Annotated in this window: 56 protein-coding genes and 5 pseudogenes (1 of these 61 running past the window's edge); 35 read left to right on the top strand and 26 right to left on the bottom strand. The window is 71.4% G+C overall.

Annotation, left to right across the window (positions count from 1 at the left end):
* From V6U82_RS03015 to V6U82_RS02975, 9 genes and pseudogenes are all read left to right on the top strand, one after another.
* Positions 1 to 262: pseudogene (locus tag V6U82_RS03015) on the top strand (hypothetical protein); the annotation flags it as partial.
* 31 nt (positions 263 to 293) lie between these two features.
* Positions 294 to 689, top strand: coding sequence for a hypothetical protein (locus tag V6U82_RS03010; protein ID WP_334459023.1), 396 nt, complete (start codon positions 294 to 296; stop codon positions 687 to 689).
* A gap of 226 nt (positions 690 to 915) precedes the next feature.
* Complete coding sequence (locus tag V6U82_RS03005; protein ID WP_128136275.1) at positions 916 to 1,131, top strand: hypothetical protein; 216 nt, start codon at positions 916 to 918, stop codon at positions 1,129 to 1,131.
* Between the two features lie 91 nt (positions 1,132 to 1,222).
* Positions 1,223 to 1,525, top strand: coding sequence for an urease subunit gamma (locus tag V6U82_RS03000; protein WP_128136276.1), 303 nt, complete (start codon positions 1,223 to 1,225; stop codon positions 1,523 to 1,525).
* Complete coding sequence (locus V6U82_RS02995) at positions 1,522 to 1,902, top strand: urease subunit beta (protein WP_128136277.1); 381 nt, start codon at positions 1,522 to 1,524, stop codon at positions 1,900 to 1,902. The genes V6U82_RS03000 and V6U82_RS02995 overlap by 4 nt, the downstream gene beginning before the upstream one ends.
* Positions 1,899 to 3,602 (top strand): urease subunit alpha, encoded by a 1,704-nt coding sequence (locus V6U82_RS02990; protein ID WP_334459021.1) that lies wholly within the window; start codon positions 1,899 to 1,901, stop codon positions 3,600 to 3,602. Before V6U82_RS02995 ends, V6U82_RS02990 begins: the two co-directional genes overlap by 4 nt.
* Positions 3,602 to 4,294: an urease accessory protein UreF gene (locus V6U82_RS02985; protein ID WP_334459020.1), complete on the top strand. Its 693-nt coding sequence runs from the start codon at positions 3,602 to 3,604 to the stop codon at positions 4,292 to 4,294. Before V6U82_RS02990 ends, V6U82_RS02985 begins: the two co-directional genes overlap by 1 nt.
* The gene (gene ureG, locus V6U82_RS02980) at positions 4,284 to 5,042 is read left to right on the top strand and encodes an urease accessory protein UreG (protein WP_334459018.1); all 759 of its coding nucleotides are present in this window, start codon (positions 4,284 to 4,286) and stop codon (positions 5,040 to 5,042) included. The genes V6U82_RS02985 and ureG overlap by 11 nt, the downstream gene beginning before the upstream one ends.
* Entirely contained in the window at positions 5,042 to 5,776 is a 735-nt protein-coding gene (locus V6U82_RS02975) for an urease accessory protein UreD (protein ID WP_334459017.1), read from the top strand. The genes ureG and V6U82_RS02975 overlap by 1 nt, the downstream gene beginning before the upstream one ends.
* A gap of 13 nt (positions 5,777 to 5,789) precedes the next feature.
* Here V6U82_RS02975 and V6U82_RS02970 read toward each other — a convergent pair whose 3' ends face one another.
* Positions 5,790 to 6,077, bottom strand: coding sequence for a hypothetical protein (locus tag V6U82_RS02970; RefSeq protein WP_334459016.1), 288 nt, complete (start codon positions 6,075 to 6,077; stop codon positions 5,790 to 5,792).
* Between V6U82_RS02970 and V6U82_RS02965 the strand changes: the two genes are divergently transcribed.
* Positions 6,071 to 6,367 (top strand): ABC transporter substrate-binding protein, encoded by a 297-nt coding sequence (locus V6U82_RS02965; protein ID WP_334459014.1) that lies wholly within the window; start codon positions 6,071 to 6,073, stop codon positions 6,365 to 6,367. The genes V6U82_RS02970 and V6U82_RS02965 overlap by 7 nt on opposite strands.
* Positions 6,364 to 6,615, top strand: coding sequence for a hypothetical protein (locus V6U82_RS02960; protein ID WP_334459012.1), 252 nt, complete (start codon positions 6,364 to 6,366; stop codon positions 6,613 to 6,615). Before V6U82_RS02965 ends, V6U82_RS02960 begins: the two co-directional genes overlap by 4 nt.
* A gap of 39 nt (positions 6,616 to 6,654) precedes the next feature.
* Here the strand turns inward: V6U82_RS02960 and tnpA are convergent.
* A pseudogene (gene tnpA / locus V6U82_RS02955) lies at positions 6,655 to 7,072 on the bottom strand (IS200/IS605 family transposase).
* Positions 7,073 to 7,080: 8 nt separating this feature from the next.
* On the opposite strand from tnpA, the gene V6U82_RS02950 reads away from it, so the two are divergent.
* The 6 genes from V6U82_RS02950 to urtE all read left to right on the top strand — a co-directional run bounded on the left by V6U82_RS02950 (position 7,081) and on the right by urtE (position 14,097).
* On the top strand, positions 7,081 to 8,358 hold the full coding sequence (locus tag V6U82_RS02950) for an RNA-guided endonuclease InsQ/TnpB family protein (protein WP_334459010.1): 1,278 nt from the start codon (positions 7,081 to 7,083) through the stop codon (positions 8,356 to 8,358).
* Between the two features lie 540 nt (positions 8,359 to 8,898).
* Positions 8,899 to 10,143 carry an urea ABC transporter substrate-binding protein gene (gene urtA / locus V6U82_RS02945; RefSeq protein ID WP_181726713.1) on the top strand — a complete coding sequence of 415 codons (1,245 nt, stop codon included), beginning with the start codon at positions 8,899 to 8,901 and terminating at the stop codon, positions 10,141 to 10,143.
* A gap of 75 nt (positions 10,144 to 10,218) precedes the next feature.
* Positions 10,219 to 11,106 (top strand): urea ABC transporter permease subunit UrtB, encoded by an 888-nt coding sequence (gene urtB, locus V6U82_RS02940; protein ID WP_334459007.1) that lies wholly within the window; start codon positions 10,219 to 10,221, stop codon positions 11,104 to 11,106.
* Positions 11,103 to 12,290: an urea ABC transporter permease subunit UrtC gene (gene urtC / locus V6U82_RS02935; RefSeq protein ID WP_334459006.1), complete on the top strand. Its 1,188-nt coding sequence runs from the start codon at positions 11,103 to 11,105 to the stop codon at positions 12,288 to 12,290. Before urtB ends, urtC begins: the two co-directional genes overlap by 4 nt.
* Positions 12,287 to 13,405 carry an urea ABC transporter ATP-binding protein UrtD gene (gene urtD / locus V6U82_RS02930; protein WP_334459004.1) on the top strand — a complete coding sequence of 373 codons (1,119 nt, stop codon included), beginning with the start codon at positions 12,287 to 12,289 and terminating at the stop codon, positions 13,403 to 13,405. Before urtC ends, urtD begins: the two co-directional genes overlap by 4 nt.
* Positions 13,405 to 14,097 (top strand): urea ABC transporter ATP-binding subunit UrtE, encoded by a 693-nt coding sequence (urtE, locus tag V6U82_RS02925; protein WP_128138692.1) that lies wholly within the window; start codon positions 13,405 to 13,407, stop codon positions 14,095 to 14,097. Before urtD ends, urtE begins: the two co-directional genes overlap by 1 nt.
* 71 nt (positions 14,098 to 14,168) lie before the next feature.
* On the opposite strand, the gene V6U82_RS02920 is transcribed toward urtE, so the two are convergent.
* From V6U82_RS02920 to V6U82_RS02910, 3 genes are all read right to left on the bottom strand, one after another.
* Positions 14,169 to 14,558 carry an ArsR/SmtB family transcription factor gene (locus V6U82_RS02920; protein WP_128138693.1) on the bottom strand — a complete coding sequence of 130 codons (390 nt, stop codon included), beginning with the start codon at positions 14,556 to 14,558 and terminating at the stop codon, positions 14,169 to 14,171.
* On the bottom strand, positions 14,555 to 14,827 hold the full coding sequence (locus V6U82_RS02915; RefSeq protein WP_436836974.1) for a metal ABC transporter permease: 273 nt from the start codon (positions 14,825 to 14,827) through the stop codon (positions 14,555 to 14,557). Before V6U82_RS02915 ends, V6U82_RS02920 begins: the two co-directional genes overlap by 4 nt.
* A gap of 217 nt (positions 14,828 to 15,044) precedes the next feature.
* Entirely contained in the window at positions 15,045 to 16,019 is a 975-nt protein-coding gene (locus V6U82_RS02910; RefSeq protein WP_334459002.1) for an ATP-binding protein, read from the bottom strand.
* 307 nt (positions 16,020 to 16,326) lie between these two features.
* Here V6U82_RS02910 and V6U82_RS02905 point away from each other — a divergent pair, with 307 nt between their 5' ends.
* Positions 16,327 to 17,886 carry a S8 family peptidase gene (locus V6U82_RS02905; protein ID WP_334459001.1) on the top strand — a complete coding sequence of 520 codons (1,560 nt, stop codon included), beginning with the start codon at positions 16,327 to 16,329 and terminating at the stop codon, positions 17,884 to 17,886.
* Positions 17,887 to 18,181: 295 nt separating this feature from the next.
* On the opposite strand, the gene aztD is transcribed toward V6U82_RS02905, so the two are convergent.
* The 4 genes from aztD to aztB form a co-directional block, all read right to left on the bottom strand.
* On the bottom strand, positions 18,182 to 19,363 hold the full coding sequence (gene aztD / locus V6U82_RS02900) for a zinc metallochaperone AztD (RefSeq protein ID WP_334459000.1): 1,182 nt from the start codon (positions 19,361 to 19,363) through the stop codon (positions 18,182 to 18,184).
* Positions 19,364 to 19,443: 80 nt separating this feature from the next.
* Positions 19,444 to 20,355, bottom strand: a complete 912-nt coding sequence (gene aztC / locus V6U82_RS02895) for a zinc ABC transporter substrate-binding protein AztC (protein WP_334458999.1) — start codon at positions 20,353 to 20,355, stop codon at positions 19,444 to 19,446.
* The gene (locus V6U82_RS02890; RefSeq protein ID WP_334458998.1) at positions 20,352 to 21,545 is read right to left on the bottom strand and encodes a hypothetical protein; all 1,194 of its coding nucleotides are present in this window, start codon (positions 21,543 to 21,545) and stop codon (positions 20,352 to 20,354) included. Before V6U82_RS02890 ends, aztC begins: the two co-directional genes overlap by 4 nt.
* Positions 21,542 to 22,420, bottom strand: a complete 879-nt coding sequence (gene aztB, locus V6U82_RS02885; protein WP_128136481.1) for a zinc ABC transporter permease AztB — start codon at positions 22,418 to 22,420, stop codon at positions 21,542 to 21,544. The genes V6U82_RS02890 and aztB overlap by 4 nt, the downstream gene beginning before the upstream one ends.
* Before the next feature lie 51 nt (positions 22,421 to 22,471).
* Here aztB and aztA point away from each other — a divergent pair, with 51 nt between their 5' ends.
* The 4 genes from aztA (at position 22,472) to V6U82_RS02865 (ending at position 24,989) form a co-directional block, all read left to right on the top strand.
* Positions 22,472 to 23,122 (top strand): zinc ABC transporter ATP-binding protein AztA, encoded by a 651-nt coding sequence (aztA, locus tag V6U82_RS02880; RefSeq protein WP_258544655.1) that lies wholly within the window; start codon positions 22,472 to 22,474, stop codon positions 23,120 to 23,122.
* Positions 23,123 to 23,356: 234 nt separating this feature from the next.
* Positions 23,357 to 23,536 (top strand): 50S ribosomal protein L32, encoded by a 180-nt coding sequence (gene rpmF, locus V6U82_RS02875; protein ID WP_128136480.1) that lies wholly within the window; start codon positions 23,357 to 23,359, stop codon positions 23,534 to 23,536.
* Positions 23,533 to 24,765, top strand: coding sequence for a GTP-binding protein (locus tag V6U82_RS02870; RefSeq protein WP_334458997.1), 1,233 nt, complete (start codon positions 23,533 to 23,535; stop codon positions 24,763 to 24,765). The genes rpmF and V6U82_RS02870 overlap by 4 nt, the downstream gene beginning before the upstream one ends.
* A gap of 11 nt (positions 24,766 to 24,776) precedes the next feature.
* A complete protein-coding gene (locus V6U82_RS02865; protein WP_334458996.1) occupies positions 24,777 to 24,989 on the top strand; it encodes a hypothetical protein in 213 nt (70 codons plus the stop codon).
* Positions 24,990 to 25,494: 505 nt separating this feature from the next.
* Here the strand turns inward: V6U82_RS02865 and V6U82_RS02860 are convergent.
* Genes V6U82_RS02860 through V6U82_RS02850 form a run of 3 tightly spaced genes read right to left on the bottom strand, consistent with a single transcriptional unit; the run spans position 25,495 to position 27,286 of the window.
* On the bottom strand, positions 25,495 to 25,713 hold the full coding sequence (locus V6U82_RS02860) for a hypothetical protein (protein ID WP_128136478.1): 219 nt from the start codon (positions 25,711 to 25,713) through the stop codon (positions 25,495 to 25,497).
* On the bottom strand, positions 25,710 to 25,973 hold the full coding sequence (locus V6U82_RS02855; RefSeq protein WP_334458995.1) for a type B 50S ribosomal protein L31: 264 nt from the start codon (positions 25,971 to 25,973) through the stop codon (positions 25,710 to 25,712). The genes V6U82_RS02860 and V6U82_RS02855 overlap by 4 nt, the downstream gene beginning before the upstream one ends.
* Positions 25,970 to 27,286, bottom strand: coding sequence for a CobW family GTP-binding protein (locus tag V6U82_RS02850; protein WP_334458994.1), 1,317 nt, complete (start codon positions 27,284 to 27,286; stop codon positions 25,970 to 25,972). Before V6U82_RS02850 ends, V6U82_RS02855 begins: the two co-directional genes overlap by 4 nt.
* Before the next feature lie 180 nt (positions 27,287 to 27,466).
* On the opposite strand from V6U82_RS02850, the gene rpmB reads away from it, so the two are divergent.
* The 4 genes from rpmB to V6U82_RS02830 all read left to right on the top strand — a co-directional run bounded on the left by rpmB (position 27,467) and on the right by V6U82_RS02830 (position 28,482).
* Positions 27,467 to 27,703, top strand: coding sequence for a 50S ribosomal protein L28 (gene rpmB, locus V6U82_RS02845; protein ID WP_128136475.1), 237 nt, complete (start codon positions 27,467 to 27,469; stop codon positions 27,701 to 27,703).
* Positions 27,703 to 27,870, top strand: coding sequence for a 50S ribosomal protein L33 (rpmG, locus tag V6U82_RS02840; RefSeq protein ID WP_128136474.1), 168 nt, complete (start codon positions 27,703 to 27,705; stop codon positions 27,868 to 27,870). Before rpmB ends, rpmG begins: the two co-directional genes overlap by 1 nt.
* A complete protein-coding gene (gene rpsN / locus V6U82_RS02835; protein ID WP_334458993.1) occupies positions 27,870 to 28,175 on the top strand; it encodes a 30S ribosomal protein S14 in 306 nt (101 codons plus the stop codon). The genes rpmG and rpsN overlap by 1 nt, the downstream gene beginning before the upstream one ends.
* Positions 28,176 to 28,356: 181 nt before the next feature.
* A complete protein-coding gene (locus V6U82_RS02830; RefSeq protein WP_334459036.1) occupies positions 28,357 to 28,482 on the top strand; it encodes a hypothetical protein in 126 nt (41 codons plus the stop codon).
* A gap of 223 nt (positions 28,483 to 28,705) precedes the next feature.
* Here V6U82_RS02830 and V6U82_RS02825 read toward each other — a convergent pair whose 3' ends face one another.
* From V6U82_RS02825 to V6U82_RS02815, 3 genes are all read right to left on the bottom strand, one after another.
* On the bottom strand, positions 28,706 to 29,428 hold the full coding sequence (locus V6U82_RS02825; protein WP_334458992.1) for a TIGR03943 family putative permease subunit: 723 nt from the start codon (positions 29,426 to 29,428) through the stop codon (positions 28,706 to 28,708).
* Positions 29,425 to 30,507 carry a permease gene (locus tag V6U82_RS02820; protein WP_334458990.1) on the bottom strand — a complete coding sequence of 361 codons (1,083 nt, stop codon included), beginning with the start codon at positions 30,505 to 30,507 and terminating at the stop codon, positions 29,425 to 29,427. The genes V6U82_RS02825 and V6U82_RS02820 overlap by 4 nt, the downstream gene beginning before the upstream one ends.
* A gap of 70 nt (positions 30,508 to 30,577) precedes the next feature.
* Complete coding sequence (locus tag V6U82_RS02815; protein WP_334458987.1) at positions 30,578 to 30,835, bottom strand: hypothetical protein; 258 nt, start codon at positions 30,833 to 30,835, stop codon at positions 30,578 to 30,580.
* Positions 30,836 to 31,132: 297 nt separating this feature from the next.
* On the opposite strand from V6U82_RS02815, the gene V6U82_RS02810 reads away from it, so the two are divergent.
* Positions 31,133 to 31,516 (top strand): Fur family transcriptional regulator, encoded by a 384-nt coding sequence (locus V6U82_RS02810; RefSeq protein WP_181726507.1) that lies wholly within the window; start codon positions 31,133 to 31,135, stop codon positions 31,514 to 31,516.
* A gap of 15 nt (positions 31,517 to 31,531) precedes the next feature.
* Here V6U82_RS02810 and V6U82_RS02805 read toward each other — a convergent pair whose 3' ends face one another.
* The 3 genes from V6U82_RS02805 to V6U82_RS02795 all read right to left on the bottom strand — a co-directional run bounded on the left by V6U82_RS02805 (position 31,532) and on the right by V6U82_RS02795 (position 33,794).
* Positions 31,532 to 32,566 carry an LLM class flavin-dependent oxidoreductase gene (locus tag V6U82_RS02805; RefSeq protein ID WP_128136469.1) on the bottom strand — a complete coding sequence of 345 codons (1,035 nt, stop codon included), beginning with the start codon at positions 32,564 to 32,566 and terminating at the stop codon, positions 31,532 to 31,534.
* Positions 32,556 to 32,948 carry an SCO5389 family protein gene (locus V6U82_RS02800; protein ID WP_128136468.1) on the bottom strand — a complete coding sequence of 131 codons (393 nt, stop codon included), beginning with the start codon at positions 32,946 to 32,948 and terminating at the stop codon, positions 32,556 to 32,558. Before V6U82_RS02800 ends, V6U82_RS02805 begins: the two co-directional genes overlap by 11 nt.
* A 414-nt stretch (positions 32,949 to 33,362) precedes the next feature.
* Positions 33,363 to 33,794, bottom strand: a complete 432-nt coding sequence (locus V6U82_RS02795) for an OsmC family protein (RefSeq protein ID WP_128136467.1) — start codon at positions 33,792 to 33,794, stop codon at positions 33,363 to 33,365.
* Between the two features lie 282 nt (positions 33,795 to 34,076).
* Between V6U82_RS02795 and V6U82_RS02790 the strand changes: the two are divergent.
* The 3 pseudogenes from V6U82_RS02790 to V6U82_RS02780 all read left to right on the top strand — a co-directional run.
* Positions 34,077 to 35,088, top strand: a pseudogene (locus tag V6U82_RS02790) (sigma-70 family RNA polymerase sigma factor).
* Between the two features lie 38 nt (positions 35,089 to 35,126).
* A pseudogene (locus V6U82_RS02785) lies at positions 35,127 to 35,971 on the top strand (SgcJ/EcaC family oxidoreductase).
* Positions 35,972 to 36,079: 108 nt separating this feature from the next.
* Positions 36,080 to 36,781 (top strand): annotated as a pseudogene (locus tag V6U82_RS02780) (alkaline phosphatase PhoX); the annotation flags it as partial.
* On the opposite strand, the gene V6U82_RS02775 reads toward V6U82_RS02780, so the two are convergent.
* The 5 genes from V6U82_RS02775 to V6U82_RS02755 form a co-directional block, all read right to left on the bottom strand.
* Entirely contained in the window at positions 36,756 to 37,064 is a 309-nt protein-coding gene (locus V6U82_RS02775; protein ID WP_334458986.1) for a hypothetical protein, read from the bottom strand. The pseudogene V6U82_RS02780 and the gene V6U82_RS02775 sit on opposite strands and share 26 nt — an antisense overlap.
* A gap of 56 nt (positions 37,065 to 37,120) precedes the next feature.
* Positions 37,121 to 37,318 carry a hypothetical protein gene (locus tag V6U82_RS02770; protein ID WP_128136408.1) on the bottom strand — a complete coding sequence of 66 codons (198 nt, stop codon included), beginning with the start codon at positions 37,316 to 37,318 and terminating at the stop codon, positions 37,121 to 37,123.
* A gap of 47 nt (positions 37,319 to 37,365) precedes the next feature.
* The gene (locus V6U82_RS02765; RefSeq protein WP_334458984.1) at positions 37,366 to 38,313 is read right to left on the bottom strand and encodes a hypothetical protein; all 948 of its coding nucleotides are present in this window, start codon (positions 38,311 to 38,313) and stop codon (positions 37,366 to 37,368) included.
* A gap of 129 nt (positions 38,314 to 38,442) precedes the next feature.
* On the bottom strand, positions 38,443 to 39,579 hold the full coding sequence (locus V6U82_RS02760) for a hypothetical protein (RefSeq protein ID WP_334458983.1): 1,137 nt from the start codon (positions 39,577 to 39,579) through the stop codon (positions 38,443 to 38,445).
* A gap of 147 nt (positions 39,580 to 39,726) precedes the next feature.
* A complete protein-coding gene (locus V6U82_RS02755; protein WP_128136411.1) occupies positions 39,727 to 40,767 on the bottom strand; it encodes a DUF4034 domain-containing protein in 1,041 nt (346 codons plus the stop codon).
* A gap of 108 nt (positions 40,768 to 40,875) precedes the next feature.
* On the opposite strand from V6U82_RS02755, the gene V6U82_RS02750 reads away from it, so the two are divergent.
* Positions 40,876 to 41,232: a nuclear transport factor 2 family protein gene (locus V6U82_RS02750; protein WP_128136412.1), complete on the top strand. Its 357-nt coding sequence runs from the start codon at positions 40,876 to 40,878 to the stop codon at positions 41,230 to 41,232.
* Positions 41,233 to 41,295: 63 nt separating this feature from the next.
* On the opposite strand, the gene V6U82_RS02745 is transcribed toward V6U82_RS02750, so the two are convergent.
* A complete protein-coding gene (locus V6U82_RS02745) occupies positions 41,296 to 42,888 on the bottom strand; it encodes a beta-1,3-glucanase family protein (protein ID WP_334458982.1) in 1,593 nt (530 codons plus the stop codon).
* A 168-nt stretch (positions 42,889 to 43,056) separates the two neighbouring features.
* Between V6U82_RS02745 and V6U82_RS02740 the strand changes: the two genes are divergently transcribed.
* Complete coding sequence (locus tag V6U82_RS02740; protein ID WP_334458981.1) at positions 43,057 to 43,497, top strand: hypothetical protein; 441 nt, start codon at positions 43,057 to 43,059, stop codon at positions 43,495 to 43,497.
* A 29-nt stretch (positions 43,498 to 43,526) separates the two neighbouring features.
* Here V6U82_RS02740 and V6U82_RS02735 read toward each other — a convergent pair whose 3' ends face one another.
* A complete protein-coding gene (locus tag V6U82_RS02735) occupies positions 43,527 to 44,057 on the bottom strand; it encodes a hypothetical protein (RefSeq protein ID WP_334458980.1) in 531 nt (176 codons plus the stop codon).
* Positions 44,058 to 44,177: 120 nt separating this feature from the next.
* Complete coding sequence (locus V6U82_RS02730; RefSeq protein WP_334458979.1) at positions 44,178 to 45,176, bottom strand: acetylxylan esterase; 999 nt, start codon at positions 45,174 to 45,176, stop codon at positions 44,178 to 44,180.
* Between the two features lie 87 nt (positions 45,177 to 45,263).
* Here V6U82_RS02730 and V6U82_RS02725 point away from each other — a divergent pair, with 87 nt between their 5' ends.
* The 3 genes in view from V6U82_RS02725 to V6U82_RS02715 are tightly spaced (at most 36 nt apart) and all read left to right on the top strand, a layout consistent with a single transcriptional unit that may run on beyond the window.
* Positions 45,264 to 46,199, top strand: a complete 936-nt coding sequence (locus V6U82_RS02725; RefSeq protein ID WP_334458977.1) for an ABC transporter permease — start codon at positions 45,264 to 45,266, stop codon at positions 46,197 to 46,199.
* Complete coding sequence (locus V6U82_RS02720) at positions 46,196 to 47,134, top strand: carbohydrate ABC transporter permease (protein ID WP_258544637.1); 939 nt, start codon at positions 46,196 to 46,198, stop codon at positions 47,132 to 47,134. The genes V6U82_RS02725 and V6U82_RS02720 overlap by 4 nt, the downstream gene beginning before the upstream one ends.
* Before the next feature lie 36 nt (positions 47,135 to 47,170).
* A protein-coding gene (locus V6U82_RS02715) for an ABC transporter substrate-binding protein (RefSeq protein WP_334458976.1) crosses the window boundary here: on the top strand, positions 47,171 to 48,036 show its 5' portion. 778 nt of this gene lie beyond the right edge of the window; 866 of the gene's 1,644 nt are visible here — the first part of the coding sequence; it begins with the start codon at positions 47,171 to 47,173; its stop codon lies beyond the right edge, outside the window.

Genomic DNA, 48,036 nt, shown 5'->3' with positions numbered 1-48,036 from the left:
CGAGGTCGGCAACCGGCACTACTTCTTCATCCTGAAGGGGTGCGTGAACGACCAGCCGGCGCGCGGGATCTACAACGAGTTCCTCCGTGCCGACCTGCAACCGCACCGCAAGGTGTTCGAGGTTCTCGGCGACCGCACCAAGTGCGAGCCGTCTCCGGATCAGCTGTCCGGCCTCGGCTTCAGCTCCACGGTCCGCAGCTCTGTGGTCGCCAAGGTGACCATGACCAGCGGTCGGCGCCGCCTCATCAGCATCCAGTTCTGATTCCCTACCCACAGATCGGAGAGAGTCCGTCGTGACCATTTTCGAGAAGGCCACGCGCGAGAAGTTCCGCTATCCGTCGGCCAAGGGACTGCTGACCACGGAACAGTTGTGGGAGCTTCCGCTGACCGCCAAGTCCGGCTTCAGCCTCGATGATGTGGCCAAGGCGGTCAACGCCGAGCTCAAGGCCGTCGACACCGAGTCGTTCGTGGCCACCGAGGCCAATCCGGCCAAGGCGATCTTGGAGGCCAAGTTGGAGGTCGTCAAGCACGTCATCGCCGTCCGCCTCTCGGAGGAGCAGGCGGCGAAGGCGGCGGCGGCGAAGAAGCTGGAGAAGGAGAAGTTGCTGGCGGTCCTGGGCCGCAAGCAGGACGCGGTCCTGGAAGAGCTGACCGAGGCAGAGCTGCTGGCCCGGATCAACAACCTGTAGGCCGCCGACAACCGGCATCTGCCGGCAGGTCCGCACATCGCCGGGAAGTACGGTCGCCATGCTGGGCATCGGATCGTGCCGATTATGATCTCTGCCCGGGTCCGCCGGTGTGGTGCGGCGACGTTCTCGTCCGGTGGTCACCGCAGGCTGAGATCGCCCCGGTCGAGCCTCGGCCGGCCCGCCGGCCGAGGGCCTGGAAGCGCGCGCCCGCGAACCGTGGGACGGCATGGCGTCGAGTCGGCTGTCCGCTCCCGACGCCGGCACCGCTCGATCCCTCGTCCCGAGCACACTGTTGCCCGCGCCGGTGGCGATCCTCTACGGTCTGCTGAAGCGGTGGGCGGTGCGGTCCGCATCCGACCGACACCGCCGGGTGCCCGTCGCGCGGGCCGGGATGGTGGAGTCCCGGGCCACCCCGTCGGCGGTCGTCGCGGCGGTCGTGTGACTTCAGCTCGTCCTCCGGGTGGTGCTGCCCGGCGCGGCTCCGCGCGGAGCCGACGGCGAGCGGGCCACGCCGATCCCCACCGGAGAATCCCGTGTTCCTCAGCCCGCACGAGCAGGACCGCCTGCTCGTCCACGTCGCGGCCGATGTCGCTCGCCGCCGCCGCGAGCGCGGCCTGCGACTCAACTATCCCGAAGCCGTCGCGATCATCGTCGCCTTCCTGCTCGAAGGGGCCCGCGACGGACGGTCGGTGGTCGACCTCATGTCCGCCGGCCGGACGGTGCTCGGCCGCGACGACGTCCAGGACGGCATCCCCGAGCTGCTGAGGGAGGTGCAGGTGGAGGCGACGTTCCCGGACGGTACCAAGCTCGTGACGGTGCACCACCCGATCCCGTGATCCCCGGGGAGATCCTGCCGGCGGCCGGCCCGGTCGAGATCAACGTGGGCCGGCCGGTGACCACAGTGGTCGTGGTCAACACCGCCGACCGCCCGGTCCAGGTCGGCTCGCACTACCACTTCGCCGAGGCCAACCCGGCCCTGATGTTCGACCGGGCCGTCGCCTGGGGTCAGCGTCTCGCCGTCGCGGCGGGTACCTCGGTCCGGTTCGAGCCGGGCGTGAGCCGCCACGTCGAGCTGGTCCCGCTCGGCGGCGCCCGCGTCGTGCCCGGCCTTCGCGGCGAGTGCGCCGGGCCGCTGGACGAAGCGTCACCGCCCGCGCCGGGAACGGACGCGCCGACGAGCGGGGCGCCGGCGACCGACGGGCCGGCGCGGTGAGCGCCGTGCGGCGGGACCGCTACATCGACCTGTACGGGCCGACCACCGGCGACCGCATCCGGCTGGCCGACACGAGCCTGCTGATCGAGGTGGAGACCGACCACTGCGTGGGCGGCGACGAGGCGGTCTTCGGCGGTGGGAAGGTGATCCGCGAGTCGATGGGGCAGTCGCGGGCGACCCGCGCCGAGGGCGCCCTCGACACCGTCGTCACCGGCGCGGTGGTGCTCGACCACTGGGGCGTGGTCAAGGCCGACGTGGGTCTGCGCGACGGGCGGATCGTGGCGCTGGGCCGGGCCGGCAACCCGGACACCATGCCCGGCGTCCACCCCGAGCTGGTCATCGGCCCGGCCACCGAGGTCATCGCCGGGAACGGCCGGATCCTCACGGCCGGCGCCGTCGACACCCACGTGCACTTCATCTGCCCGGAGATCGTCACCGAGGCGCTGGCCGGCGGCATCACCACACTCGTCGGCGGCGGCACCGGCCCCGCCGAGGGCACCCGGGCCACGACTGTCACCCCGAACGCCTGGCACCTGGCCCGCATGCACGAGGCGCTGGACACGCTGCCGGTCAACGTGCTGTTGCTCGGCAAGGGCAACACCGTCTCGCAGGAGGCGCTGTGGGAGCAGTTGCGCGCCGGCGCGGGCGGTTTCAAGCTGCACGAGGACTGGGGCACCACACCGGCGGCGATCGACGCCTGCCTGCGGGTGGCGGAGGCCTCCGGGGTGCAGGTGTCCATCCACACCGACACCCTCAACGAGGCCGGTTTCGTGGCCGACACGCTGCGGGCGATCGCCGGCCGGGCCATCCACTCGTACCACACCGAGGGCGCGGGCGGCGGGCACGCGCCGGACATCATCACGGTGGCCGGCGAGCCCAACGTGCTGCCGTCGTCGACCAATCCGACCCGGCCGTACACCGCCAACACGCTCGCCGAGCACCTGGACATGCTGATGGTCTGCCACCATCTCAACCCGTCCGTGCCGGAGGACCTGGCGTTCGCCGAGAGCCGCATCCGACCGTCCACCATGGCCGCCGAGGACCTGCTGCACGACCTCGGCGCGATCTCCATCATCGGCTCCGATTCGCAGGCGATGGGCCGGGTGGGCGAGGTGATCCTGCGAACCTGGCAGAGCGCGCACGTCATGAAGGAGCGGGTCGGCGCGCTGCCCGGCGACGGCGCGGCCGACAACCACCGGGCCCGCCGGTACGTGGCGAAGTACACCATCTGCGCGGCGATGGCGAACGGGCTGGACCGGGAAATCGGCTCGGTCGAGCCGGGCAAGCTGGCCGACCTGGTGCTGTGGGATCCGGCGTTCTTCGGCGTACGACCGCACCTGGTGCTCAAGGGCGGCATGATCGCGTACGCCCAGATGGGTGACGCCAACGCGTCCATCCCGACGCCGCAGCCGATGTTGCCGCGCCCGATGTTCGGGGCGTACGGCGCCGCGGCGTCGGCCACCAGCCTGGCGTTCGTCGCGCCGGCCGCCCTCGACGCCGGGCTGCGCCTGGACGTGCGGCGGCGGGTGGTGCCCGTCGCGGACGTGCGTTCGCGGGGCAAGGCCGACCTGCCGGAGAACGACGCGATGCCCCGGATCGAGGTGGACCCGGACACCTTCACCGTGCGGATCGACGGTCAGGTGGTGGAGCCGGACCCGGTGACACGCCTGCCCATGGCCCAGCGGTACTTCCTGTTCTGATGGCGACGTCGAGCCTGTTCCTGCTGCTGGCCGACGGTCGCTTCCCGGCCGGCGCGCACGCCCACTCAGGCGGCCTGGAGGCCGCCGTCGCCGCCGGCCGGGTCACCGACCTGGCCACGTTGGAGGCGTTCCTGGCCGGCCGGCTGGCCACCGCCGGGCTGGTCGGTGCGGCGTTCGCGGCGGCGGCGCACCGGGCGGTGACCTCGGCCGGTGCCGCCGTACGCGGGTCCACGCTGGCGTTGCTCGACGCGGAGCTGGACGCCCGGACGGCGGCGCCGGCGCTGCGCACGGTGTCCCGTCGCCAGGGACGGGCCCTGCTGCGCGCGGGCCGGGCCATCTGGCCGGAGGCGTCCTTCGACGACCTGCCCTCCACACCTGGCGGACCGCACCAGCCGCTGGTGCTCGGGCTGCTCTGCGCCGCCGCCGGCCTGAGCCGCGCCGAGACCGCCACGGTCGCCGTCCACGGGACGGTGACCGGTGCGGCCAGTGCGGCCGTACGCCTGCTCGGCCTCGACCCGTACCGGGTCCAGGCCCTGCTGGTCGGTCTCGCCGGCCTGTGCGACGGCACCGCCGCCGAGGCGGCCCGGGCCGCCGACGGCCCACCCGGGCGGCTGCCCGCGGCGGCCGCCCCTCTTGCCGACATCCATGCCGAAGCTCATGCCACCTGGGAGGTGCGTCTCTTTGCGTCCTGACACCGTTGCGCCCGATGCCGGCCGGAATCCCGCCCCGCACGACGAGACCGTTCCGCACACCCACCCCGAACCGGGGGTCGACCCGCACCCGCCGCTGGCACTCCCCGGCCGGGCGTTGCGCGTCGGCATCGGCGGGCCGGTCGGGTCCGGCAAGACCGCCCTGGTGGCGGCCCTGTGCCGGGCGTTCGCCGGGGAGCTGCGACTCGGCGTGGTCACCAACGACATCTACACGACCGAGGACGCCGACTTCCTCAAGCGGGCCGGCGTGCTGGACCCGGCCCGGATCCGCGCCGTGGAGACCGGTTGCTGCCCGCACACCGCCATCCGGGACGACATCGGGGCCAACCTCGACGCCGTGGACGAGCTGGCCGAGACGGTCGGTCCGCTGGACCTGGTGCTGGTTGAGAGCGGCGGCGACAACCTCACCGCCACGTTCAGCCGGGGGCTGGTGGACCGGCAGATATTCGTGGTCGACGTGGCCGGCGGGGACAAGGTGCCGCGCAAGGGCGGGCCCGGGGTGACGTCCGCCGACCTGCTCGTGATCAACAAGACCGACCTGGCCCCCATGGTGGGCGCGGACCTGGCCGTCATGGACCGGGACGCGCGGGCCCGGCGCGGCGATCTGCCGACGGTGTTCCTGTCGATCGTCGGCGACCCGGCGGCGGGGCGGGTCGCCGACTGGATTCGCCACGAACTGGCCCACCACGCGGCAGCGTACCCGGCCGCCGCGCGGGGCGGCCCGGCCTGATGCGCGCGTACGCCCGGCTGGTGGCCCGGGCCGACGGCCGGGGCGGCACGGTCCTCGCCGAGCTGCGCGGTGAGACGCCGCTGCTGCTGCGACAGACGCCCGGCGGCGGCGGGGCCGTGACCGTGTACGTCGTCGGCGGGGCGGCCGGCCCGCTCGCCGGCGACGACCTGCGGCTGGAGATCGACGTGGGACCGGGGGCGGCGGTGCGGCTGCACACCGTCGCCGCCTCGGTCGCCCTGCCCGGCCGGCCCGGCGTCGTGTCGCGGATGACGGTCCGCGTCGTGGTGCACGAGGGCGGCGCGCTGCACTGGCTGCCCGAGCAACTGGTCGCCGCGGCCGGCTGCGCCCACCTCGCCGAGTCCCGGGTCGAGCTGGCCGCCGGGGCGAGGCTGACCTGGCGCGACGAGGTGATCTGCGGCCGGTACGGCGAGGCGCCGGGCGGCGCTGTCGTCCACACCCGGGTCGACTACGACGGCCGGCCGCTGCTGCGCCAGTCGCTGGCGGTGGGACCGGGCGCGCCCGGCTGGGCCGGCCCCGCGGTGCTCGGCGGCGCGCCGGCCACCGGGTCGCTGCTGGTGGTGGACCCGTCGCTTCCCCACGAGCCCGCGACGGTCCAGGGCACCCTCGCCCGGCTGCCCCTGGCAGGTGGTCCGGCGACACTGTGGACCGCCACCGCTCCCGACGCGCACACGCTGCGCACCCACCTCGACGTGGAGGTGGGCGGGGCGGCCTGATCCGGTACGGGGATCAGCGGCGAAGGTCGGCCGCCTCGGCGTTGTCGCGGCGACCCGCCGGGTCGAGCCGGGCGATCAGGTCGGCGAGGTGGTCGAGCAGGGCGGTGCCGGCCGGTACGCCCGCCTCGGCGAGACTGGTCCGGACCCGCTCGTCGAGGCGGGCGTGCTCGCGGCGGCCCCGGGTGGTCAGGTAGGCCCGGATACGTCGGCGGTCCAGCGGGTCGACCCGCCGGCCGAGGTGGCCGCCCAGGTGGAGGCGCCGGTGTCGGTGGGCGCGGTGCAGGGCGTAACCGGTTGGCACATCTCCTCGGTGCGGCAGGCGCTCGCGCCCGGGTCGCGTACCGCGTGCCCTACGTCTACACCGCCCTGTACGAGGGCGGTGAGCGTACCGAGGGGATCTATCTGACCAGCGAGACGCCGGACGCCCAGATGTGGCCCGCGATGCGGTTGCTCGCGGGGGGACAGGGCGTGCGCCGCTGGTTCGTGGTCGGCAACAACTACGTGTGGCTCCGGCGCACCGCGCGGGCGGCCCAGCGGTACGTGCTGCGCAGTGGTGGTCGCGTGGTGGGGCAGGCCTTCCTGCCGCGTTGATGGACCAGCGTTGCCTGCGGCTGAGCACCCTGATGGACGAGAACATGCTGCTGGCCAGCGGGGCGGGCGCGACGCGGCCGGCCTACAGCACGGCGGGCTTCTTCGCCGGTCTGGTGACGCAGGAGAACCCCGACTTCCACGGCGAGTTCGCCCGCCGGTTCAGGGTGGAGGCGCCGCCGCTGGGCAGCCTGGGGAAGTCCTGCTACCCGGAATGCGGGCCAGTGCTCCGGCCTTCAGGCCGGGGGTGAACGCCCGCGCTGGGAGGGCTGCCGGGCCCGAGCATTGCCTTAACCGGGACGGTTCTGCTGCTCGATGTACTGCTTCACGACGCTTAGCGGTGCCCCGCCGACGGAGCCCGCGAAGTACGAGCCCGACCAGAGCTTGCTGGCCCGGTAGTAGTGGCGGACGAGGTCGGGGAACTCCTGCCGCAGCCGTCGCGAGGAGACGCCCTTGAGGGAGTTGACCAGCCGGGCTTACCGCGACCTTGGGCGGGAAGTTGACCAGGAGATGCACGTGGTTGTTCTCGCCGTCGAACTCGACCAGCTCGGCCTCGAAGTCGGCGCACACGTCCCGCATGATCTCCTCCATCCGGGTCAGGTGCCGGTCCGCGAACACCTTGTGCCGGAACTTCGCCACGAAGACCAAGTGGACGTGCATTGCGAAAACGCAGTCTCTGCCGGTGCGAATGTCTGCAAGCTCAGCCATGAACCAACATGTTGGTGTTTCCCGTGCAGCTCCGGTACCAGTTCCGCGTCTACCCGACGCCCGGCCACCAGGTCGAGCTGGCCAGGGCGTTCGGGTGCGCGCGGGTGGTGTTCAACGACGGACTCAGGCTGCGCCAGCAGGCTTGGGAGGCGGGCGAGAAGTACGTCTCCGATGGAGAGCTTTCCCGCCGTCTGATCACCGAGGCGAAACTGACGCCGCAGCGGGCGTGGCTGGGCGAGGTATCGGCCGTGGTGTTGCAGCAGGCCCTGGCCGACCTGAATACCGCGTACCGTAATTTCTTCGCCTCGGTCTCCGGCAAGCGCAAGGGCCGCAAGATCGGACTACCCCGGCTCCGGTCCCGCAAGGACAGGCGGCAGGCCATCCGGTTCACCAAGAACAGCCGGTTCAAGGTCCTCGACAACGGCCGCCTGCGGCTGCCGAAGATCGGCGACCTGGACGTGCGCTGGTCGCGGACGCTGCCGTCGGACCCGTCCAGCGTGGCGATCATCCGGGATGCGGCCGGGCGGTACTTCGCCTCGTTCGTCGTCCAGACCAGCCAGGACGAGACGCTGCCGCCGGTCGACTCCGAGGTGGGCATCGACCTGGGCCTGACCCACTTCGCGGTGCTGTCGGACGGCACGAAGGTTGCCGCGCCGAAGTTCCTGCGCCGGGCCGCGCGCAAGCTCAAGCGGTTGCAGCAGGCCCTCTCGCGCAAGCAGAAGGGCTCGGCCAACCGCAAGAAGGCCGTCGTGAAGGTCGCCACGGTGCACGCCCGGGTGACCGACACCCGGCGGGACTGGCAGCACAAGCTCTCCACACGGATCATCCGCGACAACCAAGCGGTGTACGTCGAGGACCTGTGCGTCGTCGGTCTCAGCCGGACCCGGCTCGCCAAATCGGTACACGATGCGGGCTGGGCAAGCTTCACCGCCATGCTGGAGTACAAGGCCGCGAGGTACGGGCGCACCTTCGGCCGGGTGGACCGGTTCTTCCCGTCCACCCGCATGTGCTCCGACTGTGGCCGGATCAACGACAAGATGGCGCTGAACGTCCGGGAATGGGACTGCCTCTGCGGAGCAGCCCACGACCGGGACGTCAACGCCGCCGTCAACGTGCTCGCCGCTGGACAGGCGGAGAGTCGAAACGACCGTGGAGCGCAGGTAAGACCGGGACTCGTCCCGGCACCGCGCGGCGAAGCGGTAACCCACCCGGACGCCGCGTGTTCCACGCGTAGCGTGGAGGGAATCTCCGTCCTTCAGGGCGGAGAGGATGTCAAGAGGGCGTGATGCTGCTCGCCGCCGCCCTGATCGGGCAGGCCCGCACCCTCGACGTACGGTGGCGTACCACGGGCCGCGCGGTCGGCTGCGGCTGCGTCGACGGCACGTGCGCCAGCGGATCTACCTCGCCGACGCCGACGGTCTCGACTTCATCGTGCTCGCCCAGATCTGACCGCCCGGTTCCGACCCTTGACACGTCCACCCGGCCCGACCCTAAGATGCTTCCTGCCTGAAGTATCTGCCCGGAGGGCGGATACCACGAATGCCTGTCCACCGTCGGCGGAATCTGTCCGCCGACCATTGTGGTGGCAATTATTCGTCGAACCAGTCACGGTGTCAGCCGTTATCGCGTGCGCGCTTTCACGTGCGCGGGAAACAGTCAATTAAGGACTGGGAAACGTCCGCGCAATCATGTCGGTCGACGCTTTGCGTGCCCGTAACCGATGCGACGACCGTAGGCGACGTCCACCCGCCGACCTCGGCATCGCCAACTCCACCGGACCGCACCGGCCGTCCTTTCGCTACTTCAGTGCACCGCAGGGAGATTAGATGTCAGTTCTTTGGGGCCGCCGCCTCCTGGCGGGTGCCATGACCCTCGTCGCCGCGGCGGCCGTGACCGCTTGCGGCAGCAAGACCAGTGACGAGGGCGGCGCGGCCGGCGTCACCGCCGACGTCTCCGGCGACACCGTCAAGGTGGGCCTGCTCAATTCGCTCTCCGGCACCATGGCGATCAGCGAGGTCACCGTCCGCGACTCCATCATGCTCGCCGTCGAGGAGATCAACGCGGCCGGCGGCGTCCTCGGCAAGAAGATCCAGCCGGTCGGGGAGGACGGTGCCTCGGACTGGCCGACCTTCGCGGAGAAGGCCGAGAAGCTCATCTCCGAGGACCGGGTCGCAGCCGTTTTCGGCTGCTGGACGTCGGCCAGCCGCAAGGCGGTCAAGCCGGTGTTCGAGAAGAACAAGGCGCTGCTGTTCTACCCGGTGCAGTACGAGGGTCTGGAACAGTCGCCCTACATCTTCTACACGGGCGCGACGACCAACCAGCAGATCGTCCCCGGGCTCGACTACCTCAAGGCCCAGGGAACGAAATCGGTATACCTGGTCGGCAGCGACTACGTCTTCCCGCGGACGGCCAACAAAATCATCAAGGCGTACGCGGCGGCGAACGGGATGACAGTGGTCGGCGAGGATTACGCGCCGCTCGGGTCCACCGAATTCGGCACGATCGTCAACAAGGTCAAGTCGTCCGGCGCGAAGGCGGTCTTCAACACCCTGAACGGCGACAGCAACGTGGCGTTCTTCAAGGAGTACAAGTCGGCGGGGCTGACCGCCGCCGCGATGCCGGTGGTGTCGGTGTCCATCGCCGAGGAGGAGGTCAAGAGCATCGGCACCCAGTACCTGGAGGGTCAGCTGACCGCCTGGAACTACTACCAGACCACGCCCGGCGCGGCGAACAGCAAGTTCGTGGCCGCGTACAAGGCGAAGTACGGCGCGGACAAACCGACGAGCGACCCGATGGAGGCCGCCTACGTCAGCGTCTACCTGTGGAAGGCGATGGTCGAGAAGGCCGGCGCGTTCGACGTCGAGAAGGTCCGCGGGGCCTCCGACGGAATCACCTTCGACGCGCCGGAGGGCCTGGTCACTGTCGACGGCAAGACCCAGCACATCGCCAAGACCGCCCGCATCGGCAAGATCGGCGCCGACGGCCTGATCACGGAGGTGTGGAACTCCGGCAAGCCGGTCGCGCCGGACCCGTACCTCAAGACCTATCCGTGGGCGAGCGGCCTGAGCTGACGACGCCGGCCCCGGGCGGGCGCCGCGACGACGCGCCCCGCCCGGGCCCCGACCAGCAGTACGGGAGTACCCACCGTGACAGTCCTCTTCGGTCAACTCTTCACCGGCATCAGCATCGGCGCGGTGCTGCTGCTCATCGCGCTCGGGCTGGCGCTGACCTTCGGCCAGATGAACGTCATCAACATGGCGCACGGCGAGTTCATCATGGCCGGCGCCTACACCACGTACGTGCTGCAACAGAGCATCACCGGCGCCGGTTTGTCGCTGCTGGTCGCGCTGCCGGTGGCGTTCGTGGTCGCCGGCACGATGGGGGTGCTGCTGGAGATCCTGCTGATCCGCCGGCTCTACGCCCGTCCCCTGGACACCCTGCTGGTCACCTGGGGCGTGTCCCTGATGCTGCAACAGCTCGCCCGGGACATCTTCGGCAGTCCGAACGTGCAGACCCGCGCGCCGGACCTGCTCACCGGCAACGTGGCGCTGCCGGGCGGGCTGACGGTCGCCAACAACCGGCTGTTCATCCTGGCCCTGGCCCTGGCCGCCGTCGCCGCCCTCACCCTGGCGCTGCGGCTCACCCCGTTGGGGCGCCGGATCCGCGCGGTCGTGCAGAACCGCGACCTCGCCGCGGTGTCCGGCGTCCCCACCGCCCGGGTCGACCGGACGACCTTCTTTCTCGGCTCGGGCCTGGCCGGGCTCGCCGGGGTGGCGCTCACCCTGCTCGGCCCGATCGGCCCGACCATGGGCACCAACCTGATCATCGACGCCTTCCTGGTCGTCGTGGTCGGCGGGATCGGTCAGCTCAAGGGCAGCGTGATCGTCGCCTTCGCCCTCGGGGTCCTCCAGGCCACCGGGGAGTACCTCACGACCCTCAGCGTCGCCAAGGTGATCGTCTTCGTGGCGATCGTCGCGTTCCTCCAGTGGCGGCCACAGGGCCTGTTCACCCTGCGGACCAGGAGCCTCGCATGACCGCCGTGACACCCGCGCCGCCGAGCACCGCCGGCGCACCGGCCCCGGCCGGCATCGTACCTCCGCACCGGTCCGACGGCCGGTCCCGGCTGCGCGCGGCGGCGGGGTTCGCGTTCGGCGCGGCGCTGCTGTTCGCCGTCGCGCCGCTGGCGCTGTCGGACTTCCGGCTGGCCCTGCTCGCCAAGTACCTCTGCGTCGCCATGGTGGCCGTCGGCATCGGCATCGCCTGGGGGCGCGGCGGCATGCTCACCCTCGGCCAGGGCGTCTTCTTCGGCCTGGGCGGCTACGCGATGGCCATGCACCTCAAGCTCGCCGACGCGGGTCTCGGTGGGATGCCCGACTTCATGCAGCTGTACGGGCAGCTCGACGAACTGCCAGTCTGGTGGCGGCCGTTCGCCAGCCCGTGGTTCGCGCTGCCGGCCACGGTGCTGCTGCCGATGGCCGTCGCCTTCGGGCTCGGCTCACTGGTGTTCCGCCGCCGTGTGCGGGGCGCGTACTTCGCCATCCTCAGCCAGGCGCTCGCCGCCGCCATGGTGATCCTGTTGATCGGCCAGCAGGGGACCACGGGCGGCACCAACGGGCTCACCGACATCCAGGGCTTCTTCGGTTACGACCTGGACGACCCGGTCAACCAGCGGATGGTCTACTTCATCATCGCCGGCGTCCTGCTCGCGCTGCTCGCGCTGGCCCGCCAGATCGTCCACAGCCGCTACGGGGAACTGCTGGTGGCGGTGCGTGACAGCGAGGAGCGGGTCCGTTTCCTCGGCTACGACCCGGCGTCGGTCAAGCTCGTCGCCTACGTGGTGGCGGCGGGTATGGCGGGCCTCGCCGGCGCGCTGTTCGTGCCGGCGGTGGGCATCATCTCGCCCGCCCTCATCGGCATCGTCCCGTCGATCGAGTTCGTCATCGGTGTGGCGGTCGGCGGCCGGGCCACGCTGCTCGGGCCGGTGCTCGGCGCGGTGGCGGTCGCCTGGGCGCGTACCGCCCTCTCCGAACGTTTCCCGGGCACCTGGACGTACCTGCAGGGTCTGCTCTTCGTGGTGGTGGTGGCGTTCCTTCCCGGCGGCCTGGCGTCGCTGTGGGCGCTGGCCCGCCGCCGCGACGCCGGCCCGGAGCGGAGCCGGCGTGGCTGGCCGGCGCTGGGCCGACGACGTGCCGAGCGGGCGGAGGTGCCGACGGCATGAGCGAACGCACCGAGCGTAGCGAGGGCCGTGAGCGCATGCCCAGTCGGCACGGCATGAGCGAACGCACCGAGCGTGGCGAGGGCCGTGAGCGCATGCCCAGTCGGCACGGCATGAGCGAACGCACCGAGCGTGGCGAGGGCCGTGAGCGCATGCCCAGTCGGCACGGCATGAGCGAACGCACCGAGCGTGGCGAGGGCCGTGAGCGCATGCCCAGTCGGCACGGCATGAGCGAACGCACCGAGCGTGGCGAGGGCCGTGAGCGCGTGCCCAGTCAGCGCGGCATGAGCGAACGCACCGAGCGTGGCGAGGGCCGTGAGCGCGTGCCCAGTCAGCACGGCACGAGCGGCGACCGGCTGGACGGGCTGTCCGTCCGTGACGTGCGGGTCAGCTTCGACGGCTTCACCGCCGTCGACGGCGTCTCGCTGGAGGTGCCCGCCGGTGACATCCGGTTCCTGATCGGGCCGAACGGTGCCGGCAAGACCACCCTGGTCGACGCGATCACCGGTCTGGTGCGGGCCACCGGCTCGGTGTGCTTCGGCGACCAGGAGCTGCTGGGTCGCCCGGTGCACCGGATCAGCCGGCTCGGCGTCGGCCGGACGTTCCAGACGTCGACGGTCTTCGAGGAGCTGTCGGTCGTGCAGAACCTCGACATCGCCGCGGGCGCCCGCCGGAGCTGGGCCACCCTGGCCCGGCGTCGCCGGGGGATCCCCGGCGAGGTGGCCGCCGCGCTGGAGACCATCGGGCTGACCGGCCGGGCCGACCAGCTCGCCGGCACCCTCGCGCACGGCCAGAAGCAGTGGCTGGAGATCGGCATGCTGCTGGTGCAGGACGCGCGGCTGCTGCTGCTCGACGAGCCGGTCGCCGGGATGAGCCACGAGGAGCGCGACGCCACGGGCGCCCTGCTGGAGACGGTGAGCCGGGACCGCACGGTGGTGGTGATCGAGCACGACATGGACTTCCTGCGTCGCTTCGCGCGCAGCGTCACCGTGCTGCACGCGGGGAAGGTGCTCAGCGAGGGCACCGTGGCGCAGGTCCAGGCGGACCCGCGCGTGCAGGAGGTCTACCTCGGCCACCCGGTCGACGCCGGGCCGGTCCCCAGCGGTCTGGAGGCATGATGCTGACCCTTCGTGGGGTGCACGCCGGATACGGGCGTTCCCGGGTGCTGCACGGCGTGGACCTCGCCGTCCCGCCCGACGGGGTGGCGGCGGTGCTCGGGCACAACGGCGCCGGTAAGAGCACCCTGTTGCGGGTCGCGGCAGGGCTGCTGCGCCCGGCCGCCGGCACCGTCGAGCTGGACGGTGAGGACGTCACCCGTCTCGCGCCGCACGAGCGGGTGGCGCGCGGCATGGCGTACGTCCCGCAGGGCCAGCAGTGCTTCCCGCACCTGACGGCGGCGGAGAACCTGCGCCTCGTCGCCGACGCCCGGCGCGACGGCGCGGTGGCGACGGCGGAGGTGCTCGACCTGTTCCCGGCGCTGCGTCCGCTGCTGCGGCGGCGGGCCGGGCTGCTCTCCGGCGGCCAGCGTCAGCAACTCGCCATCGCCCGCGCGTTGATCACCCGGCCGCGGCTGCTCATGCTCGACGAGCCGACCGAGGGCATCCAGCCGTCGGTGGTCGCCGAGATCCAGGAGCGGATCGTCGAGCTGACCCGGCAGTCCGGCTTCGGCTTGCTGCTCGTCGAGCAGCACCTCGGGTTCGCGCTGCGGGTGGCGAACCGCTACCACGTCCTCGAATCCGGCCGGGTCACCTCGCACGGCGACGGGGGAGTGACGGCGGAGCGGGAGGTGCGCGCGGCCCTCGCGGTCTGACCCGGGGCCGGGTCGCGTCCGTCACCCGGTCCGGCGGGCCCGCACTCGGAACCGGCCTCCCCGACGCGGGGTCAGGACGACGCCTCACGTCTCGACGGCGCTCGGTCCCCGGTCCTGACTCGATCCTGGTCCGTGACGGCTGCCGCCGTTCGACCACGGTGGCGGCAGAAGCGCAGGACATCGTCGACGAGCGCCGTCGCGCGGTCTCCGGCGAGGGCGTAGTTCATCCGGCTGCCGTCCCGGTAGCGGCGGACGAGGTGGGCGTGCCGGAGATGGCGCAGCTGGTGCGAGACGTTCGGCGCCGGGATCTGAAGCGCGGTGCTCAGATCGGTGACGCAGGCGTCGGCCTGTCGGAGATGGAGCAGGATCCGGATGCGCAGCGGATGGGCGACGAGCCGGAGGATGTCGACGGCCGCCTCGATCTCGCGGTACGGTCCGCCGCGTGCGGCATCGGCGTTCATGCGGCTGCCCGCCGGGTGGCGCGCAGCCGGTCCCGCAGTGGGGCCGCGGCGAGAGAGCCGCGCAGCAGGGCCGTGGCGGCCAGGGAGATGCTCCCTCCCGCCGCGACCTCCGCGTACCAGGACAGCCGCAGCCCGCCGAGGCCACTGCCGACGCCGAAGGTCACCGCGAGGGTCGTCATCGGGGTGAGGTGATCGGTCCAGGACCGGGCGGTGGCGGCCGGGGCGACGACGAGGTCGAGGGCGGGGTGCCGTCGTCCGAGGAGCCGCAGCCGGTGGCGACGCCGAGCGCCGCGACCGCCAGGGCCGCCCCGAGTGTTCGGATGAACAGCCGCACTACCGCTCCATCTGCCTGAATGCAGGAACGGTAGCCATCCTCAACAGGACTGTCCAAGTGCGAGGTACGCATATCAGCATCGATGCATGTCCGGAGGTCTCGGCATTCCGCCCGGATGCGCCCGCCGCCGCTCGGCGGGCGCATCCTCGATGTCAGGCGGTTGCCGCCGCCGACGTGGCGGCGCGGGTGGAGCCCAGTCGGAAGTCGGGGTCGATCTGGGCGGTGAGGTCGACACCGGTGCGGTCGTTGGCCCAGGCGACCGCGTTGCGGCGGTGGAACTCGTGGGCGTGCCGGGCGAAGGCGTCCCAGTCCTGCGCGGTGTCGTCCACCGCCCGGGTGAGCTGAGCCAGGACCGCCCGGTTGGCCGCCTCCAGATGTGACAACGGCTCGACCGCGCCGCGTTCGGCCCGCCGTACGTAGGCCGAGCGGCTCACCCAGGTGAGCAGGTCCTCGCCCACGTGCTCGCGCAGGAAGTCCACGTCCGAGGCGTCCTCGACCTTGTTGCCGACCACGGACAGGGCGACGCCGTAGTCGCGGGCGTAGCCGGCGTACTGCCGGTAGACACCGACACTGCGCAGGGTCGGCTCGCAGACCAGGAAGGTGCGGTCGAAGCGGGTGAACAGCCCTGAGGCGAACGAGTCGGCCCCCGCGGTCATGTCCACCACCACGTACTCGCCCGGTCCGTCCTGCAGGTGGTTGAGCAGCAGCTCCACCGCGCCGACCTTGGAGTGGTAGCAGGAGACACCGAGATCCTCGGCGGTGAAGGCCCCGGTCGCCGCGACACGCACGCCGTTGACGTCCCGGACGCACGCGGCGTAGACGGGATTGTCGTCCACCACCCGCAGCAGCCGGGATCCGGCGCCGGGCGGGGTCGTCTTCACCATCTCGGCGGCGGAGCCGATCCGCGGGTTCGTGCCCCGCAGGTACTCCTTGATCTCGGGCAGGTGCTCGCCGAGCGGCGGCAGTTGCGCGGCGACGGAGGCGGGCGCGCCGAGGGCTGCCGCCAGATGCTGGTTGATGTCGGCGTCGATGGCCAGCACCGGGCCCCGGCCGGTGAGGTGTCGGGCGAACATGGCGGCGAGGGTCGTCTTGCCGCTGCCGCCCTTGCCGACGAAAGCGATCTTCACAGCTGACCTGCCGGGCGCGCCCAGGCGATAACCGTTTTCATGCGCATTACTGTAGATGCTCGAAGGCCCGTGCCGGCAGAAAGTGGACACGTGTCGTCGATCGGGGCGACATGGTGGTCGGCATTCGGCGCGAACCAGGCGTGGGCCGCGCGTAGCCGAGGCCGGCGTCGGCCATAACCTCGAGATATCCATCATCTGTTATGCCCTGGCCGGGCCGTCGAATCCTATGCTCGTCGTCAATCGGTGCCGATCGATCACTCTGCTACCGCGGACGGACGGTCCGGCGCCGGCCGGAGGAGGAATGCAGATGCGTCCATCGTGCAAGTCCGCGCTCGTCGGGGTGGCCGCCCTGACGATGCTGATGGCGGCCACCCCCGCCATGGCAGCCGACCGCGTCGGCGTGGTGAGGGAGGCGGGCGGCGCCACCGCCGTCGCCGACAGCTACCTCGTCGTGTTCAAGGAGACCGCGGTCACCCGGGCCCGGGTCGCAGACACCGCCCGGCGGCTGACCGGCCGGCACGGCGGCGCGGTCGCCCGCACCTGGGGCGCCGCGCTGCGGGGCTTCGAAGTGCGGGTCGACGCGCGCGCCGCCGCGCGGATCGCCGCCGACCCGTCCGTGGCCTACGTGCAGCAGAACCACACCGTCTCGATCAGTGCCACCCAGACCAACCCGCCGTCGTGGGGCCTGGACCGCATCGACCAGCGCAACCTGCCGCTGGACAGCTCCTACACCTACCCGAACACGGCGAGCAACGTGCGCGCCTACATCATCGACACCGGCATCCGCACCACGCACAGCGCCTTCGGCGGCCGGGCCACCTGGGGCACCAACACCGTCGACAGCAACAACACCGACTGCAACGGCCATGGCACGCACGTCGCCGGCACCGTCGGCGGCTCGGCCCACGGCGTGGCGAAGGGGGTGCAGTTGGTCGCGGTCAAGGTGCTCAACTGCTCCGGCAGCGGCACCACCGCCGGCGTCGTCTCCGGCGTCGACTGGGTCACCGCCAACGCGATCAAGCCCGCGGTGGCCAACATGAGCCTCGGCGGCGGCGTCGACACCACCCTGGACGCCGCGGTGCGCAACTCCATCGCCTCCGGCGTCACCTACGGTCTGGCCGCCGGCAACGACTACGGCGCGAACGCCTGCAACACCTCACCGGCGCGCACCGCCGAGGGGATCACGGTCGGCTCGACCACCAGCAGCGACGCCCGCTCGTCCTTCTCCAACATCGGCACGTGCCTGGACATCTTCGCACCCGGCTCGTCGATCACATCCGCCTGGAACAGCAGCGACACGGCGACCAACACGATCAGCGGCACGTCGATGGCCACCCCGCACGTGGTCGGTGCGGCGGCGCTGGTGGCCGGCGCCAACCCGTCCTGGACCCCGCAGCAGGTCCGCGACTACCTGGTGAACAACGCCACCGGCAACGTGGTGACCGGTCCCGGCAGCGGCTCGCCCAACAAGCTGCTCTACGTCGTCAACGGAAGCACGCCGCCGCCACCCCCGCCGACCGGCTGCACCGGCACCAACGGTACGGATGTGACGATCCCGGATGCCGGTTCGGCCGTGACCAGCGCTATCGCCATCTCCGGCTGCGGGCGCAACGCCTCGGCGACCGCAACCGTGGCGGTCGGCATCGTCCACACCTACCGGGGTGACCTGGTCATCGACCTGCTCGCACCGGACGGCACCAGCTACCGGCTGAAGAACAGCAGCGGCTCGGACAGCGCCGACAACGTCAACGCCACCTACACCGTCAACCTCTCCTCCGAGGCGGCGGACGGCACCTGGCGGCTTCAGGTACGCGACGTCTACTCCGCCGACACCGGCTACCTCAACACCTGGACGCTCACCGTCTGATCATCCCCGCTCCCGCCTCACGCCTCACGGAGCGGACACCGCGACCGGTGCGGCCGGCTCGCTGGCAGGCGAGCCGGCCGCACCGGTCCTCCCGGGCCGGCGCCGCCGCACCCCGGCCGCGGCACGCGCTCCTGCCGACGACCGAAGTGAAGGACGTCCCGGTCGAACCCGCGACACCAGCGCGGTGGAGAGTTCCCGCACCGGACCGTGGCGGCCGGCGGGGCGCCGGCCACGACGCCGGACATGCCACCGGCGGTGGGGACGAGGTTCGTCTCCACCGCCGGTGAGCGGGACGTCAGTGCGCCGAGAGCGTGCCGCTGATCTCGTTGGGGGTCGCGTCGAGCGTCACCGATCCGACGACCTTGCCGGTGGTGAGGTCGAGGCGGTGCACCTTCTTGGTGGCGGGCTCGGTGACGTAGGCGTCGTCACCGCGGACGAACAGGGCCGGGCGCGGCTCCTGCCAGTCCATCGGCTCCTTCCACGCGCCGACCACCGGCCACGAGCTGGTCAACTTGCCGGAGGTGGGGTCGACCACGTGCAGCTTGCCGTCGGTGCCGAGGATGAGGCCCTCGCCCTGGGGGCCGCGGGCCAGCGAGCGGAAGCTGTAGCTGACACCCGTGGGCATCGGTACGACCTGGAGCTTCTGGGCCGCCGTGTCGACGAGCGCGAACTGCTCGGGGAACTCGCGCTCCGCGTCCGGCTCGACCTTGTAGTCGCCGAGCAGGACCGGGGACTTCTCGCTGCCGGCCTGGGTGGCGACGGCGCCGTACGTACCCGCGCTCCTGACCTTGACGAAGGCGCCGTTCTTGAACAGCAGTACGCCGTCGGTACAGCCGAGGCCCACGACCTCGCCCTGGGCGACGGCTTCGCCGTGCACCCCGGGGCACTCCTCGCTGCGGGCGATCTCCTTGCCGTCCTTGTCCAGCGCGATGGCTCCCGGGCGGGACTCCTCGGTGCCGAGGGTCACCAGCAGGGTGCCGTCGGCGAGTTCCACGGCCACGCCGTGGTGCGGCTGCGCGGTCTTGTAGGTGCGTCCCTCGGGCTTGCCGTCGGCGAGCTTCCTCGGGTCGAAGCTGTGCACCTCGCCGGTGCCGTCGGTGAACAGGATGGTGCGGTCGCCGTGCAGCACCACGTGGCCCGGCTTGACACCCGGGTAGCTGACATCGGTCATCTTGCCGGCGGCCGCGTCGAGGACCTGGAACCCGGACTCGGTGGAGACGAACACGCCTGTGTCGTTGCCGGCCGGGTTCACCCGGTTGAAGCCGGGCAGGGTGACGTTGTGCGCCACCTTCAGCGCCTCGCCGTCGAGCACGTAGATGCCGCCGTCGTAGGTGATCGCCACCGGCTCCTTCACCGATGGCGCCGCGGACGATGCGGCCGACGGTGCGCTGCCCTCGTCCGAACCGGACGCGCACGCGGTGAGCGCCAGCGTGGCCGCCACCAGGGCGGCTGCGCCGCTGATTCCACGATGCCTCACGAACTTCTCCTCAATTGCAACTGACAACCATTTTCATTTACCTTACACGCGGGTGCGTGCTCGGCCGGTGGCGGGGTGCCTCAGCCGGAGAGGCCATCGATGATCGCCTCGGTGTTGAAGCGCATCATCGCCAGGTAGCTGGGGGCGTCGCCGTCGCTGTCACTGAGCGACTCCGAGTACAGGGCGGTCACCGTGACGCTGATGCCGGCCTCGGAGACGAGTACCTCGGCCAGCCGCGCCGGCTGCGAGGTGTCCACGAAGATCGCCGGCACCCGGTGGGTCCGGATGGCGGAGACGAGCGAGGCGAGATCGGACGAACTCGGCGATGCCAGCGTCGTGCCGCTCGGAATGATCGCGCCGATGACCCGGAAGTCGTAGCGGTCGGCGAGATAACCGAACACGTGGTGGTTGGTGACCAGGACCCGGCGCTGCGCCGGGATGGCGGCGAACCGCCGCGCGAGGTCCGTGTCCAGCTCAGCGAGCTTCTTCGCGTACGCGTCCGCGCGCTCCCGCACCACGCGGGCGTCCACTCCGCCGACGTGGTCGACGATCTCGTCGGCGAGCAGCCGTACCGCCGCGACCACGCGCGCCGGATCCGTCCAGAAGTGCGGATCGGGCTGCCCTGCGGCGTCGCCCTCCCGGTACTCCATCGGGTCGATCCGGGTTCCCACCTCGACGGTCGGGACGTTTTCGGCCTTCGCCGCCTCGACGTGGCGCAGGACGCCCTCTTCGAGCCCGAGTCCGTTGTAGACGAGCAGGTCGGCGGTCTGCATGGTGTGCGCCTCCTGGGCCGAGACGGCGAAGGAATGGGGGTCGGCGTTGCGTTTCATCAGCACCCTGACCTCTGCCTCGTCGCCGACGATCTCGGTGACGACATCGCCGAGGATGTTCGTGGTGACCACGATGCGGGAGGTGTCGGGCGAGGTGCAGGCGGTGCCCCCGGTCAACAGGGCACCCACGACGAGCATGGCGAAGAGGCCTCGTCGCCTCATCGGCCGACCTCCACGGTGAGATCCGGTCGTTCGGCGACCTTCAGCGTGCGGGCGGTGCGCAGCCGGTCGCGGTAGTCGATCTCGTGGACGACCCGGCTCTCCGGATCGGCCAGGTAGGCGCGGTCGGCGTCCAGCGTCAGCCCGGCGGCACGCAGCGGCTTCTCGGCGAGAACCCGGCCGGTTTCGAGGTCGTAACTGATCAGCTTGCCGGAGGCGTCGAGGGCGAGCACCGTGCTGCCGTCCGCCGGGGACGCGGCGGCCACCAGTTCGCGGCCGGTGACCGGCACGTACCGCAGGGTGGCCTTGGCGGCGTTCACCGACCAGATGCCGGTGCGGTCCGCCGCCGCGGCCTCGTTGCTGCGCGGCCGGTAGCCGAACCCGTCCGGGGGGACCGGCGTGCGTGGGGAGGCCAGCACCTCGGCGGTCAGCTCGTCGCCGTTCTGCTTGACCCGGACGACGCTGTTCTCGCACGCGATGACGGCGCCGCCCCGCAGGACGGCCCACCCGCGGGGCGCCGCGCAGGGCGCCTCGAAGGCGCCGGTCGGCTGGCCCTTCGCATCCATGGCGACGATCCGGTCGGCCGGACGCCGGGGGTCGTCGCCCACGGCGACGAGGAGTTTCTCGGCGTACGGTACGGCCAGCGGCGTGGAACTCCTCGAGTCGATCGTGGCCAGCTCGGCGACCTTGCCGGCCTCGAGTTCCCGTCGGTCGAGGACCGTCACCTTGCCGTCGGCGGTACCGACCGTGGTGTGGGCACCGAAGCCGGCGACCGTCCGGACCGGCGCGTCGAGCGACAGCGCGCCGACCGGCCGGGCCGGTGCCCGGTAGTAGTGGACGTGGTCGACGTGGTCGACGGTCCACACCCCGGCGTCGACGATCTCCAGGGTGCGGTCGCCGCCGTCGACGTAGACGAAGCGGCCGTCCTCGATGAGCCGCTCGGCACCGACCGACAGCCCGATCTCCTTCTCGGATCCGGTGCCCAGGTCGAGCAGACGCAACCGCTGCCCGCCGCGGGTCGCGTACGCGATGGCCGGTTGCGCCTCGGCCAGTTCCTCGGCGCCTTCCACGTAGCCGTGTGGCGCCTCCTCGACGTTCTGTGACTGTTGTCCTCGCGAGCCGCACGCGGAGATCGCGACCGCGAGGCAGAGGGCGGCCACGCCGAAGAACCGTCTGGTAGTACCGATGATCACAAATTTCCTTCCGATACGGGGTCGGGGGTGGGCGTGAGGGCCGGTGACCGACGGCGTCGCACCGCGGTCGTGACCCGACGCGCGCCGAGAATCACGAAGAACAGCAGAACGGCGACGGCCGCGATGGTCGCGCCGGCAGCGGTCGCCGCGTACCACGAGATCCACAGGCCGATCACGGTCGCGGCCGAGCCGATGCCGAAGCTGGCGAACATCACCGCCGGGAGCCGCCGCGCGACGAGCATCGCCGCCGCCGAGGGCGCGATCAGCATCCCGAAGGCGAGCAGGGTGCCGACGACGCTGAAGGCGACCGCCATCGTGAGGGTGAGCAGGGCCAGCATGACGGCGTTGGCGATCTCCGGGCGCAGGCCGAGGGTCCGGGCCTTTCGCGGGTCGAAGGTGAGCGCCAGGAACGGTCGGTAGCAGACGGCGGAGGCAACCGCGACCACGGCGACCGCGCCGGCGAGCAGCAGCAGGTCGGGCCACCGGATCGCCAGCACGTCGCCGAACAGGAACGCGGTCAGGTCGGTCGCGAACGACCGCGAGTGCGACACGACGATCACGCCGACCGAGAGCATCCCCACAAAGAGCAGCCCGATGCTGGTGTCGCGCCCGAACTCGCGGCTGTGCCGCAGGGCGTTGACGCCGACCGCCATGGCGAACGCGCTCGCGGCGGCCCCGACGACCAGGTTGCCGCCGAGGATCGACGCGATGGCGACACCCGGCAGCATGCCGTGGCTCATGGCCTCGCCCAGGAAGGTCATCCCGCGGGCGATCACCCATACGCCGACCAGGGCGCACACCGCGGCCAGCAGGACGCCGCCGATCAGTGAGCGGACGACGAAGGACACGGTGAACGGTTCGAACAAGGGCGCCATCACCGGCTGGACTATAGTGCAAATGAAAACTGATATCATTTAGGGGGAGCGTTGGACGCCGAGATCCTGACCGTCGAGAACGTGGGCTTCCGGTACGGCGGCACCCCCGTCCTGCGGGGCATCAGCCTGCGCGTGGACGCCGCCTCCACGGTCGCCGTGACCGGCGCGAACGGCTCCGGAAAGAGCACCCTGCTGCACCTGCTGGCCGGTGTCGAGGCGCCGGCCGAGGGCAGTGTCCGGCGTCGGGCCGGCTGCCGGCTGGCTCTGCTCCCGCAGCGTACGTCCGGCATCGACGCGCTCCCGCTGACCGTCGCCGAGTGCGTCCGGATCGGCCGGTTCCGGCCGCGTCGACGCCTGGACCGCGGCGACCGCATCGCGGTGGGCGCGATCATGGAGCGGCTCGACCTCGCCCACCTGGCCCGGCGGCGACTGCGCGAACTGTCCGGCGGGCAACGCCAGCGTGCCCTCGTCGCCCAGGCTCTCGTCCAGGTCGCCGACGTCTACGTGCTGGACGAACCCACGGTCGCCCTCGACGCGGCGAACCGGCGACACGTCCACGATCTGCTCGCCGAACGGGTCCGCGCCGGCGCCGCGGTGGTCATCGCCGGTCACGACGCCGCCGACGCCGCCCTGGCCGATCGTACGGTGCGACTTGCCGGTATCCAGGGCTGCACCGTCACCGACGCTTCCGGGCAGCACTGACCGTGTACGCGAGGGTCGGCCGTCCGCGTGGCCGGCGCTCGCATACGTCACGCCGCACGCCCATGTGTCCGCACCCGGGCCCGCGCGTGTGCTGGTGCCGGGAGGGGTGGGTCGGGTGGATGGTGCCCGTGCCCGTGTCGTCGCCCTCGAGACGGCTCGCTCACGGATCCACGTTGCGAAAACGAAAACCGATACCGATAGCCTGTGGCGGGACACCGAACAGAAGGAGTATTCATGGCCGTTCCGAAGCGGAAGATGTCGCGGTCGAACACCCGGCACCGGCGGGCGCAGTGGAAGGGGAGCGTGCCGCAGCTGACCCCCTGCCCGTGCCCGCGCAAGGAGATGGTGGTGCCGCACCGGGCCTGCGCGCACTGCGGCCTGTACAAGGGACGTCAGGTGGTGGATCAGCCGTGACCGGACGGCTGCCGGTGACTGTGCTGTCGGGGTTCCTCGGTGCCGGCAAGACCAGCCTGCTCAACCACGTCCTGTCCAACCGGGACGGGCTGCGGGTGGCAGTGATCGTCAACGACATGAGCGAGGTCAACATCGATGCCGCGCTGGTCCGCGACGGTGGGGCACTGTCGCGGACCGAGGAACGGCTGGTCGAGCTGACCAACGGCTGCATCTGCTGCACGCTGCGGCACGACCTGCTCGACGAGGTGGCCCGGCTGGCGCGCCTGGGCCGCTTCGACTACCTGCTGATCGAGTCCAGCGGGATCTCCGAGCCGATGCCGGTGGCCGCCACGTTCGCCTTCGGGGTCGAGGACGGGCAGGTCCTGGACGACCTGGCCCGGCTGGACACGACGGTGACCGTGGTCGACGCGGCGGGGCTGCTGGCCCGGATCGAGGCGGGGGAGACGCTGGAGGCGCGCGGGCTGGCCGCGTACGAGGGGGACGACCGGGGCGTCGCCGACCTGCTGGTCGACCAGATCGAGTTCGCCGACGTGCTGGTGGTCAACAAGACGGATCTGATCGCCCCGTCGGACCTGTCGGTGGTGGAGGCGCTGCTGACCCGGCTCAACCCGGCCGCCCGGCAGGTTCGGGCCGTCCACGGGCGGGTCGAAGCGGTGGAGATCCTGCACACCGGGCGGTTCGACCTGGAACGTGCGGAAACCGCGCCCGGCTGGGTGGCCGAACTCAACGGTGAGCACGTGCCGGAGACCGAGGAGTACGGCATCTCCAGCATCGTGTTCCGCGACCATCGGCCGTTTCATCCGCGGCGCCTGTGGGAGCTGCTCGCCGGCGGGCTGGACGCCTTCGGTGTGGTGCGGTCGAAGGGGTTCCTGTGGCTGGCCAGCCGCCCGGACGTGGTGGCGCTCTGGTCCCAGGCCGGGCCGTCCGGTCGCTGCGACCCGGCCGGTGTGCCGGTCGCGGTGTCGGGGGAATGGCCGGAGGAACCCGCCGAGCGGGCGGAGGTGGAGTCCCGCTGGCACCCGGTGTTCGGGGACCGGCAGCAGGAACTGGTCCTCATCGGCGTCGGTCTGGACGGCGACGGGCTGCGGGCGGCCCTGACCGGTTGCCTGCTCACCGACGACGAGATCGCCGCCGGCGAGCCCGCCTGGCGGGCCCTGCCCGATCCGTTTCCCGAGTGGGACCTCGGCGACCTGCGCAAACACGACCACGTCGAGCCGGTCCGGGCCTGATCATGTCGAGGATGCTCGCTCCCTCGGACGTTGCCCGACGGCGGCGCAACTGGGAGGCGGTGATGCGGCGCTACCGGCCGGGCCGGGACGAACTCCTCACCACGGTCGAGGAGATGCACGGGCCGCTGCGGCCGGGCGGGTTGTCGCTCGTCGGTGACGCGATGCGGGACGTTTCGCCCGTGGTGCCGGCGCAACCGGCGACCGGGGGAACGGAGCACCGATGAGCGCCACCCCGCCCGCCCGTCTCACGGTCGCCTACTGCGACGGCCATCGCTGCCGCGCGCTGCGCGAACGGGGACGGCACGAAGGTCCGGAGGACCCGCCGGACCACATCGAGGCTCTCCGTGCAGCCGTACGGTCCAGCCGTGGCGGGGTGCTCATCAGGGCGGATTGTCTCGGCGCCTGCCACCGGGCGCCCGCTGTCCTGCTCACCGGTGCGGCGACGGGTGGGCGGCCGGCGCTGATCGGGCCGATCGAGACAGCGCACCGTTGGCAGGCGGTTGCGGACATCATCCGAGAGGCCGGCCGATGACGACGAATCCGATTCCCGGTGCGGTCCGTGACACTCGGCAGCGGGCGGCCGGCACGGGTTCGCCGACGTCGATCCGGTCAGCGCGGTGTGCACGGCGAGGTCCCAGGCAGGTGCCGGGCGGGAAGGCCACCTTCGGCGAGCGCCAGCCGCCCGCCCCGGGCCGGCAGAGCCGCCGGGCGTCGATGCCGCGTTGCTGGTCACCGAGGTGGTGCACCACGGCCGAGAACCCGGCCACAGGCCATGTGCCGGGCCACGGCAACGGTCATGCCGGCGCCGCCGCGGCCGACGTCGACCGCGAGCCGGTCGCCGGGGGCGACCAGCTCGCGGGCGACGGCCCGGTAGCAGGCCCGGTCGGCCGTGGCGGCGTCGACGAGGCGGGTCGTGTGCGCCGCCCAGTCGATGCGCGCCCCGGTCATTGAGGTCGCTGCGATCCGTGGCGGGCGTACTTCCGGCGGAACCTCTCGACCCGGCCGGCGGTGTCGAGCAGGCGTTGCGTCCCGGTCCAGAAGGGGTGGCTGGCGGACGAGATCTGCACGTCGACCACCGGATAGGTGTCGCCGTCGGTCCACTCGACCGTCTGGTCGCTGGTTGCGGTGGAGCGGGTGAGGAAGGCAAAGTCTGCGCCCTTGTCTCGGAAGACGACCGGGCGGTACTCGGGGTGGATACCGGGCTTCATGCGGGTTGCGCTCCTTCGGTGTCGGTGTCGGTGTCGGTGTCGGTGTCGGCCGGCTCCTCCGTCCCGAGGGGGAAGCAGCCGGCGAACGGGTCGGGGTAGGTGCGCCAGGTCTGTTCACCGTCGGCGAGCTCGGCGTCGGTGAGCAGGCACCCGGCGAGGGTTCGGTGCAGGTCGACAGGGTCGATGTCGAGGCCGATGAAGACCAGGTGCTGGTGCCGGTCGCCGTAGTAGGGATCCCAGTCGAGGGCGGCGGCGAGGCGACGATGGTCCTCGACGTGCCTCCAGTGCTGCTCCGGCAGGCTCACCAGCCAGTACCCGAGGGAACCCATGGCCAGGCCGCCGCCGGCGAACTCCCAGGCGACCACGGTGTCGGGTTGGCTGGCCAGCCAGAAGTACCCACGCGAGCGGATCGCCTCGGCGTTGACCTCTTCGAGGACGTCGTGCAGGCGCTGCGGGTGAAATGGCCGGCGGGCACGGAAGACGGCGGAGACCACTCCGCAGTCGGACTCCGGCTCGTGCGCGCCGAGGGTGTAACCCTGCAGGCCACGGTTCAGGATCCCCGGGGTCTCCGGCCGATGCCGGTGGGTGTGGCGAAGCTGCCGGGTCAGCGTGCCGGCATCGACGAGGTCACCGTCGACGCGGACCTGCGCCGCCCACGGCGCCATGCGTTGCAGCAGCACCGACAGGCGACCGGTGTCGTACGCGCCCTCGCGGGACTCGCCCCACAGGACGAGGGTGTCGGCGTACTCGATCTGCCGGACGACGACGTCGGCCACCGCCCGGTCGTCGTTGTCGGCGGCCGCGATGCCGAGGGTCTTCAGGTCGTCCGTGCCGGCCAGGCCGTCGAGCAGGTGCTCGGCGTCGACCACTGTGACAAAGGAGTCGACCCGGATCAGGTCGGTGATCGGGGCACCGTCGACGAGGCAGTGCGCGCAGACGGCGGCGACCGCCTCGGGCTCGACCACCTCGGGCAGCATCAGCAGCAGGTCGCGGTGCGGCTGGGCGCGGGCCAGCCGGGCGAGGGTGGGCAGCACGTCCTCTCGCAGCGTGCAGGAGACACATCCGTGAGCCAGGGTGATCCGCTCGTCCTCGAGCACGCCGGCAGCGTCGCGCACGATTCGGTGCACGGTGCCGGCGGTCAGGTCGGCGAGATCGTGCCGGACCAGCAACAGCGCCGGGTCCGCCGCCAGCAGAGTGCGGGCGACGGCGTACGTCGCGGACGGCCAGAAGCCACTGAGCACGGTCAACGACGGGCGGGTGTCGGCCGTCGTGGCGCCGGGATCGGCGGGTGCGAGCGGTGACGTCGACATCACAGTCCTCTCGACGCGAGTTGAAAACGGTTGTCATTATAGGCACGTGATGGACGGCCGGCGGGTGGGGGTGTCGAGGGCGGGAGGCGGGTGGAAGACCCCGGTCGAACGTTGTCCGATTGGCTGATGTAAAAACGAAAACCGTTGTCGTTATCGTTCGATCGAACCAGGAGGAGTCGAGTCGTGTCCCGACGCTGTGATGTCACCGGGGCGGAGCCGAGCTTCGGCAATGCCGTGTCCCATTCGCACCGGCGCACCCGTCGCCGGTGGAACCCGAACCTGCAGAGCCACCGCTACTGGCTGCCGTCGGAGGGCCGCTGGGTGCGGTTGACCCTGACCGCCAAGGCGCTGAAGACCGTGGACCGTAAGGGCATCGAAAAGGTCGTTGCCGAGATGCGCGCCAAGGGAGTGAAGCTCTGATGGCCAAGCAGACCGATGTCCGTCCGATCGTGCGGCTACGCAGTACCGCCGGCACCGGCTACACGTACGTCACCCGCAAGAACCGCCGCAACGACCCGGACCGCATGGTGCTGCGCAAGTACGACCCGGTCGTGCGCCGGCACGTCGAGTTCCGCGAGGCCCGCTGATGGCGAAGAAGAGCCTGAGCAACCGGCAGGCCCGCCGGGAGGACCTGGTCGCTCGGCATGCCGAGCGCCGGGCGGAGCTGAAGCGGCTGATCGCCCACCCGGACACCGATCCGGTCGTACGCGCCGCCGCGGTCCGCTCGCTCAGCCGGCTCCCGCGAGACTCCAGCCCCGTGCGGCTGCGCTCGCGGGACCAGATCGACGGCCGCCCACGAGGCGTGCTGACCCGCTTCGGGCTGTCCCGGGTCCGGTTCCGGGATCTGGCCCTGCGCGGTGAGCTGCCGGGCGTCCGCAAGGCGTCCTGGTGACGGTTGCCGTCACCGGTCGGGTACGGGCCACCCGCTCCGCGTCGGCCGGCGCCCGCCCGACGGAGGTGTTGCCCACCGGCAACCCTCCGGGGCACAGGAACCACCGCGCGCAGAACCGCGCGGCGTGGAAGGGGAGGCGGGAACGCAACATCGAGGGTTCGACACGGTCACGCTCAACGCGGTGCAGCCGCCGCAGACCGAGCTGGACCACTACCACTGGTTCAACAGGTGCCCTGGCGCGGACGACCGGACCATCATCGTGGGCGAGGCGGGCGCCAAGGCCTTCACCTTCGAGGTGCTGCCCTGACCTCACCCCGGTGAACCTGGCAGCCGGGCCGACCGCCCGAGCCGGGTCGTCCGGCAACGATCCGGCCGGCGCGAACCCCCGCATCCGTCGGGGCGCCGCGCCGGCCGGACCCACTCTCCCTGCGCCTCGGCCGGGAGATGACGGGCGTGCCCAACAGCGGCAGCGTCAACGACGCCGCAGGACGTGACGACGGCCGACAGGTGCCGGCCTTCCCGGGCACGCGCTATTCGTACGGCTCGACGGGCGCGGGGATCTTCTCCCAGGTCTCCACCTGGAAGTAGGGGAGGTCGGCGTCGTTGACGGGGTCCTTGGCGGTGTGCGGGATCCACCGGCCGGTGGCGCGTGTCCAGGTGTTCGCCGGGCCCTCGGGCACGTCGCCGCGCAGGCCGACCTTGACGGGGATGCCGTCGGCGGCGCAACACGACAGCATGATGCGGGCGAGCATCGGTTTGCCGTCCGGGCCGGGGGCGAGGAACCCGATCAGCTGGATGCGTCGGCCCCGCAGCGTGCGGCCGTGGTCGTAGACGGCGCGGTAGCCGTACTCGAGAAGGGACAACTCGACCGGGTCTGCGGGCCGCAGTGGGGGATAGGCGATATCCCGGTCGTCGGTCAGGGCGGAACCGGCGCGGGCCGCGGTGTCGGCGCCGAGCGCCGGCGGGACGACGAAGAGCAGGGCGAGCGCCGGGAGCAGCAGCAACCAGCCCACGGCGGGACCGGAACGGCCGTGACCGTGCCCGTCGTCGTCCGGCTGGTCCTCGGGCCGGTTGAGATGGCGCACCTCCTGCACGAGCGCCACCAGCGCGGTGACGACCAGCAGCAGACCGGCGGCGACGAGGAACGGGCGCAGTCCCTGCTTGACGTAGCGCAGGTAGAGGTCGGTGAGGCTGGCGCGCAGGATCGCGCCGCCGAGGAAGACCAGCACCACCGCCTGGGTTCCGCGACTCACCAGATCACCGTCCCGAGTCCGGCCGCGACGAGCACGGCGAGGGCGAAGGTGGCCGGGGCGAACCGGACGGCGAACTGCCGGCCGAAGATGCCGGCCTGCATGGATATCAGCTTGAGGTCGACCATCGGGCCGACCACGAGGAAGGCCAGCCGGGCGGTCAGGGAGAACTGGGACAGCGAGGCGGCGACGAACGCGTCGGCTTCGGAGCAGATCGACAGCAGCACCGCCAGGGCGGCGAGGGCGAGCACCGACAGCACCGGCCGGGCCGCGAGGTCGTGCAGGAAACTCTGCGGCACGACCACGTTGATCGTCGCCGCAGCCATGGCACCGACCACCAGGAATCCGCCGGCGTGGATGACGTCGTGTCGGCAGGCGGTCCAGAACGCGGCCATCCGCGGCAGCCCGTCGAGGTGGGCGTGGTGCGGCAGGCGGATCCAGTCGCTGCGGCCCAGCCGCAGCCACAGCCAGCCCATCAGCAAGGCGACCAGGAGGCTGGCGCCGCCGCGGGCGACCACCATCTCCGGGTTGCGCGGGAACGCGACGGCGGTGGCGGTGAGCACGATCGGGTTGATAGCCGGCGCGGCGAGCAGGAACGCCAGCGCCGCGGCGGGGGTGACACCGCGCCGGATCAGTGACCCCGCGATCGGCACGGATCCGCACTCGCAGCCGGGCAGCACCACCCCGGCCACGCCGGCCACCGGCACCGCGAGTGTGGGATGTCGGGGCAGGGCCCGCGACCAGAACGAGCGGGGGACGAACACCGCGATGACGGCCGAGAGCACCACCCCGAAGACGAGGAACGGCACCGCCTGCACCATCACCGACACGAACACGGTGAGCCAGGTCTGCAGCCGCGGATCGGTGACCAGTGCCCCGACCTGCCGGTGCAGCACGCCGACGAGGATGAGCAGGAAGCACAGCACCTCGGTCGAGCCGACCCACCGCTCGCGGTCGGACGCCTCCGGCTCGGCGCTCGGCACGGTGGAAACCTGCGGCTCGGGCCGCGGGGGTGCGGCGGGATCGGTGGTGCTCAGGCGGATCACCTCCCAGTTTCGACGGCCGTATCTTACAGTGATCATTTCGTCACGGTGCGCTCATGTTCGGCGATGCTCGCCCTCATGGGGGCAGCGGACGGGCATCGCGCATCGGTCAGGTCACGATGCCGACGGGCACCGTGCCGCGGGCGACGACCGCGCCCTCGTGGGTGACGAGGTCGAGCTCGCCGAACAACTGCCGGCCCTCGGCCGGTGCGACGTTGACGGTCACGGCGCCGGTGACGGTGGAGGCGAGCAGGGCGGCGAAGTCCCGCCTGCCCGCCGGGATGGACGTGTCACGGGCGGATTCCTCCCAGAGCGAGCGCCCGGTGACGGGCGCGACTGAGGGGATCCTCCGCCCAAAGAAAGCCATTGTCACTAAGCGCACAAGGCGTTGTGACCAGGCCGTGACCAGCCCGCACCTCGGCGTCACACGGACACGCCGGTCGAAGAAATGGCAGGCGTGCAGGATCCCAGGCCACGCCCCGTTCGGCGGCCCGGGCGGCGTCAGTGCGGCGCGGTCGGGGTCAGCGAGAACACTGGATATATGCGCAATGCATAATGGGTACGGATGCCAGATGGCTCGCAGCGGGCGCCCACGGCGACCACCGCAGCGGATCGGCCACGCAGACGAAGGAGACGAGAAACGGTGAGCGAGGCGACGACCGGCATGATCCGCAATACCCGCCAACGTGCCGACGTGCTGGCACTGCTGCGCGAGGTCGACGGCTTCCACAGCGCCCAGCAGCTTCACCAGATGTTGCTGGATCGGCAGGCGCGTGTCGGCCTGACCACCGTCTACCGGACACTGCAGATGCTTGTCGACACCGGCGAACTGGACTCCACCAAGCTGCCGGGGGGAGAGCAGTTGTACCGACGGTGCAGCCAGAGCCGCCACCACCACCACCTGGTCTGCCGCGAGTGCGGCCGCACGGTCGAGGTCGCCGGGCCGGCCGTGGAACGGTGGGCCGACCAGGTCGCCAGCCAGCACGGCTTCACCGACGTCGGCCACACCATGGAGATCTTCGGCACCTGCGGCGCCTGCGCCACCTGAGCGCCACCGCCGGCGTCAGCCGTGCAGAACGTCGCTGCTGAGCCGGGCGATGGTGCGCAGGGTCGTTGCCCGGTCGCCGGTCACCTCGACCAGGAACAGCAGGTGGCGTACACCGGGAAGCGCGGCGGCCGCCGCGACGGCCGCCCGGCAACGTCGCGGGGAGCCGACCGGGTGTACGGCGACCAGCTTCCGAACATAGGCATCGATGTCGGGCGGACCGGCCCGGGTGCCGTCGAGGCGAACGTATTCCCGGGTGCCGGCCAGCAGTCCGGGCAGTCCGTCGCGTACGGTGCGGGCCGCCGCCGTATCGGTGTCCTCGACGTGGGCCAGATGAACACTGCCGTGCGGCGCCTGCGAAGCGTCCTGACCGTGCTCGGCTGCGACCTGCGCGTACCGGGTCAGCAGTGCCCGCTTTTCGTCGAGGTCTGCGTGCAGGCCCAGCAGGAGCGGCAGGCCGTGGCGGGCGGCGAGGTCGACGGTGGCCGGTGAGGTAGCCGCGACCCACGTCGGGATCGGCCGCCGGGGTCGGGGCACCACCTGCACCGGCCGGAACGGAAAGCGTGAGTTGCCGGCCACCGTCGCCGCACCGGACATCCACCTCAGCAGGATCTCCACCGCGTCGGCCATGCCGCCCGTGTAACGATCCTCGCCGGTGCCGAAGACCTCGACATCGACCCATGGGCCGCCACGCGCGATCCCGAGACGGAAACGCCCGCCGGACAGCTCGTCGAGCAGCACGGCCTCCTCGGCCAGGCTCACCGGGTGCCGGACCGACAGCACACAGGCGGCGGTGCCGACGGCGATCCGGCGGGTCGCCCCGAGCAGGTGCGCGGCGAAGGTCGTCGCCGAGGGGCACACCCCGTAGGAGATGAAGTGGTGCTCGGCGATCCAGACGCCGGCGTAGCCGGCGTCCTCCGCCGCCAGGCCGTAACGGTGCGCGTCGGACAGCGCCCGGGCGTGGCTGCCGCCGGCACGGTGCCCGGCGAGCAGGAACAGGTGTGTCCCGACCTGCCCGCCGGGCCACCCGGCGCCGTGGTGATCAGCAGTCACGCAGCTCGGGTGACTGGTTGAGCAGTTGCCCTCGCGGCGAGACGAACCTGCGGTAGACGTCGGAGTCGACGGCGCTCAACCGGAACACGGCCACCCGGTGACAGTTCTGGAAGGCCAGCTTCACCCCGAAGTGGCGCTCCAGACCCGAGCGGATCGCATCGCTGGCCAGAGCTCGCAGGAGCTGTCCTCGCTCCGCCTCGGTGGGCGGTGGCACCACGTTGTCGGCGAAGTCCCCCGTGGAGGACTCCAGCTCCGCGACCACCCGGCTGACGGTCTCCCAGGCGTACGGGAGGGAGTCGCGGACGCAGGCGACGAAGGCGTCGTCGTCCACGGGGCCGGCCTCGGCGGCTTCGAGCAGGGCTGACGGGACGGTGAGAGACATGATCCTCCTCGGGTAACTGAAACGACCATCATTGCCGATAGAGTTACCTGGGGAGCACACCACGTAGTCCGGCGGCGCGTCAACAGGGTCAGGTGAGTCCGACTTCGCGCGTCGGCCCACCGGCTCGGCGATGCCGGAAGGTGCCTCGACCTGGTCTGGAGGAGGCGGAGGTCGTTGCTTCGCCCCGGCGTCGGCCCGGTCGCGGGCCGCTGCCCGACAGCTGGGCGCTCCCGGCTGAGCCGGAACGTTCGCGGTCAACCACGCACGACACTCGGTGACAATCGAAGCGGAAATCATTATCGTGAAGAGGTCCGCGAGGTGGGGGGTGCCTCGGGTGAGGCGGGCCCGGCCGGCGCGGCGCTCGCTCCGGGCGTACGTCGGTTTCGTGGTGCACCTTCCCCTGCCCGGACGCGGTCAGAGCACGTCGACGGTTACTGCCGGCGGGGTGGTCAGGCTGTTGTGCACGGTGCAGTGCGACGCCACCGCCAGCAGCGCCTGCGTACGCGCCTGCGGAAACCCCTGCGGCAGCCGCAGGGACAGCCGGATGTCCGCCACCCGCGGCGGCCGGCCCGCCGCCATCCGGTACGTGACCGATACCCCGAGGCCGTCCCGGTCCAAGCCGTGCCGGGTCAGGTACCGGCCGGCGTAGAACGCCACACAGGTGGCCAGCGAGGCCACGAACAGCTCCACCGGCGTGGGCGCCGCGTCGTCACCGCCCGCCTCCAGCGGCTGATCCACCAGCATCTGGTGCCCCCGCACCGCGACTGCGTAGGACTCACCTGCCGCGAAGCGGACGTCCACCGTCCCGATCTGCCCAGTCACGGCCTGCGCGCCGGCTTGTCCCATCGCCTGCTCCTTCCCTCGCTCCCACTTCAGCCAACACCCGCAGCCCGCGTCGGTAGAAGTCCCGTCCGACCCGGATGAGAGGACCTTGGGCCCTGCGGAACCCGGGCTTCGGATCGGGACGTCGACCCGGCCGCGAGGTCTCCGGCCCACCGTTCCGTAGTCCATCGCCGTTGTCGGCAGCGTCTCGTGGTGCGGCCGGTGCCCGGCAGTAGATTGAGGCCGGTGAGCCAGGGCGAACCATCGGCGGAGGCCGGGCCGTCGGGCGAGGACGTTACGGCGAGGCTGCTGGCGGCGGCACGTGCGGGCGACGGCGCGGCCTTCAGTCGTCTGGTCGCACCCCTGCGGGGCGAGCTGCGTGCGCACTGCTACCGGATGCTCGGTTCCTTCCACGACGCGGAGGACGCGGTCCAGGACACCATGGACCGGGCGTGGCGGGCTGTCGGCCGGTTCGAGGGGCATGCGTCGATCCGGCCGTGGCTCTACCGGATCGCCACCAACCGTGCGTTGTCTCTCCTCGAGGCGCGCGGGCGGCGTGAACTGCCCACCGATTTCACCGCCCAGGGTGTGTCCCGGGCCGGAGGTGAGCTGGCTCGAACCGTATCCGGACCGCCCTGCCCCGTCTGTTCAACCGGATCCGGAGACTCAGGCGATCGCGAGCGAGAGCATCGAACTCGCGTTCGTGGCCGCGTTGCAGCATCTGCCGCCGCGACAACGTGCCGTCCTGCTGCTGCGTGACGTTCTCGGTTACTCCGCCGAGGAGACCGCCGGGATGCTGGTCACCACAGTCGCCGCGGTCAACAGCGCCATGCAGCGGGCCCGCCGGATCGTCGCCGGGCTGACGCCGCCGCGCAGCCAGCAGCGGATTCTCGCCGAGCTGGGCGACGCGGGGCAGCGGGAGGTGGCCAGGCGGTACGCCGCGGCGTGGGAGTCCGGCGACGTCGAGACGATCGTGGCGATGCTGACGGAGGACGCGCGGTACTCGATGCCGCCGCTGACCGTCTGGTACGAGGGCCGTGAGCAGCTCCGCGGCTTCCTGACCGAGGTGACGGGCGGGCGGCGGTGGCGGTTCCTGCCGACGAGTGCCAACGGCCAGCTCGCGTTCGGGACGTACCTCTGGAACGACGCGGCTGCCGCCTACCTGCCGGCGGGGCTGGACCTGCTCGTGCTGCGGGGGCGCCGGGTGGCCGAGGTCGTCTCCTTCCTCGACGCGCGCCTGCCTGCCTTCCACCTACCGGATCGGCTGCCGGAAGGTTCGCGCGGAGGCGATGAGTTCGCGGTCCGGCCGGGGTTGTAGTCCTGACGGGTTCACCAGCCACGAAGGGCAGAGCCGACATGCCGAGCAACGAAGAACAGATCCGGGCCGTGGTCGAGCGCTGGGCCGCCGCGGTCCATGACGGGAACCTCGCCGGCGTCCTGGCCGACCACGCCGAGGACATGGTGATGTTCGACGTGCCGCCGCCGTACGAGGGAGTGCGCGGGCTGGACGCCTACCGGGAGGTCTGGCCGCCGTTCTTCAGGTGGCAGGCGCAGGGCGCGTCGTTCGAGATCGAGTCGCTGGACGTCGAAGCCGGCGAGGACGTGGCCTTCGCGTACGCGCTCCTGCGCTGCGGCACGTCCGCCGACTTCGCCGCACGCCCGCAGAACCGCCTGCGGCTGACCTTCGGCCTGCGCAGGCGGGAGGGCCGCTGGGTGGTCACCCACGAACACCACTCCTTCCCGCTCGCCGACCCGCCGCCGAGCCGGCCCCGGACGCCGCCGAGGCGGAGGTGCGCCGGCTCCACCGGCGCTGGTTCGAGGGCACCGCGGCCAAGGACCTCGATGCCCTGATGGATGCCGTCGCCGACGACGTGGTCTCGTACGAGCACGACCAGCCGCTGCGACACGTCGGCGTGAACGCGGTCCGCGAGGTCTGCGCGGCGGGCCTGGCCGCGTCAGGTGACGGATCGGTCGCCTGGGACGTGCCCGACCTGACGATCCTGGTCGACGGCGACCTCGCCGTCGCGTGGGACCTCAACCGCGTCTCGGTCGGCCCGAGCGGTGGCCCGCCGGTCGAGAGCTGGTCCCGGGGCACCCGCGTCTTCCAGCGACGCGACGGAGCCTGGCTGATGACCCACCAGCACCTCTCCTACCCGTACGACCCCTCGACCGGGAAGGCGCGGACGGATCTGCGTCCGTAGCTGCGCGGGCACGACGCCGCACACCGAGCCGTCCATCGACGTTCATCCAACAGATCGGCGTGCGTAAGCTCCGCACGGTCAGATCTGGGGAACCTACGAGGAGGTTCCATGGATCGTCGAGCGATGTTGCGGGCCACTGTTGTCGGTGCGGGCGCCCTCGCCCTGCCGTTCACGGCGTGGTCGGCCGCGTACGGAGCCCCGGCGCAGAACGCGACGGGCCCCTACGGCGGGCTCCAGCCCGCCGTAGCCAACGGCATCCAGCTGCCGGCCGGGTTCACCAGCTCGATCGTCGCGCGGTCCCGCCGGACCGTGCCGGGGACGTCGTACACCTGGCACGACGCTCCCGACGGCGGCGCCGTGTTCCCCAACGGCACCGGCTGGATCTACGTGTCGAACTCCGAGGTGGCGGCCGGCGCGGGCGGCGGCGCCTCACGCCTGGTCTTCAACGCCAGCGGTGCCGTGGTCGGGGCGTCGCGGATCCTCTCCGGCACCAACAACAACTGCGCCGGCGGGAAGACGCCGTGGAACACCTGGCTCTCCTGCGAGGAGGTGTCCCTGGGCCGGGTCTTCGAGACGTACCCCCTCGGCGGGACCGCCGTGGCGCGGCCCGCGATGGGCCGGTTCAAGCACGAGGCGGCCGCGGCCGACCCGGTCCGCCGGGTCGTCTACCTGACCGAGGACGAGACCGACGGCAAGTTCTACCGCTTCGTGCCGACCACCTGGGGCGACCTGTCCGCCGGAACCCTCCAGGTCTTCCGCGCAGGCACGGCCACCTCCGGCACGTTCACCTGGGCCACGGTGCCGCCACCGTGACGGTGCCGGCGGCGGAGGCGAGCACCGGCCGTCCCCACGCCTGCCCGGAGGTCGGGAAGAGGTCGACGTCGTAGTCGTCGTGCCCCGGATAGGTGGACAGCCGCCACGTCTCGCCGCAGGCCACCGGAAGCTGGAAGTCCGGTCGCGGGCCGGGTGGCCGCACCAGCGGCACCACGACCGCCGCGGCGACGGCGAGCACCGCGAGGACGCCGACGACCAGCAGGACGCGCGGGGCGCGGCGGCGCGGGCGGCGGGAACCGTGGGGACGCTCGGTGGTCATCGTTGTCGAGCATGACAGGCGGTGCTGTGGGCAGCCTGACCGGCTCGTGTCGACGGCTACGGGCGCGGCCCGACGGTCGGCATCCAGGTCGTGGCCCACACGAGAGCACACGGCAACGCCGCGAGCCGGCAGCCGTGTCCGGCGTCGAGACCGGCCAGCAGCGGGTTGACGCCGTCGTCCGACGGCCCGGCGGAGCCGCCGAAGGGCAGAAGCGTCCCGTCGACGTCCAGGAACAGCAGCGGACGATCAGTCATCGCCCGCCGTGCCGAGGGGTTCGCGGATCCGGGTGTCCATCCGGGCCTCAGCTCAGCTCGATGACGGGCCGGGTCAGGATCTCGTCGGCGTACCCGTCGTCGGAGGCGAACCACCGGCCGAAGTCCTCGTCGCGGTACGCAGTGGCGAGGGTGAGCCAGCCCAGGAAGAAGCCGCTTCCGCCACAGGTGGCACCGCCGCCGTCTCCTCCGCACACGACGGTGCGTTCGGTCGTCGCCTCGTGCCGGTAGGGATCCTGCCCGATCGCCAGGCCCCAGAGGTTCTCCTGCCGGTGCGGGCCGGTCTTGTGGTCGTACGGATAGCCGGCGTCGGCGCAGTCGTCGCCCCAGCGGAACAGTGTCGTCGCACCGGCGCCGCACGCCCACTCCCACTCGTCCGGGGAGGCCGTCCGCAGACCGAGGCTCGCGAGCCCGGCCATCGCCTCGTCGTACGAGACCTCGCGGATCGCCCGTGCGCGCACCACCTGCCCGGTCCGGTCGAACTCGACGCTCAGCCCGTCACCGCCCGATCCGACGGTGCGCAGCCCGCCGAGCCGCCCTCCGGCCGACGCGACCAGCTCCCGCACCCGGGGGTCGTCCGGCGCCAGCGGAATCTCGCACGGGTCGAACGCGTCCACCGCGACCAGCATCGCCGGCATGTCGACGTCGCGTGCGGGCGAGGTCATCGCGTCGACGTACTCGGTCAGCGACGGAAGCCCGAACTCGGCGGTGCTGTCGGCGTAGTCGGCGGCCTGGCGCGGATGGGGCCGGAACCGGCCCGCGTCGTAGCCGAGCGCCGGCCGGCCGCCGGGTACGAGCGCGAACCGCATCCCGGCACGGTCGAACAGCGCCGTCCGGTGCGACCGCCCCGCGTACGCCGTGTGCTGCACGCCGACCACTGTCAGCTCGTGCCGCGCGGCGATGTCCTGGGCGATCCGGCGGGCAGCGCCGTCGGAGAGATCGTTCCACTGCGCGAAACTGAGATCGGCGTACGACACCGCGGAAGGATAGCCACGGGCTCCGACAAGACCGGCCGCCCCGCCTCCACCTCGGAGACGGGCCGGCGGGTGCGCGGCGGCGTGCCGCGACCGGTCGGTGGTCCGGTTGACGAGCTCACACCCGTGCCCTCACCTGGTCCGCTCGATCACGGCGGTGAGGCGGAGCCCGGCGGTCGACACGGTGCCGCTCCCCCAGAACGACGAGGTCCCCGGGATGTTGGCCAGGCCGTCCAGGCTCGGGTCGTTGCCGTCGACCTTCGGCCCGTACGCGACGCTCCATCGCCCCCCGGTGTAGCGCAGCAGCAGCGTGCCCGGGTACTCGACGTACGGCGGGATCGGATTCGTGCCGCTGATCCAGACGTTGCCGTTCGCGTCGCCCGCGACGGCGTACGCCCAGCCGGCGGGGGCCGGTCCGGCCACCCGCTGCCACGTCCGGCCGTCCCAGTGCAGGATGACCGGCTTCGGGGCGGAGTCGTAGTCCTGGGTACCGACCGCCCAGGCGTCGGTCGACGAGCGGGCCCACACGCCGGTGAGCCGGGCGCTCGGGATCGGTGGCAGTGGCGCCACCCGCCACGATCCGCCGACGCGCTGCGCGATCATCGGCTCCGGGTAGGGCGCGTCGGCGACGTACCGTTCGCCGGCGGCGAAGACGCCACCGTCCGGAGTGCGGGAGACCGCTCGCAGGACGCCGTTGAGTCCCTCCGTTCCCGGTACCGCGACCCGGCCGAACTGACCGGTGCCGCCTTCCACGACCAGGGGCCGGCCGCCGTCGTGGCCGACGAACACGGCCCGGCCGCCGCCGGTGGCGGCCACGTCCAGCAGCGCCGAGGTCCCGGTCGGGGCGGGCCACGGCGCGTGCGCCGTCCAGGTCACGCCGTCGAAGTGCCCGGCGTACGACTCGCCGACGCGACGGGAGCCCACCGTCCAGACGTCCCGGGCGCTCGCCGCGTCCACCTTGTACAGCACGTGCGCCTCGTGCGGCAGCCGCCGCTCCGTCCACGTCCGCCCGTTCCACCGCAGCAGGGCGTACGGCTGGTCGATCGAGTAGCCCGTATAGGTGGACGCCTGGTAGCCGACCGACCAGGCGTTGTTCGGTCCGGTCGCGGCCACGTCGGTCAGCCGGCTCTCGTGGATCAACGCGGGGACCGTCGCCGTCCATGTCGATGGCGTCGCGGCGGCGGCCGGCGTGACCGGCGGAAGCAGCACGCCCGCCACCAGAGTGGAGACTGTCGCTACGGACAGCCCGTACCGTGCCGGTGATCCCATGGTGACCCTCTTCCCGGGTTGGTGGCCGGACCTCAGCATCCCGTTCCGGGAAGGTCCGTGTGCGCCCGAGCGCGGTCCCGTAAGAGAGTGGTAAGAACGGCTCCTCCGAGGGGGAATCGACTGTGGCCGCGACGGCCTCGCCTGCGGTCAGGCGGCGCGGCGGGCGCGGCGACGGGCTCGGAGGAAGACGGCGTCGTGCCGCTCGTCGCCCCACCAGGCCCACGGAACGCCGGTCACGTACCGGCCGATCGACGCGAACACCGGCGCGGCCTCGGCGTCACGGCCGGTGCGCACCAGCCCGTACGCCAGGAAGTTCGCGTCGTCGAGCCAGTCGGCGTGCCGGGTCGCCGGCTGGTGGAACCACCGGTTCAGCGCGTTGTCGAGATCCGACTGCATGACCGGATCCTGTCGCCACCGCTCGCCGATCTCCTCGGCGGTACCGCCGTGGGGTTCGCGATCCTGCTCCCACAGCGCCCACTCCGCGGCGGCCCGAACCGGCAGCACGAGTAGTGGTGAGCCGGTGGGCGCCGTGGCGGCGACCGAGCGGGCGAAGCCGAACATCGCCTCGTGCGAGCCGCTCCATTTCCGGCAGTGGTAGGTCAGCTTGAAGACGTGGCCCTGATGGTGCCGGGGATCCCGCTTGGTCAGCTCACGCCACGTCTCCTCGACGTCCTCCAGTGGCGCACTCTCGTCGATCATGAGATTGAGCCGGTGCGCCCACGGGGTGGGGTCGTCCGGTGCGAGCCGCATCGCGACATCGTTCACCTGCCGGGCCAGGTTCAGCAGGCGGTGGAACTCGGCCCACTGCTCCCGACGGACGTTGGAGGCCCAGTCGCCGCCGCGCACCTCCCACGCCCGTGCCATCAGCGAACGGGCGCGGACGAGCTGGGCGTCCGGATCGGCGGGCGCGCGCGACGCCCAGCGGTCGGTCCAGGCGTCTGTGGTGTCGACGCGACCGGTCGTACGGTCGACCCGCGATCCCAGCCCACGAGCGGTCGATTCGGCCAGCACACGGACGTACCGTGCCCGGCGGTCGTAGTCGTCCCGGGTGGCGGCCAGAGCCTTCCGGGCCGGTCCGATGTCGGAGCCGTACCGCGCCTGCGTGCACGCCTCGCGCAGCGCGGCGTCGTCCTGCGCCGGGTTGGGGTCGATCTGGCGGGTGAGTATCCGCCACACAGTCGAGATCATGGTCAGGGATGGTAGATGTCAGCGAACAGGGGTGTGGGCCGCAACGTTGCCGTTCTGCCGCGAGCTAACCCGCTTGTCGTGGTGCGGGGCGCCGGAGAGGATCGGTGGATGGATCTCCGTGCTGCGGAACGGCGGCTCCAAGCCGCTCAGCGTGCCGCCGATGTCGAGTCCCTCGACGCGCTTCTGCACCCCCGGGTCGTGGGTGCCGGACCGGACGGCACGGTCTTCACCAAGGAGGACGATCTGGAGAGCTACCGCTCGGGGGCCCTGCGGATCACCGGCCTGGTGGAGGAGTCGCTCGACGTCCAGGACGACGGTGAGACCGGGGTGACCCGCACCGTCGCTGCGGTGGATGCGGTCCAGGGCGGTGCCGTCGTGTCCGCGCGGTTGCGCTACACCCGGCTGTGGGTGCGGGAGGACGGCAACTGGCGGGTGCTGGCCGCCACCTTCGTCCCGGTCCAGTGAGCGCTCCACCTGCCGGTGGCGGGGGCGACCTTCGGTCGGCCCCCGCCCTCGCCGCGTGGCCGGTCAGCCCTTGCGCCACTTCTGGTTGGCAGTGCCCCCACAGTCCCAGAGCTGGAGCCTCGCGCCGTCGTCGCCGTTCCAGTCCTTGATGTCGACGCACTTGCCGGCCTGAAGGTTGACCAGGTCTCCGGCGGCGTTCAGGGTGAACTGCTGCGCGCCGGTGCCGTTGCAGGTGTAGAGCTGCACCACCGCCCCGTTGGCGGTGGACCCGGCGTCGATGTCCATGCACTTGTTGTTCTGGCTCTTCAGCGCCGTGCCGCTGAACGTCCACTTCTGCGCGTCGGTGTTGTTGCAGTTCCACATCTGCAGCGGCGCGCGGTCGGCGAAGTTGGAGCTCGGCACGTCGATGCACTTGTTGTTCCAGGTGCTGACCACGGGCACCCCGGTGGTCGGGGTGCCGCCGCCACCGCCGGTGAACGGGCTGAGGATCAGTCCGGCCGAACGGGGGTCGCCGTCGTGCACCAGCGACTCGAATCCGCCGACGTCGTCGAAGGCGAACGCGTACGCCCGGCCGTCGGTCATGTTGGCGTGGATCAGGCGGGCGTACTGGTTGGTGGGGTTGTTGCGGTAGAAGCCGGCGGCGTTGGTGCTGGGCTGGGTGTCGACGGTGCCGAGCGTGCCCCGGTTGAGGGCGGCGCAGAGCGTACGTGAGATCGGGCCGACCACCTGGTCGTTGGGCGCGGGCAGGTCGCCGTCGCAGCCCCAGACGCTGGCCGAGGAGGGCCGGTTGAAGGAGGCGACCACCTGACCGCTGCCGTTGGTGAAGGTCATGGTGGTGCCCGAGGTACGGCCGTAGTACCGGATGCCCGGCTGGTCGGCGAAGGGCGCCACGGTCAGCGTCTTCGTGGTGTACGCGTTCCACGCGGAGGCGATGTAGGAGTCCAGGTAGGTGGCGCTCAGCAGCCCGGCACCGGCCGCCTTGCCCGGAGCCAGGACGCGCAGCACGGTCCCGTCGGAGCGGGTGTGGACGGTGCCGGCCCAGCCCGGCTGTGCCCGGATGCCGTCGATGACCGCGTTGCGCCCGTTGGCCACCACGTCGCCGGTGCGCTTGGTGACGCCGGTGGCGCCGGTCACGGTGACCGCGTGCGGGATGGCGAACATGTCGACCTGAGAGCTGTTGAGCCACAGCCCGGAGTCGTTGTAGGTGAACTCGCTCCAGTCGAAGAGGATGTCGCGGTTCGCGTCACCGGCCGCCCAGGGTGCGGGCTGTACCAGCCCGTCCGGGGTGAGGAAGAACTTCAGCTTCTGCCCGAGTGCGAAGTAGGCCCGGCCGGAGAAGCCACGGGGAAACCGGATCGTGGTGCTGCCGCCGTTGGCGGGGCCCGGTATGGAGACGTCCGGCGCGGGCGACGGCGGGATCTGCCCGCCGGTCCAGGGCACGAAGGTGCCGCCGGAGGTGACGTAGCCGAGCCGGCCGGAGGACAACTGGACGCCGATGACATAGAGGTGGACCGGGTCGCTGCGGCCGGTGGTGTTGGTGACGGTGACGGGCAGCAACGCCGGTCCGACCGCGTGGGCGGGCGTGGCGGCGACGGTGCCCGCGAGTCCGGCGACCAGGGCGGACGCGGCGGCGAGCAGCTTTCTTCGGAGACGCATGGCGACACCTCGCTGGAGACGGGACGGGAGAGCGCTCTCTCAGCAGAGTCCAATTGTTAATATTGTTTGTCAATAGGTGGTCACCTATGGAAGCGGGCCCGTCGCTCCGACGGGACACGGGCGTCTATGATCCACTTTGGACGTATCAGCGGTAGGATCGGGGATTTCATGAAGCGCGCACTTTCGATGTTGACGGTGCTGGTGACCATCGGGGCGGGCCTGACGGCCGGCGCCCCCGCCGCCCAGGCGGCCGGCTCCTGCTCGGGGACCATCACCTACAGCCAGGTGCAGTCGTCCGGGCTCGGTGAACTGGTGATCTACTACAACAGCAGCAACGGGGGCACCAACAGCGCCTGCTTCTACCACCGCGGCGCGGCGTACGGGAAGTCGGCTCCGACCTTCGTGCAGATCTACCGCTGCGCGGAGCGTTCGGGCGAGGGCGCGCACTGCACCCGATCGGGAGGCGCGGACACCAATTCCGGCGACTTCAGCTACTACGCCGGCCCGGTCGCCGTCACCGGCACGGCGACCTACTGCGTCGAGGCGGTCGGCTACATCGGATGGGCTGGTCAGCGCCACCAGATCTACAGCCGCCGCCAGGGTTGCTGACTCCCCTCGGGCAGCGCCGGGCGGTACGCCTAGGTGAGCGCGTGCACCAGTGCGGTCGCCGCTCCGGCCAGGAGCGCCACACCCGTGCCGGCACCGACGGCGGCGCTGGGCGTGAGGTCGTACCGTCGGGCGACGGCGACGCCGCCGAGCGCGACCAGGGTGACCAGCGCGGCCCAGATCGCGAGGGCCGGATACCCCAGAAGTGGCGCCAGGGGAAAGAAGTGCAGGCCGACGATCAGGGCGATCCAGGCCGGAACCAGGGGCGTGCGGCCGGTCCGCCGGAGCCAGATCGCGCCGGCGGCGCAGAGGACCACCTCGATCAGGACGATCACACCGAAGACCGGCCCCGTCCTGTCGTCCACGGAGCTGCCCTCGTGCCAGGTGCGTGCGGTGACGATGCCACCGGTGATCGCCGCGGCCAGGGACAACACCGAGCCGATGCCGAGCCACGGACGCCACGCCTTGGGCGGTGCCTCCTGCGCCCAGCCGAACCAGGCCATCCCGAAGACTCCGAAGATCGCGGCGGTGGCTGCGGCGTTGGCCGTGAATTCTGCATCCATCGGCGCAGTCTAGGGGCGGACGACAGTCGCCCCGGAGGGTGCCCGCGCAGGCGCCACGACGCCTGCCCCGAGACACCGGCCCAGGTCCAGGCGCTCCGCTGCGCACATCCGGTGGGTCCGTCACCCGGCTACGGTCCCGGTGGGACGGATCACCGCGTCGAGCCAGCGCAGCTGCCGCCGGACGTGGACGGCCTCCCCGCCCTCGTGCCCGTTGAACGGGTACGTGTGCATCTCCCGTGACGGCACCGTCGATCCGGCGGCGGCGTACTGGTTGTAGGCGGCGAAGCCGGTGCTCGGTGGGCAGACCTCGTCCCGCAGGCCGATCCCGAAGTGCGCCGGAGCGGTGGCCCGCCGGGCGAAGGTGACGCCGTCGACATAGGACAGTGTGTGCCGGACCTGCTCCTCCGCCTCGCGGTGCACCGCCAGGTAGCGGGCGATCTCGCCGTAGGGGGACGCCTCGGTGAGTTCGATGGCGCGCTGGATGTCGCACAGGAACGGGGCGGTGACCAGGAGCGCGGCGAGGCCGTCGACCAGGCCCGCCGCCGCGAGCGCGAGTCCACCACCCTGGCTGTTGCCCACCGCGGCGACGCGGGCCGGGTCCACCCCGGGCAGTACGCGGACGGCGTCGACCGCGCGGACCGCGTCGGTGATCAGGCGGCGGTAGTGGTAGTCGTCCGGGGTCAGGATTCCCCGCGTGGCGGGACTGGGCCCGCCGGGCGCGTCGTGCGGGTCCGGGGTGTCGCCGCGGCTGAACAGTCCGGCCTGTCCCCGGTTGTCCACCAGCAGGTGGGCGTAACCGGCCACCGGCCAGATGAGCCGCTCGCCCGGCAGGCCCCGGCCGCGTCCGTACCCGGGGTACTCCACCACGGCCGGCAGCGGCTCCTGCACGCCCGCGGGGCGGGTGTACCAGGCCCGGACCGGCTCCCCGGCGAAGCCGGCGAACGTCACGTCCCACACGTCGACCAGCCGCAGGCCGGTGGGTTCGGGACGGACGCGGACGAGCGGCGGGGTGGCCGCGGCGGCGGTGAGGGTGGCGCGCCAGAACTGGTCGAAGTCGGCGGGCTCGACGACGGCCGGCGCATAGCGGCGGAGCTGGTCGAGGGAGTTGTCAATCGACACTCTTGACACGCGATAACGATACCCATAAATTTCCGAAAGGCTTACGGCGTATTACCGGAAAGTTCCGGTCGATGGTCAGGCGGGAGGATGAGCTTGGCATCCCCGATCCGGCGCGGTCGCCGTACGCCCTGGCGGCGGGCCCTGCGCCGGGACTGGCAGCTCTACTCGCTGGCCGTCCTGCCGCTGCTGTTCTTCCTGACGTTCCGCTACCTGCCGATGCTCGGCAACGTGATCGCGTTCCGGCGCTTCCAGCCGGGCGGCAGCCTGTTCGGCGAGTACTGGACCGGGCTGCGGTACTTCCGGCTGTTCTTCACCGACCCCACCTTCTGGAACGTGTTCACCAACACGCTCGTGCTGGGCGCGCTGACCCTGGTGTTCTGCTTCCCGCTGCCGATCGTGCTCGCACTGCTGCTCAACGAGGTGCGCAACCGCGCCCTCAAGCGGTTCGTGCAGTCGGTGTCCTACCTGCCGCACTTCCTGTCGATCGTGATCGTGGCCGCCATGGTCCTGCAGCTGCTGTCGGTGGACGGCACGGTGAACCAGATGGTGCGCGCCGTGGGCGGCGAGCCGGTCCCGTTCATGCAGCAGGCGGGATGGTTCCGGACGATCTACGTCTCCTCGGAGGTCTGGCAGACCGTCGGCTGGGGCACCATCCTCTACCTCGCCGCGCTGACCACTGTCGACGGCGACCTGTACGAGGCGGCCCGCATCGACGGCGCCAACCGGTGGCGGCAGACCTGGCACGTGACGCTGCCGGGGATCCGGCCGACGATGGTGACCCTGCTGATCCTCAACATCGGCACCTTCATGGCCGTCGGCTTCGAGAAGATCCTCCTGCTGTACAACCCGCTCACCTACCCGACGGCGGACGTGATCTCGACCTACCTGTACCGGGTGGGCATCGTCTCCGGGAACCTCAGCTACGCCGCCGCGATCGGCCTGTTCGAGTCCGTGATCGGGCTGACGCTGGTGCTGTCGGCGAACGCGATCTCCCGGCGCACGGTGGGGACGAGCCTGTGGTGAGCACGCAGGCCCGTACCCCGGCCCGTACGCGGGAACCGGCCGCCCGCCCGCGTGGCCCCCGGCCCACCCGGGGCTACCGGGTCTTCCAGGCGGTCAACGCCGTCGTGCTGACCGGCGTCGTGGTGGTGACCCTGTACCCGTTCCTCACCATCGTGGCCCGCTCGCTCAGCGACAACGCGTACATCGTCGCGGGTGAGGTGAACCTTGTGCCGCGGGGGTTCAACCTCACCGCGTACCGGGTGGTGACCTCCGACCCGACGTTCTGGGTCAGCTACCGCAACACCGTCTTCTACACGGTGGTCGCCACGCTCATCTCCGTCGTGCTGACCACCTGCTACGCGTACGTGCTGTCGAAGCGGCACCTTCGGGGCCGGACCGCGCTGGTCGGCATCGCCGTGTTCACCATGTTCTTCACCGGCGGCCTGATCCCCAACTATGTCCTGGTCACCAGCCTGGGGCTGAAGAACACCGTGTGGGCGATCGCCCTGCCCAACGCCATCAACGTGTTCAACCTGCTGGTGATGAAGGCGTTCTTCGAGGGCCTGCCGGTCGAGCTGGAGGAGGCCGCCGCCGTCGACGGGTTGAACACGTACGGCACGCTGCTGCGGATCGTGCTGCCGTTGTCGAAGGCGATGGTCGCCACGATGGTGCTGTTCTACGCCGTCTCGTTCTGGAACTCCTGGTTCGCCGCGTTCCTCTACATGGACCGTCAGGACCTGCTCCCGGTCACCGTCTACCTGCGCAACCTCATCGCGGGCGCGACCGACGCCACGCAGACCGGCGGTGGCCTCGGCAGCGCCGGCGACGTCGTCCAGTCCGCCGCCACCATCCAGTCCGTGACGATCGTGCTGACGATCCTGCCGATCCTCGCGGTCTATCCCTTCATCCAGCGCTACTTCGTCTCCGGAGTCATGCTCGGCGCCGTGAAGGGATAGCCGCCCACGCACCCCCACCACCGGAAGGAAGAACCCATGGCCCAGCTGTCCCGGCGCCAGGTGCTGCTCGCCACCGGCGCGGCCGCCGTCGTCTCCCTGGCGGGTTGCGGCGACGACACCCCCGACAAGAAGGACCTCGACCGCAACCGTGCCGGCGCGATGGAGAAGTACGGTGTCGGGGACCAGTTCAAGGCCACCGAGCCGGTCACGTTCTCGATCCTCTACAACAACCACCCGAACTACCCGCTCAAGCCGGAGTGGCTGTTCTGGACCGAGCTGGCCGGGCGGACGAACGTCAAGCTGGACCCGGTAGCCGTGCCGCTGAGCGACTACGAGCAGAAGCGCAGCGTACTGGTCGGCTCCGGCGACGCCCCGCTGATCATCCCGAAGACCTACCACCCGCAGGAGAACTCGTACGTCTCCTCCGGCGCGATCCTGCCGGTCAGTGACTACCTCGACCTGATGCCGCACTTCAAGGACAAGATCGAGCGGTGGAAGCTCCAGCCGGAGATGGACACGCTCCGGCAGGAGGACGGCAAGTTCTACCTGCTGCCCGGACTGCACGAGAAGCCCTGGCAGGACTACACACTCGCGGTCCGCACCGACGTGCTGGAGCAGCTGAAGATCCCGTCCCCCACCACGTGGGACGAGGTGTACGCCATGCTCAAGGCGATGAAGGCGGCCCACCCGGACGTCATCCCGTTCTCCGACCGCTTCGGCAAGCCCAACCCGGCCGGCAACCTGCTGAACATGCTCGCCCTGGCACACGGCCTGCCCGGCGCCGGCTGGAACTACCAGCCGACGAGCTGGGACGCCGGGGCCGGGAGGTACGTCTTCACCGGCGCGTCGGACGGCTACCGGCAGGTGGTGGAGTACCTCCACAAGCTGGTCGCCGAAGGGCT

The sequence above is a fragment of the Micromonospora sp. CPCC 205554 genome, from assembly GCF_036902745.1.
GTDB classification, from domain to species: domain Bacteria; phylum Actinomycetota; class Actinomycetes; order Mycobacteriales; family Micromonosporaceae; genus Micromonospora; species Micromonospora tulbaghiae.
Note: the sequence above shows the minus strand (reverse complement) of the source record. Positions and strands in the feature narration are given on the sequence as shown.

Excerpts from the sequence above, each read along its gene's own strand:
- V6U82_RS03005 (WP_128136275.1), top strand. The coding sequence starts at position 916 with ATGGCGTCGAGTCGGCTGTCCGCTCCCGACGCCGGCACCGCTCGATCC.
- V6U82_RS02985 (WP_334459020.1), top strand. The coding sequence starts at position 3,602 with ATGGCGACGTCGAGCCTGTTCCTGCTGCTGGCCGACGGTCGCTTCCCG.
- V6U82_RS02975 (WP_334459017.1), top strand. The coding sequence starts at position 5,042 with ATGCGCGCGTACGCCCGGCTGGTGGCCCGGGCCGACGGCCGGGGCGGC.
- V6U82_RS02950 (WP_334459010.1), top strand. The coding sequence starts at position 7,081 with ATGTTGGTGTTTCCCGTGCAGCTCCGGTACCAGTTCCGCGTCTACCCG.
- urtA (WP_181726713.1), top strand. The coding sequence starts at position 8,899 with ATGTCAGTTCTTTGGGGCCGCCGCCTCCTGGCGGGTGCCATGACCCTC.
- urtC (WP_334459006.1), top strand. The coding sequence starts at position 11,103 with ATGACCGCCGTGACACCCGCGCCGCCGAGCACCGCCGGCGCACCGGCC.
- urtD (WP_334459004.1), top strand. The coding sequence starts at position 12,287 with ATGAGCGAACGCACCGAGCGTAGCGAGGGCCGTGAGCGCATGCCCAGT.
- urtE (WP_128138692.1), top strand. The coding sequence starts at position 13,405 with ATGCTGACCCTTCGTGGGGTGCACGCCGGATACGGGCGTTCCCGGGTG.
- V6U82_RS02920 (WP_128138693.1), bottom strand. The coding sequence starts at position 14,558 with ATGAACGCCGATGCCGCACGCGGCGGACCGTACCGCGAGATCGAGGCG.
- V6U82_RS02905 (WP_334459001.1), top strand. The coding sequence starts at position 16,327 with ATGCGTCCATCGTGCAAGTCCGCGCTCGTCGGGGTGGCCGCCCTGACG.
- aztC (WP_334458999.1), bottom strand. The coding sequence starts at position 20,355 with ATGAGGCGACGAGGCCTCTTCGCCATGCTCGTCGTGGGTGCCCTGTTG.
- aztB (WP_128136481.1), bottom strand. The coding sequence starts at position 22,420 with ATGGCGCCCTTGTTCGAACCGTTCACCGTGTCCTTCGTCGTCCGCTCA.
- rpmF (WP_128136480.1), top strand. The coding sequence starts at position 23,357 with ATGGCCGTTCCGAAGCGGAAGATGTCGCGGTCGAACACCCGGCACCGG.
- V6U82_RS02865 (WP_334458996.1), top strand. The coding sequence starts at position 24,777 with ATGCTCGCTCCCTCGGACGTTGCCCGACGGCGGCGCAACTGGGAGGCG.
- V6U82_RS02860 (WP_128136478.1), bottom strand. The coding sequence starts at position 25,713 with ATGACCGGGGCGCGCATCGACTGGGCGGCGCACACGACCCGCCTCGTC.
- V6U82_RS02855 (WP_334458995.1), bottom strand. The coding sequence starts at position 25,973 with ATGAAGCCCGGTATCCACCCCGAGTACCGCCCGGTCGTCTTCCGAGAC.
- rpmG (WP_128136474.1), top strand. The coding sequence starts at position 27,703 with ATGGCCAAGCAGACCGATGTCCGTCCGATCGTGCGGCTACGCAGTACC.
- rpsN (WP_334458993.1), top strand. The coding sequence starts at position 27,870 with ATGGCGAAGAAGAGCCTGAGCAACCGGCAGGCCCGCCGGGAGGACCTG.
- V6U82_RS02820 (WP_334458990.1), bottom strand. The coding sequence starts at position 30,507 with ATGATCACTGTAAGATACGGCCGTCGAAACTGGGAGGTGATCCGCCTG.
- V6U82_RS02815 (WP_334458987.1), bottom strand. The coding sequence starts at position 30,835 with ATGGCTTTCTTTGGGCGGAGGATCCCCTCAGTCGCGCCCGTCACCGGG.
- V6U82_RS02810 (WP_181726507.1), top strand. The coding sequence starts at position 31,133 with ATGATCCGCAATACCCGCCAACGTGCCGACGTGCTGGCACTGCTGCGC.
- V6U82_RS02800 (WP_128136468.1), bottom strand. The coding sequence starts at position 32,948 with ATGTCTCTCACCGTCCCGTCAGCCCTGCTCGAAGCCGCCGAGGCCGGC.
- V6U82_RS02795 (WP_128136467.1), bottom strand. The coding sequence starts at position 33,794 with ATGGGACAAGCCGGCGCGCAGGCCGTGACTGGGCAGATCGGGACGGTG.
- V6U82_RS02775 (WP_334458986.1), bottom strand. The coding sequence starts at position 37,064 with ATGACCACCGAGCGTCCCCACGGTTCCCGCCGCCCGCGCCGCCGCGCC.
- V6U82_RS02770 (WP_128136408.1), bottom strand. The coding sequence starts at position 37,318 with ATGACTGATCGTCCGCTGCTGTTCCTGGACGTCGACGGGACGCTTCTG.
- V6U82_RS02760 (WP_334458983.1), bottom strand. The coding sequence starts at position 39,579 with ATGGGATCACCGGCACGGTACGGGCTGTCCGTAGCGACAGTCTCCACT.
- V6U82_RS02755 (WP_128136411.1), bottom strand. The coding sequence starts at position 40,767 with ATGATCTCGACTGTGTGGCGGATACTCACCCGCCAGATCGACCCCAAC.
- V6U82_RS02750 (WP_128136412.1), top strand. The coding sequence starts at position 40,876 with ATGGATCTCCGTGCTGCGGAACGGCGGCTCCAAGCCGCTCAGCGTGCC.
- V6U82_RS02745 (WP_334458982.1), bottom strand. The coding sequence starts at position 42,888 with ATGCGTCTCCGAAGAAAGCTGCTCGCCGCCGCGTCCGCCCTGGTCGCC.
- V6U82_RS02740 (WP_334458981.1), top strand. The coding sequence starts at position 43,057 with ATGAAGCGCGCACTTTCGATGTTGACGGTGCTGGTGACCATCGGGGCG.
- V6U82_RS02735 (WP_334458980.1), bottom strand. The coding sequence starts at position 44,057 with ATGGATGCAGAATTCACGGCCAACGCCGCAGCCACCGCCGCGATCTTC.
- V6U82_RS02725 (WP_334458977.1), top strand. The coding sequence starts at position 45,264 with ATGAGCTTGGCATCCCCGATCCGGCGCGGTCGCCGTACGCCCTGGCGG.